The sequence below is a fragment of the Sphingobium sp. MK2 genome (genome assembly GCF_040170545.1).
Taxonomy (GTDB): Bacteria; Pseudomonadota; Alphaproteobacteria; order Sphingomonadales; family Sphingomonadaceae; genus Sphingobium.
Map to the genome: position 1 here is coordinate 168,133 of NZ_JAZDXA010000001.1, position 56,268 is coordinate 224,400.

General features: G+C 63.3%; 55 protein-coding genes and 2 tRNA genes (2 of these 57 cut by a window edge). 23 read left to right on the top strand and 34 right to left on the bottom strand.

Features of this window, described 5'->3' with window-relative positions; genetic code table 11:
• The 3 genes in view from V2I08_RS00815 to V2I08_RS00825 are tightly spaced (at most 4 nt apart) and all read left to right on the top strand, a layout consistent with a single transcriptional unit that may run on beyond the window.
• On the top strand, positions 1-124 hold the end of the coding sequence (locus V2I08_RS00815) for a helix-turn-helix domain-containing protein (protein WP_349633454.1). 695 nt of this gene lie to the left of the window's left edge; 124 of the gene's 819 nt are visible here — the last part of the coding sequence; its start codon lies off the left edge, out of view; it ends in the stop codon at positions 122-124.
• Positions 105-995, top strand: a complete 891-nt coding sequence (locus V2I08_RS00820; protein WP_349633455.1) for an AAA family ATPase — start codon at positions 105-107, stop codon at positions 993-995. Before V2I08_RS00815 ends, V2I08_RS00820 begins: the two co-directional genes overlap by 20 nt.
• A gap of 4 nt (positions 996-999) precedes the next feature.
• Positions 1,000-2,658 (top strand): terminase TerL endonuclease subunit, encoded by a 1,659-nt coding sequence (locus tag V2I08_RS00825; protein ID WP_349633456.1) that lies wholly within the window; start codon positions 1,000-1,002, stop codon positions 2,656-2,658.
• A 10-nt stretch (positions 2,659-2,668) separates the two neighbouring features.
• Here V2I08_RS00825 and V2I08_RS00830 read toward each other — a convergent pair whose 3' ends face one another.
• On the bottom strand, positions 2,669-2,857 hold the full coding sequence (locus tag V2I08_RS00830; protein ID WP_349633457.1) for a ribbon-helix-helix domain-containing protein: 189 nt from the start codon (positions 2,855-2,857) through the stop codon (positions 2,669-2,671).
• Between the two features lie 90 nt (positions 2,858-2,947).
• On the opposite strand from V2I08_RS00830, the gene V2I08_RS00835 reads away from it, so the two are divergent.
• The 7 genes from V2I08_RS00835 to V2I08_RS00865 all read left to right on the top strand — a co-directional run bounded on the left by V2I08_RS00835 (position 2,948) and on the right by V2I08_RS00865 (position 8,490).
• Positions 2,948-3,343 (top strand): hypothetical protein, encoded by a 396-nt coding sequence (locus tag V2I08_RS00835; RefSeq protein ID WP_349633458.1) that lies wholly within the window; start codon positions 2,948-2,950, stop codon positions 3,341-3,343.
• A 65-nt stretch (positions 3,344-3,408) separates the two neighbouring features.
• The gene (locus V2I08_RS00840) at positions 3,409-4,047 is read left to right on the top strand and encodes a hypothetical protein (RefSeq protein WP_349633459.1); all 639 of its coding nucleotides are present in this window, start codon (positions 3,409-3,411) and stop codon (positions 4,045-4,047) included.
• 181 nt (positions 4,048-4,228) lie between these two features.
• Complete coding sequence (locus tag V2I08_RS00845) at positions 4,229-5,455, top strand: phage major capsid protein (protein WP_349633460.1); 1,227 nt, start codon at positions 4,229-4,231, stop codon at positions 5,453-5,455.
• A complete protein-coding gene (locus V2I08_RS00850; protein ID WP_349633461.1) occupies positions 5,452-6,000 on the top strand; it encodes an HK97 family phage prohead protease in 549 nt (182 codons plus the stop codon). The genes V2I08_RS00845 and V2I08_RS00850 overlap by 4 nt, the downstream gene beginning before the upstream one ends.
• The gene (locus V2I08_RS00855) at positions 5,997-7,151 is read left to right on the top strand and encodes a phage portal protein (RefSeq protein ID WP_349633462.1); all 1,155 of its coding nucleotides are present in this window, start codon (positions 5,997-5,999) and stop codon (positions 7,149-7,151) included. The genes V2I08_RS00850 and V2I08_RS00855 overlap by 4 nt, the downstream gene beginning before the upstream one ends.
• Positions 7,148-7,348 (top strand): hypothetical protein, encoded by a 201-nt coding sequence (locus V2I08_RS00860; protein WP_349633463.1) that lies wholly within the window; start codon positions 7,148-7,150, stop codon positions 7,346-7,348. The genes V2I08_RS00855 and V2I08_RS00860 overlap by 4 nt, the downstream gene beginning before the upstream one ends.
• Positions 7,345-8,490 carry a tyrosine-type recombinase/integrase gene (locus tag V2I08_RS00865; protein WP_349633464.1) on the top strand — a complete coding sequence of 382 codons (1,146 nt, stop codon included), beginning with the start codon at positions 7,345-7,347 and terminating at the stop codon, positions 8,488-8,490. Before V2I08_RS00860 ends, V2I08_RS00865 begins: the two co-directional genes overlap by 4 nt.
• A gap of 32 nt (positions 8,491-8,522) precedes the next feature.
• Here the strand turns inward: V2I08_RS00865 and V2I08_RS00870 are convergent.
• Positions 8,523-8,596: transfer RNA gene (locus V2I08_RS00870), tRNA-Cys, on the bottom strand.
• 205 nt (positions 8,597-8,801) lie between these two features.
• Here V2I08_RS00870 and V2I08_RS00875 point away from each other — a divergent pair.
• The 6 genes from V2I08_RS00875 (at position 8,802) to V2I08_RS00900 (ending at position 16,877) form a co-directional block, all read left to right on the top strand.
• Positions 8,802-9,428 carry a protein-L-isoaspartate O-methyltransferase gene (locus V2I08_RS00875; protein WP_349633465.1) on the top strand — a complete coding sequence of 209 codons (627 nt, stop codon included), beginning with the start codon at positions 8,802-8,804 and terminating at the stop codon, positions 9,426-9,428.
• A gap of 10 nt (positions 9,429-9,438) precedes the next feature.
• Complete coding sequence (locus V2I08_RS00880; RefSeq protein WP_405053601.1) at positions 9,439-10,890, top strand: TolC family outer membrane protein; 1,452 nt, start codon at positions 9,439-9,441, stop codon at positions 10,888-10,890.
• 34 nt (positions 10,891-10,924) lie between these two features.
• Positions 10,925-11,422 (top strand): DUF2497 domain-containing protein, encoded by a 498-nt coding sequence (locus V2I08_RS00885; protein ID WP_349633467.1) that lies wholly within the window; start codon positions 10,925-10,927, stop codon positions 11,420-11,422.
• Between the two features lie 85 nt (positions 11,423-11,507).
• Positions 11,508-12,188: an NnrU family protein gene (locus V2I08_RS00890; protein ID WP_405053607.1), complete on the top strand. Its 681-nt coding sequence runs from the start codon at positions 11,508-11,510 to the stop codon at positions 12,186-12,188.
• 45 nt (positions 12,189-12,233) lie between these two features.
• Positions 12,234-15,284, top strand: coding sequence for a valine--tRNA ligase (locus tag V2I08_RS00895; RefSeq protein ID WP_349633469.1), 3,051 nt, complete (start codon positions 12,234-12,236; stop codon positions 15,282-15,284).
• Positions 15,285-15,425: 141 nt separating this feature from the next.
• Positions 15,426-16,877, top strand: a complete 1,452-nt coding sequence (locus V2I08_RS00900) for an MATE family efflux transporter (RefSeq protein ID WP_349633577.1) — start codon at positions 15,426-15,428, stop codon at positions 16,875-16,877.
• Here the strand turns inward: V2I08_RS00900 and V2I08_RS00905 are convergent, their stop codons facing one another.
• Entirely contained in the window at positions 16,878-18,533 is a 1,656-nt protein-coding gene (locus tag V2I08_RS00905; RefSeq protein ID WP_349633470.1) for a helicase HerA domain-containing protein, read from the bottom strand.
• 225 nt (positions 18,534-18,758) lie between these two features.
• Here V2I08_RS00905 and V2I08_RS00910 point away from each other — a divergent pair, with 225 nt between their 5' ends.
• Positions 18,759-19,832, top strand: coding sequence for an acyltransferase (locus V2I08_RS00910; RefSeq protein WP_405053608.1), 1,074 nt, complete (start codon positions 18,759-18,761; stop codon positions 19,830-19,832).
• Here V2I08_RS00910 and V2I08_RS00915 read toward each other — a convergent pair.
• The 10 genes from V2I08_RS00915 to V2I08_RS00960 all read right to left on the bottom strand — a co-directional run bounded on the left by V2I08_RS00915 (position 19,827) and on the right by V2I08_RS00960 (position 29,496).
• The gene (locus V2I08_RS00915; protein WP_349633472.1) at positions 19,827-20,834 is read right to left on the bottom strand and encodes an LLM class flavin-dependent oxidoreductase; all 1,008 of its coding nucleotides are present in this window, start codon (positions 20,832-20,834) and stop codon (positions 19,827-19,829) included. The genes V2I08_RS00910 and V2I08_RS00915 overlap by 6 nt on opposite strands.
• A 45-nt stretch (positions 20,835-20,879) precedes the next feature.
• The gene (locus tag V2I08_RS00920; protein WP_310226058.1) at positions 20,880-21,320 is read right to left on the bottom strand and encodes an Hpt domain-containing protein; all 441 of its coding nucleotides are present in this window, start codon (positions 21,318-21,320) and stop codon (positions 20,880-20,882) included.
• A 72-nt stretch (positions 21,321-21,392) separates the two neighbouring features.
• Positions 21,393-21,608, bottom strand: coding sequence for a sulfurtransferase TusA family protein (locus V2I08_RS00925; RefSeq protein ID WP_310226057.1), 216 nt, complete (start codon positions 21,606-21,608; stop codon positions 21,393-21,395).
• Positions 21,595-22,962: a ribosome biogenesis GTPase Der gene (gene der, locus V2I08_RS00930; protein ID WP_349633473.1), complete on the bottom strand. Its 1,368-nt coding sequence runs from the start codon at positions 22,960-22,962 to the stop codon at positions 21,595-21,597. The genes V2I08_RS00925 and der overlap by 14 nt, the downstream gene beginning before the upstream one ends.
• Before the next feature lie 122 nt (positions 22,963-23,084).
• Positions 23,085-24,407 carry a PQQ-binding-like beta-propeller repeat protein gene (locus tag V2I08_RS00935; RefSeq protein ID WP_349633578.1) on the bottom strand — a complete coding sequence of 441 codons (1,323 nt, stop codon included), beginning with the start codon at positions 24,405-24,407 and terminating at the stop codon, positions 23,085-23,087.
• Positions 24,408-24,447: 40 nt separating this feature from the next.
• Positions 24,448-25,146 carry a tetratricopeptide repeat protein gene (locus V2I08_RS00940; RefSeq protein ID WP_349633474.1) on the bottom strand — a complete coding sequence of 233 codons (699 nt, stop codon included), beginning with the start codon at positions 25,144-25,146 and terminating at the stop codon, positions 24,448-24,450.
• Positions 25,147-25,224: 78 nt separating this feature from the next.
• Positions 25,225-26,097, bottom strand: a complete 873-nt coding sequence (gene panB, locus V2I08_RS00945; RefSeq protein WP_349633475.1) for a 3-methyl-2-oxobutanoate hydroxymethyltransferase — start codon at positions 26,095-26,097, stop codon at positions 25,225-25,227.
• Positions 26,098-26,187: 90 nt separating this feature from the next.
• Positions 26,188-28,650, bottom strand: coding sequence for a TonB-dependent receptor (locus tag V2I08_RS00950; RefSeq protein WP_349633476.1), 2,463 nt, complete (start codon positions 28,648-28,650; stop codon positions 26,188-26,190).
• Between the two features lie 116 nt (positions 28,651-28,766).
• The gene (locus V2I08_RS00955) at positions 28,767-28,955 is read right to left on the bottom strand and encodes a YezD family protein (protein WP_349633477.1); all 189 of its coding nucleotides are present in this window, start codon (positions 28,953-28,955) and stop codon (positions 28,767-28,769) included.
• A 175-nt stretch (positions 28,956-29,130) separates the two neighbouring features.
• On the bottom strand, positions 29,131-29,496 hold the full coding sequence (locus V2I08_RS00960; protein ID WP_096061122.1) for a PRC-barrel domain-containing protein: 366 nt from the start codon (positions 29,494-29,496) through the stop codon (positions 29,131-29,133).
• A gap of 87 nt (positions 29,497-29,583) precedes the next feature.
• Here V2I08_RS00960 and V2I08_RS00965 point away from each other — a divergent pair, with 87 nt between their 5' ends.
• Positions 29,584-30,015: an OsmC family protein gene (locus V2I08_RS00965; protein WP_349633478.1), complete on the top strand. Its 432-nt coding sequence runs from the start codon at positions 29,584-29,586 to the stop codon at positions 30,013-30,015.
• On the opposite strand, the gene V2I08_RS00970 is transcribed toward V2I08_RS00965, so the two are convergent.
• The 9 genes from V2I08_RS00970 to V2I08_RS01010 all read right to left on the bottom strand — a co-directional run bounded on the left by V2I08_RS00970 (position 29,987) and on the right by V2I08_RS01010 (position 40,366).
• Positions 29,987-30,871, bottom strand: coding sequence for a DMT family transporter (locus V2I08_RS00970; protein WP_349633579.1), 885 nt, complete (start codon positions 30,869-30,871; stop codon positions 29,987-29,989). The genes V2I08_RS00965 and V2I08_RS00970 overlap by 29 nt on opposite strands.
• 88 nt (positions 30,872-30,959) lie before the next feature.
• Positions 30,960-31,772 (bottom strand): methyltransferase, encoded by an 813-nt coding sequence (locus V2I08_RS00975; RefSeq protein ID WP_349633479.1) that lies wholly within the window; start codon positions 31,770-31,772, stop codon positions 30,960-30,962.
• Positions 31,773-31,866: 94 nt separating this feature from the next.
• On the bottom strand, positions 31,867-33,390 hold the full coding sequence (locus tag V2I08_RS00980) for a CpaF family protein (RefSeq protein ID WP_349633480.1): 1,524 nt from the start codon (positions 33,388-33,390) through the stop codon (positions 31,867-31,869).
• A 207-nt stretch (positions 33,391-33,597) separates the two neighbouring features.
• Entirely contained in the window at positions 33,598-33,852 is a 255-nt protein-coding gene (locus tag V2I08_RS00985) for an ATP synthase F1 subunit epsilon (protein ID WP_349633481.1), read from the bottom strand.
• Between the two features lie 178 nt (positions 33,853-34,030).
• The gene (gene atpD, locus V2I08_RS00990) at positions 34,031-35,476 is read right to left on the bottom strand and encodes a F0F1 ATP synthase subunit beta (RefSeq protein ID WP_310226035.1); all 1,446 of its coding nucleotides are present in this window, start codon (positions 35,474-35,476) and stop codon (positions 34,031-34,033) included.
• Between the two features lie 24 nt (positions 35,477-35,500).
• Positions 35,501-36,385: a F0F1 ATP synthase subunit gamma gene (locus V2I08_RS00995; RefSeq protein ID WP_310226034.1), complete on the bottom strand. Its 885-nt coding sequence runs from the start codon at positions 36,383-36,385 to the stop codon at positions 35,501-35,503.
• A gap of 146 nt (positions 36,386-36,531) precedes the next feature.
• A complete protein-coding gene (gene atpA / locus V2I08_RS01000; protein WP_310226032.1) occupies positions 36,532-38,061 on the bottom strand; it encodes a F0F1 ATP synthase subunit alpha in 1,530 nt (509 codons plus the stop codon).
• A 2-nt stretch (positions 38,062-38,063) separates the two neighbouring features.
• Positions 38,064-38,618 (bottom strand): F0F1 ATP synthase subunit delta, encoded by a 555-nt coding sequence (locus tag V2I08_RS01005; protein ID WP_349633580.1) that lies wholly within the window; start codon positions 38,616-38,618, stop codon positions 38,064-38,066.
• A 200-nt stretch (positions 38,619-38,818) separates the two neighbouring features.
• A complete protein-coding gene (locus V2I08_RS01010; protein WP_349633482.1) occupies positions 38,819-40,366 on the bottom strand; it encodes a serine protease in 1,548 nt (515 codons plus the stop codon).
• Positions 40,367-40,477: 111 nt separating this feature from the next.
• Between V2I08_RS01010 and ada the strand changes: the two genes are divergently transcribed.
• Complete coding sequence (ada, locus tag V2I08_RS01015; RefSeq protein WP_349633483.1) at positions 40,478-41,530, top strand: bifunctional DNA-binding transcriptional regulator/O6-methylguanine-DNA methyltransferase Ada; 1,053 nt, start codon at positions 40,478-40,480, stop codon at positions 41,528-41,530.
• Positions 41,531-41,604: 74 nt separating this feature from the next.
• Positions 41,605-43,116, top strand: a complete 1,512-nt coding sequence (locus V2I08_RS01020) for a hypothetical protein (RefSeq protein WP_349633484.1) — start codon at positions 41,605-41,607, stop codon at positions 43,114-43,116.
• On the opposite strand, the gene V2I08_RS01025 is transcribed toward V2I08_RS01020, so the two are convergent.
• The 3 genes from V2I08_RS01025 to V2I08_RS01035 are packed head-to-tail and all read right to left on the bottom strand — an operon-like array spanning position 43,037 to position 46,101.
• A complete protein-coding gene (locus tag V2I08_RS01025; protein WP_349633581.1) occupies positions 43,037-43,240 on the bottom strand; it encodes a DUF1289 domain-containing protein in 204 nt (67 codons plus the stop codon). The genes V2I08_RS01020 and V2I08_RS01025 overlap by 80 nt on opposite strands.
• Positions 43,240-45,408, bottom strand: coding sequence for a primosomal protein N' (locus V2I08_RS01030; RefSeq protein WP_349633485.1), 2,169 nt, complete (start codon positions 45,406-45,408; stop codon positions 43,240-43,242). Before V2I08_RS01030 ends, V2I08_RS01025 begins: the two co-directional genes overlap by 1 nt.
• A gap of 45 nt (positions 45,409-45,453) precedes the next feature.
• Positions 45,454-46,101 carry a DUF2490 domain-containing protein gene (locus V2I08_RS01035; RefSeq protein ID WP_349633486.1) on the bottom strand — a complete coding sequence of 216 codons (648 nt, stop codon included), beginning with the start codon at positions 46,099-46,101 and terminating at the stop codon, positions 45,454-45,456.
• A 142-nt stretch (positions 46,102-46,243) separates the two neighbouring features.
• Here V2I08_RS01035 and fsa point away from each other — a divergent pair, with 142 nt between their 5' ends.
• Positions 46,244-46,897 (top strand): fructose-6-phosphate aldolase, encoded by a 654-nt coding sequence (fsa, locus tag V2I08_RS01040; protein ID WP_037480038.1) that lies wholly within the window; start codon positions 46,244-46,246, stop codon positions 46,895-46,897.
• A gap of 144 nt (positions 46,898-47,041) precedes the next feature.
• On the opposite strand, the gene V2I08_RS01045 is transcribed toward fsa, so the two are convergent.
• Positions 47,042-47,118: transfer RNA gene (locus V2I08_RS01045), tRNA-Arg, on the bottom strand.
• A gap of 68 nt (positions 47,119-47,186) precedes the next feature.
• Between V2I08_RS01045 and V2I08_RS01050 the strand changes: the two genes are divergently transcribed.
• Positions 47,187-47,906 (top strand): queuosine precursor transporter, encoded by a 720-nt coding sequence (locus V2I08_RS01050; RefSeq protein ID WP_349633487.1) that lies wholly within the window; start codon positions 47,187-47,189, stop codon positions 47,904-47,906.
• Here the strand turns inward: V2I08_RS01050 and truA are convergent.
• On the bottom strand, positions 47,903-48,646 hold the full coding sequence (gene truA, locus V2I08_RS01055; protein WP_349633582.1) for a tRNA pseudouridine(38-40) synthase TruA: 744 nt from the start codon (positions 48,644-48,646) through the stop codon (positions 47,903-47,905). The genes V2I08_RS01050 and truA overlap by 4 nt on opposite strands.
• Positions 48,647-48,659: 13 nt before the next feature.
• A complete protein-coding gene (gene fmt / locus V2I08_RS01060) occupies positions 48,660-49,568 on the bottom strand; it encodes a methionyl-tRNA formyltransferase (protein ID WP_349633488.1) in 909 nt (302 codons plus the stop codon).
• Positions 49,569-49,621: 53 nt separating this feature from the next.
• Here fmt and recR point away from each other — a divergent pair, with 53 nt between their 5' ends.
• On the top strand, positions 49,622-50,218 hold the full coding sequence (recR, locus tag V2I08_RS01065; protein ID WP_333975549.1) for a recombination mediator RecR: 597 nt from the start codon (positions 49,622-49,624) through the stop codon (positions 50,216-50,218).
• 145 nt (positions 50,219-50,363) lie between these two features.
• Here recR and V2I08_RS01070 read toward each other — a convergent pair whose 3' ends face one another.
• From V2I08_RS01070 to V2I08_RS01095, 6 genes are all read right to left on the bottom strand, one after another.
• Positions 50,364-50,525, bottom strand: a complete 162-nt coding sequence (locus tag V2I08_RS01070) for a hypothetical protein (RefSeq protein WP_349633489.1) — start codon at positions 50,523-50,525, stop codon at positions 50,364-50,366.
• 110 nt (positions 50,526-50,635) lie between these two features.
• Positions 50,636-50,995: an argininosuccinate lyase gene (locus tag V2I08_RS01075; RefSeq protein WP_349633490.1), complete on the bottom strand. Its 360-nt coding sequence runs from the start codon at positions 50,993-50,995 to the stop codon at positions 50,636-50,638.
• Between the two features lie 90 nt (positions 50,996-51,085).
• On the bottom strand, positions 51,086-53,686 hold the full coding sequence (gene metH, locus V2I08_RS01080; protein ID WP_349633491.1) for a methionine synthase: 2,601 nt from the start codon (positions 53,684-53,686) through the stop codon (positions 51,086-51,088).
• Positions 53,687-53,800: 114 nt separating this feature from the next.
• Positions 53,801-54,847 (bottom strand): homocysteine S-methyltransferase family protein, encoded by a 1,047-nt coding sequence (locus tag V2I08_RS01085; protein ID WP_349633492.1) that lies wholly within the window; start codon positions 54,845-54,847, stop codon positions 53,801-53,803.
• Positions 54,848-54,944: 97 nt separating this feature from the next.
• Positions 54,945-55,850, bottom strand: coding sequence for a methylenetetrahydrofolate reductase (gene metF / locus V2I08_RS01090; protein WP_349633493.1), 906 nt, complete (start codon positions 55,848-55,850; stop codon positions 54,945-54,947).
• Positions 55,847-56,268, bottom strand: partial view of a metalloregulator ArsR/SmtB family transcription factor gene (locus tag V2I08_RS01095; RefSeq protein WP_349633494.1) — the 3' end only. Its footprint extends 550 nt past the window's final position; the window shows 422 of its 972 coding nt (coding positions 551-972); its start codon lies off the right edge, out of view — the gene reads right to left on this strand; it ends in the stop codon at positions 55,847-55,849. The genes metF and V2I08_RS01095 overlap by 4 nt, the downstream gene beginning before the upstream one ends.

Below are 56,268 nucleotides of genomic sequence, written 5' to 3' on the forward strand. Positions count from 1 at the left end.
TGGCCGCCAGTCGCTGGAGGATCGTTTCAGCCCTGCGCTACTCGGAGCCGCAAGACGGGCGTTCGGGGGGGAAGTGCGCTGGGTTCGGTTGAAGGTGGAGGCTCATGGCGCATTGGCCGTATAACACCGCCGCATGGCAGCGCCTTCGCCGCCTGAAGCTGGCGTCGCAACCCCTTTGCCAAGGGTGCGCCGAAAGGGGCATTGTCGCCCCAGCGAACACGGTGGACCATGTTGTTCCGATCAGCGAGGGCGGCGAAGCCTTCCCGGCGCTGGACGAACTTGCCAGCTACTGCCGATCCTGTCACTCGGCCAAGACCGCGCGCGGCGATGAGGCTGGCGCGATCAAGACCTTCAAGCCGCGCAAGGGGTGCGATCTAGACGGCAATCCCCTTGACGCCTGGCACCCGTGGGGCGCGTCCGGGCACAAGGCCCACTTGCCCAAGCTATCCCGGCCTTCAAACCTTCGCCCGTCAATCTCGCCCTTGACCATCATTTTCGGCCCACCGGGCGCGGGCAAGTCCACCTATGCCCGTGCGGCAATGCAGGGGCATGACAAGCTGATCGACGTTGACGAGATCATGGCGAGGCTGGCGGGAACCGAAGTGCATCAAGCCCCGGACACGTTCCTTGCCCGTGCCTTGTCGATCCGCAACGGCGAACTGGCGAGGCTTGCGAACGTGCGTGTCGATCACCGCACGTTCTTTATCGTCAGTGCGCCTACTGCGACGGAACGGGATTGGTGGAGGGCGAAGCTACGGCCATGCGATCACGTCCTGATCATGCCAGCCCGTAGCGTCTGCGTTGAACGACTGCGGCAAGACCACGTGCGCGGGAACCGGAAGGGCGAATACGTGCGCGCGTGCTACCGCTGGTTCGCTCGTTTTACTGACAGCCCGGATGATAAAATCTCTCACAGCTACAGCTTGGGGACCGGCATTGGGCAAAAAAATATAGTTAGTTCCTATTCGCCGGGGCAACGCCCCGGCGGGAGCTGACACCATGGGCGCGCGTGGTCCCGGCGCTGCACGGCAGCTAAACGCGGCGCGTGGCGCGCGTCCGGGCGCACCCGTTCCGCTGTTCGAAGGCTGGGAACCCGCCAGCATCATCGCCCCGCACCCTTGGGAAGCCGAGGGCTTGACCCGATCCCAGCGGGTGATTGCTTTCATCGAAAGCCTTCCGATCACGAAGGGCTTTGGCGCTGGCGAGCGCATCCGGCTTGATCCGTTCCAGATCGAATGGATCGAAGGCATTTACCGGGATGATGAGAACGGCGAACGCGCCGTGCGAACCGGCCTGCTATCCGTCGCGCGGGGCAACGGCAAGACCGTCCTTTGCGCCGCGCTTTGCCTTGCTCACCTGGTCGGCCCGGAATGCGAGGCGCGCGGCGAATGCTACAGCGCGGGCGCGACGCGGGACCAGTCGGGGCTGGTCTATGCCGAGATGGAAGCGATCATTCTGGCGACGCCCTGGATGGCCGCGCGGCTCAATCTGGGGCGGTTCAACAAGAAGATCGAAGACAGCGTGACCGGCTCAATCTATCGCGCGCTCGCCAGCGACGGCGGGTCCACGCATGGCCTAGCCAGCTCGTTCGTGGTGTGTGACGAACTGGCGCAATGGAAGAAGCGCGAGCTGTTCGACGTGCTGCGGACTTCGCTGGGCAAGCGGCGGCAACCCCTCATGCTGGTTATCGGCACGCAATCCCCGCGCGCGGAAAACGTGATGAGCGAAATGGTCGATTACGCCGGCCGCATCGCCTCTGGCGAGATTAGCGATCCGTCGTTTCACGGCGCGGTCTATGCCGTGCCCGAGGACGCCGATCCCTATGATCCGGCGAATTGGCCGCTTGCCAACCCGGCGCTGGGCAAGTTCCGGTCCGAACGCGAACTTGCCGAGGAAGCCGCCCGCGCGCAGCGAATGCCGACGTTCGAACCGGCCTTCCGCAATCTCTATCTCAATCAGCGGGTCGATGCCGAGCCGAAGGCGATCAACCCCGCCGAATGGGAAGCGTGCGGCGACGCGGTTGATCCTGCCAGCCTGGCGGGGCGTCCGTGCTATGCGGGGCTGGACCTTTCCAGCACGCGCGACCTGTCCGCGCTGGTCCTCTACTTCCCCCAAGACGGCGGCGCCGTGATCCCCTTCGCGTGGTGCCCGAAAGAGAACCTTGCCGAGCGCGAGGAAGTGGACCGCGTGCCCTATCGCACTTGGGCGAAGGCTGGGCATATCGAACCGACGCCGGGACGCGCTATCGACAAGCGGTTCATCGCGGCGGCGCTGGGGCGGATTGCGGGGCAATTCGACCTGCGCGGCGTCGCCTTCGACCGCTACGCGTTCCAAGACTTGCAAGTGATCCTGAACGCCGAAGGCGTCACCTTGCCGCTGGTCGAATGGGGGCAAGGTTTCAAGAGCATGGGACCGGCGGTTGACGCCTTCGAAACAGCGATGCTGAACGGCACCCTGCGGCACGGGATGCACCCGCTCTTGCGCTGGTGCGCCGGGAACCTGGTCTATGAGACAGACCCGGCGGGGGCGCGCAAGCCGAGCAAGAACCGTTCAATCGACCGGATTGATCCGCTGGTCGCTCTCATCATGGCTTGCGGGCTGGCAGCGCGGGACGGCGGCGAAAAGGTGTATCAGGGCGGCGGGATTTTCTGGGTATGATCCGCGCGGTTCACCCTTGCCCAAGGCGTTCCGCCAATACCCGCCTGATTGCCTCTGGGCGCGTCGGGCGCGGTTCGGGCTGGGCTGCAATCCACTGGTCGAGCGCCGCCAGATCGTCCGGGGGTAAACGGACGTTTACCGGCGTTGCGCCGATCTTGGGCCTTCCCCTTGCTGGTTTTCTAGCGCCAGTTATTGACATGGTTTATTTCTGGTGCCAGAAAAAGCGAGCCGGGGCAAGGTTGCAGCCTCTCCCCGGCTCTCATCATCAAAGCCTATTGTGGAGGCAATCATGACTGTAACCGCATTACCTAAGCGCCCGATCTACGGCAACGCCAGTGATCCGATTGTCGGTTCGTTCCTGGCGGCTCTCGATCAGCACGAAGCCGAACTTGTCGATCCCTGCGGGGACTTGGTGCTGGCTGAAGCCGCCCTGCAAGGGATGCTGCAAGTCGCCTGCGATGAAAGCCCCCGGACCCCGGCAGGCAAAGCCTTGGCGCTGGCAGTGGCGCGCTATCACGTCCACGCGCTGATCGAAGGCTTCGAAGACCGCACGGACAAGACCATCGACGTTTATGATCATGTCCTACTGGAACGGCTGCGCGTAGTGCTTCGCAACCTATGGCTGGGAACCGATCAGCCGCCCGAGATTGCGCCGATTGTCGCGCATCTGGGCATTGAGAACTGATCATCCCAATAAAGCGTGATGCGCCATATTGACGCACTCACCCGTTTGGAGTATCCCGCCAAACAATGGCGAAGCTAAGCGATCTTGTTGCCGTGTTCGCGTTCCATGAGGTCGATACCTCTGGAACGCTGAACCTGTTTTCCCGCCGGTTGCGGGAAGCTGGGCGCGTGAACAAGGCGAAGCGCGGCAAAGGGGCCGCGACCATGACGCATCTGGACGCCGCGCGCTTTCTGATTGCGCTGGGCGCGACCGATCATCCCGAACGCGTGCAGGAAGTCGAACCGTTCTTCAGTCGCGCGCTTCCCTATTGCCGCCCCAGCGCGGTTGACGGCTTGCCCGACATTCTGCGCGAGATTTTGGACGACGACATGGAACTGGATCGGGCGGTCGCTTACCTGATCAAGCACGTATCCCATTTGCCGACAGGCGATGTGTCTTCGACGTGGCTGGAAATCGACCGCGCCAATGGCGGGGCAATGATCCACATGGGCCATTCGGCTTTGTTCTTCGAACAGCCCCAAATGCGCGCGCTGCACTTGTCCGAAGATGCCCACCGCGACAGCGCCTTCGACCAGAAATTTGATGAAGCGGCGCGCGAAAGTGCCACCTTTGCGACCGGCAAAAGCATCAAGGCGACGTTCTTTCTTGGCATTCTGATGCACCTTAACCGCACGCTTTCAGATCGGGGGACAGCAACCCCATGACAATCTCCGGCCCCGGAAACCGTGAGAACCGGCCCTATACGTTCTCACATCGCCGTCCGGGCGGGGCAGCGCGTAATTCCGCGCCGTGGACCCGGACGGCAACCAACCGCCAACGCTGCGAAGCAGTGGGCATTCTGCGCGCCGGGGGAGCGATCCCCCGGCCACTTAGAAAGGCATGATCATGACCAGACTGACTGAATTGAAAGAGCGCCGCGCCGCTGCGCTCGAAACCATGCGCGCCCATGAAGAAGCGGGCGGGACTGACTTCGACACGGCCAAGGCGCAATATGACGCTCTCGCCGCGCAGATCACGCGCGCCGAAGCTATCGAGAGCGCCGAGCGCCACGAACGCGGCAAGCCGCTTGTCGGCGACGGCAAGCTGGAAATCGAACTGCGCCAGTTTTCGATCCGTCGTGCGATTGCCGGGGCGTCGGGCATGGAAGGCGTGGACTGGGGGCGCGAACGGGAAATGCAATCCGAGCTGGCGAAGCGCGCCGGACGCAACCCGCAAGGGCTTTTCATCCCTGCCGAGGCGCTGGAAACCCGCACGCTCACCACTGCGAACGCCAGCGGCGAAAGCCTTGTGCCCACCGATCAGCGCCCGGACCTGTATATCAGCGCCCTGACCGCGCAATCCGTGGTGCGCGCCATGGGCGCGACGGTGCTGACCGGGCTGACCGGCAACGTCGATATTCCCAAGGAAGGCGACAGCCCCCAGCCCACCTGGAAAGCCGAGAACACGGACTTCGATGAAGACGACGCCACCTTCGGCAGTGTCGAACTGAAGCCCAAGCATTGCGGCGTGATCACGCAATGGTCCCGCAACATGATCTTGCAGGCCAGCCCCGAGGTCGAAACCCTGCTTCGCCGGATGCTGGCGCGCAATCTGGCGCTGGGCATTGACCGCGCCGCGATCAGCGGGGCGGGCGGCAACGAACCGCTGGGCCTGCTCAACACCCCCGGCATTCAGACCCAGCCCGTTGCCGTGCCCCCTGCCGACGCCAGCTTCATCACCCTCACCGCAGCCATGATTGCCAAGGCGGACGTGGCAAACGTGTCGGCCATGCGCTCGTTCCTGGGCACGTCGGGTATCAAGGAAGCGGCGTTGAAGACGCGGGACGCCACCGGCCTGCCGATCGGCATGGACAAGCTGTTCCACATGGAGCCGCGCGCCTTCAGCAATCAGGTTCCCAGCAACCTGGGTGACGACGACGACGAACACGGCCTGATCTATGGCGACTGGTCCGAACTGCTGATCGGCGTCTGGTCGGAAATCGACATTCTCGTGAACCCCTACGAGAGCGCCGCCTACAAGAAGGGCAATATCTCGCTGCGGGCGATTGCGACCGTGGACACGGCTTGCCGCAATGCACAGGCGTTCGTGTCGGCAACGGGCTTCAAGCCGTGAACGGCGCGGCTTGCCCTTCAATCGAACGGCGGGCTTTCCCCGAATTCCGGGCGCTGGCAGGCGCGCGGCGATTGGAGGGCTATGCCGCGACGTTCGGCGCGGAAGCGCGCTTTCGCGACTTTGTCGAAACCATCGAGCCGGGGGCGTTCCGCGCCTCGCTCGATGGCGACATTCTGGCGCTGGTCGATCATGATCCCGGCCTTGTGCTGGGTCGCACCCGATCCGGCACCTTGCGGCTTAGCGAGGACAGCCGGGGATTGGCCTTTTCGCTGGACCTTCCCGACACGCAAGCGGGGCGGGATATTATCGCCCTTGCCGAGCGCGGCGACATTGGCGGAATGTCGTTCGGGTTCCTGATCCCGGCGGGCGGGGAAGTCTGGACCGGCAAGCGTCGAAGCCTTCGGGCAATCGACCTGCGCGAAATATCGGTTGTGCAGGCGTTCCCGGCCTATCCTGACACGCGCATTGCCTTGCGCGCCCGTGGCGCATTCGATGCGCGCGCCGCGCGGCGAAGGGCAATCGAGATTGCGGAGCGTGCCCTATGAGCTGGCTCAATACCATCGCGGGGCGCTTGGGCTTCGAACGGCGAAGTGCAGATCCAAGCTGGGCAGCATTGACCCCCGGCCTTGGGCTGGGCGCGGCCATGAGCGCGCGCGCAGCCGAGAATATTTCAGCGGTCTTCGCCTGCACTTCGGCAATCAGTTCCGCCCTCGCCTATATCCCGGCGCTGGTTTACCGGCGCGACGGAAAAGGCAACCGGGTCGAGCAATTCGATCACCCGCTGGTCGCGCTCACGCGGCAAGGCGTGAATGATCAAATGACATGGCCGGAATTCGTGGAGCATTTTGTTGCGTCCGCGCTCTTGAACGGCAATGGCCTTGCCGAAGTCAGGCGGGACCGGAACGGCGCGCTGATCGGGCTGGAATTCATCCCCTGGTCGCGCGTGTCGGTCGAATACCTTTCGACCGGGCGGCTTGCCTATGACGTGTCGGACCCGTTCGGACGGGGTCGCGCCAAGCGCCTGCTGCAATCCGAAGTGCTGCACTTGCGGGACCGTTCGGACGATGGCCTGATCGGGCGTTCGCGGCTTTCGCGGGCGTCGGAAACCGTCGCGGGCGTGGCAGCGGCCAACACCTTCGCCAAGGGGTTTCTTGACCGGGGCGGCTATCCGTCCGGCATTATCACTTACCCCGGCGTGATGAACCCCGAGGACAAGGCGGCATTCGCCCGCGACTTCGCAAAGAAGCACGCGGGCGCGCAGAATGTGGGCCGCATCCTTGTTCTTGATCAGGGGCTGACTTGGACAACCGCCGCAATCTCGCCCGAGGACGCCGAGCTGCTGGAAAGCCGGAAGTTCGGCGTCGAAGAAATCTGCCGTCTGTTTCAGGTGCCCCCGCCGCTGGTCCAAGACTACAGTCATAACACCTTCACGAATTCGGAAACGGCGGGTCGCTGGTTCGCGCAATTCACGCTGGCACCATGGGCGCGCAAGCTGGAAGCCGAATTCGCGCGCAGCATCTTTTCCCCCGCGTCGGGCTTCGAACTGGAACTTGACCTGTCCGCCTTCCTTCGCGGCGATCCCAAGACCCGCTGGGACGCTCACAAGATTGCCGTCGAAACCGGCGTGCTTGATCCTGACGAAGTGCGGCACGTCGAAGGCTGGAACCCGCGCGCCAAGCCGGAACTGACGCCATGAGCGCCGCCGGGGCTTCCCGCCGCGCGCGGTTCAAGCAATCGGACGCCACACGGGCGCTGAAGGCCGCGCAGCGGGCGGGCTTGCAGCCGAGCGGTTACAAGATCGACACGACCGGCGCGATTATCGTGATGCTGAACGGCGGCGCGCATGGTCCCGAGGCCAACCGCAATCCGTGGGATGATGAGTTCCTGCCATGAACAAGCGCCGCGTCAAATCCAATCGTTTCCTGCCCGAGTATGTGTCCCGGTTCAAAGACCGGCACGGCAAGGAACGGTTGCGGTTTCGGCGCAAGGGCTATCCCTCGCAATACTTCACCGCGCCGCTGGGCACGGAAGCCTTCCGCGAGGAATATCACCGCTTCAACAGCCCCGAGGCCATTGCCGAGGCGCGCGAAGCGGCGGCGGCGGCGCGGTGCGTGCCTGGCAGCGTCGGCGACCTGTTACGGCGCTATCTGTCTGTTCCCGAACGCCTTGGCCCCAGCCCGGTGACGCAAGCCAAGGTGCGAGGCATTCTTGAACGCTTTTGCGAGGGCCGCGAGGATCGGCCCGTGAAGGGCATTACCTTCGAACACATTGACGCGATCATCGCCAAGACGAGGGTGAAGCGCATTGACGCCAAGGGCCGGAAAGTGGGCGGGGTCGAAGCGGCGCGGAAACTGCGAAAGGAACTTCGCCGGTTCTTCGGCTTTGCGCGCAAGCTGGGCTGGATTGCGGTCAACCCGGTGGACGACGCGCAGCCGGTCAAGATCAGCCCGAACGAGCGATCCAGCGGGTTCTATACCTGGACCGAAGACGACATTGCGACCTATCGCGCGTTCTGGGCGCTGGGCACTAAGCAACGCCTCGCCATGGAGCTGATGCTCTGGACCGATCAGCGCAAGGTCGATGCAATCCACCTTGGCCCCCAGCATATCAGGGGCGGCAAGTTTGCTATCCGGCAATCCAAGACCGGCAAGCTGCTGACATTGCCAATCGCCGCGCCCTTGGCTGAAGCCATTGCCGCCATGCCGGACAGCGACGCGCTATGCTTCCTGCTGACAGAATGGGGACGGCCCTTTTCTGTGAAGGGCTTCGGGGGCTGGTTTCGTGATCAGTGCGACGCCGCCGGACTTCCCAAATGCACGGCGCACGGGCTGCGCAAGGCGACCATGCGACGCATGGCCGAACTGGAAATGCCGAACAAGACCATGAAATCCGTAAGCGGCCATTCGAAGGATGATGAAGTCGCCCGATACACTGAAGCGGCTGATCAGGAACGCCTTGCCGACGGCGCTATCAAGCGGATTGTCGAATGGGAAAAGTCTAACCTTGCCCCAAGGTTAGACGCCAATGAGGCTTAAAGCTATGTGTTCACTTGCAAAAAGTGAGAAAGTGGAGGCCCGAGCCGGAATCGAACCGGCGTGCAAGGATTTGCAGTCCTCTGCGTAACCACTCCGCCATCGGGCCTCAGATAAGTGGGTGGCCGCAGATGTGCGGCTTTGGTCGCAAAGTCAAGCGGTAGCGCGGCGACCCATGGCAAGAATCTCGCATGCCGTCGCGCAAAGCCGCTTGGCGTGGGGCGGCTGCTGATTTAGAGGTCCGTTGATCCCCTTGCTGTATTGCATTAACAATACAGTTGTGCCAAGCCCCCTGGACCAAGCGAGAAACTATCGTGACCGAGCAGAAACATTCTTTGATGCGGGCCGCCATGGTCGAAAGCCAGTTGCGGACCAGCGACGTCAATGACCCGCGCGTGATCGCGGCGATGGCGAAGGTGCCGCGTGAGGAGTATGTCCCTGCGCATCGTCGCGCCATGACCTATATCGACCGCGCCATTCCGCTGGATGGCGGTCGCGCGATCAACCCGCCACTGGCGACCGGACGCTTGCTGACCGAAGCGCAGGTTGCGCCGGGGGACAAGGTGCTGCTGATCGGCGCGGCGACCGGCTATTGCGCCGCGCTGCTGGCCGAAATGGGCGCGCAGGTGGTTGCGGTCGAGGAAGAAGGCGGGCCGGAAAGCATTGGCGCTGCGGTCACGCGCGGGCCGCTGAGTGCCGGGGCGGCCGATAACGCACCCTATGACCTTCTGTTCATCGACGGCGCGGTAGAGGAAGTGCCCGCGACGCTCGTTCAGCAGCTTGTCGATGGCGGACGGGTGGTGACCGGCCTGGTCGAGCGCGGCGTGACGCGCCTGTGCAGTGGTCGCGTCGTGGGCGGGGTGCTGGGCCTTTCCAGCATTGCCGACCTCGAAATGGTGGTGCTGCCGGGCTTTGCCGCACCGGAACAGTTCGTTTTTTGAGACGGGGATCATGACAGCAAAGCGACATATTTTTGGGCGGGCAACCGCTACAGCCTTGCTGTTATTGTCCTCCGCTCTGTCGGGACCGGCTATGGCCGAAACCTTGCAGGGCGCGTTGGCCAAGGCCTATGCTTCCAATCCGACGCTGACCGGCGCGCGCGCCGGGCAGCGGGCGACGGACGAGAATGTGCCGCTGCAGAAGGCGGCAGGACGCCCCACCGTCCAGTCGCAATTGCAGTTTCAGGAACTGGTGGTGCGGCCGTCCAACAGCTTTTTGGCACCACAGCGTTCGGCGAGTGCGAGCGCCAGCATTGATGTCCCCATCTATCAGGGCGGCGCGGTGCGCAATGGCGTGAAGGCGGCGAAGATTCGCGTGGAGGCGGGGCAGGCCAATCTGCGCGGCACCGAAGCCAGCATTTTTTCGCAGGTCGTGGGCGCTTATATGGACGTGATCCGCGACAGCGCGATCGTGTCGTTGAACCGCGCCAATGTGCAGGTGCTGGAAGTCAATTTGCAGGCGACCAACGATCGGTTTGAAGTGGGCGATGTGACCCGTACCGATGTCGCCCAGTCGCAATCGCGGCTGGCGCTGGCGCAGTCGGACTTGCAGATCGCCGAAGCCAATCTGATTACCAGCCGCGAAAATTATATCGCGTTGGTAGGGGAGGCACCCGACGCGCTGGAGGCACCGCCGGCCTTGCCGGGCTTGCCCGCGTCGCCACAAGTGGCGGTCGAGATCGCGCTGGCCGACAATCCCGATATTCTGGCCGCGCAAAAAGCGCGGGAGGCGGCACGTTATGATGTGAAGGTCGCCAAGGCGGCGACGTCGCCGACGCTGAGCGGCTTTAGCCAGGGCAGCTATACCGACTATCTGGACCCCGATATTCGCGAGAATAAGCAGGCGGCCGTTGGTGCGACGCTGAATCTGCCCATTTACCAGGGGGGGCGGCCCGCCGCGCAGGTGCGCCAGCGGCAGGCGCAGGAATCGCAGGCAATTGAGCAAGCGATCGAGATTGAGCGCAGTGTCATCGCCCAGACCCGCGCCGCCTATGCCAGTTGGCAGGCATCGTTGCAGACGATCCAGTCCAACCAGACGGCGGTCGATGCGTCGAGCCTGTCGCTGGAGGGGGTGCGCGCCGAAAATTCGGTCGGCAGCCGCACCATTCTCGACATACTCGACGCCGAGCAGGAAGCACTCAATGCGCGTGTGCAACTCGTGTCGGCACGGCGCAATGCCTATGTCGCCGGGTTCAGCCTGCTCGCCGCCATGGGACATGCCGAAGCCGATGATCTGGGCCTGGCAAGCGGCACCCTTTACGATCCGATCGTCCATTATGAAGCGGTACGGGGCAAATGGTTTGACTGGGACTATGGCCCGCAGCCCGTGCCCGTGGCCACACGCACCGTTGACAGCGTGCCGCAAAACGCCAATGTGAGTCCTGAAATGGCACGACAGCCCTAACTTGCTGTCAACCAGCCGGAATCAGGGGGCGTCGGTGGGCGATATGAGCAAGGAACCGTCGATGGAAGAGATACTGTCGTCCATCAAGCGGATCATCGCCGAGGAAGGCGAGGAAGCGGCACAGGCCGCGCCCCGCCGGGTTCGGGCCGATGCGGCAAAGGCGGCCGCCGCGCCAGCGCCTGCCGATCTGGGCAATGATGAAATTTTGGAACTGACCCAAGAGGTCAGCATGGAGGACGCCATGCCTGCTCCCAAAGCTGCGTCGCCCAAGCCCGCTACCGCCAAGCCTGCTGCCGCTGCTGCGCCAGGCACCGAAACGATCCTGTCGGTCGAGAGCGAGGTGGCCGCGCGGCATTCGCTTTCCGCTTTGTCCTCCATGTTGATCGCGCCGCAGGATGGCGGGGACAATACGCTCGAAGGGCTGGTGCGCTCTTTGCTCAAGCCGATGCTCAAGGAATGGCTGGACGCGAGGCTGCCGATCCTGGTCGAGGAGATGGTGGCCAAGGAGATTGCGCGCATTACGGCGCGGTGAAACCTGCCTTGCGCAAACCGCTGACGTAATTACCATTTTATGCTATATACGACCCGGTTCTGATTGACTGGGGGATGGCGGCATGATGGTCCTGATCGCAGCGACGGCTTTTGTCGGCACGCATTTTCTGTTGTCGCATCCGCTGCGCGCGCCTTTGGTGGTGCGGATGGGGGAAAAGGGCTTTCTGGGCCTTTATTCCCTGGTTGCGGCCGTGACATTGATCTGGACGATCATCGCCTATCGCGCTGCGCCGGTGACGCCGATGCTCTGGCCGGTCGGCGATGCGCTATGGGCGGTTGCGACCGTCATCATGCTCGTTGCGTCGATCCTGCTGCTGGGGTCGCTGGTCGGCAACCCGGCAATGCCGCACCCGGACGGGCCGACCATGGTTCCGGCAGAAGCGAAGGGCGTGTTCGCCATCACCCGCCATCCCATGATGTGGGCGTTCGCCCTGTGGGGACTGGCGCATATAGTGGTTTATCCCGTCACCGCGAACATCATCGTGTCGGCGGCGATTATTTTGTTGTCGCTAGTCGGTGCGGCTCTGCAGGACCGCAAGAAGGAGCAACTGACCCCCGCCGCCTGGCAGCATTGGGAATCGCGGACGAGCTACTGGCCCTTTGCCGCGATCCTCGCCGGTCGCGCGCGGTTCGGGCAGTTCGGCCTGCATGCGCTGGCGGGCGGGCTGCTTCTGTGGCTGGTGGCGACCTGGGCGCATAAGCCGCTGGCGGGCTGGTCTGCGGGCATATGGCGCTGGTTGGACTGATCTTTCGGCTGGAATGGGGCGGCAAGGCGCATTAAGGCCCGTGCCATGACCGAACTGCCCAAAACATTCGACCCCGCCGCAATCGAGACCCGCTGGTACGCCCATTGGGAAGAAAAGGGCCTGTTCCGCCCCGAACGGCCGGACGCGCAGCCCTATACGATCGTCAATCCGCCGCCGAACGTCACCGGCAGCCTGCATATCGGCCATGCGCTCGACAATACGTTGCAGGACATCATGATCCGCTACGAGCGGCTGCGCGGCAAGGATGCTTTGTGGGTGGTCGGCACCGACCATGCGGGCATCGCGACGCAGATGGTGGTCGAGCGGCAGATGAACGCCAAGGGCGAGAAGCGCACCGACTATAGCCGCGATGAATTCATCGCAAAGGTGTGGGAGTGGAAGCAGGAAAGCGGCGGCACCATCACGGGCCAGTTGCGGCGGCTGGGCTGTTCGATGGACTGGAGCCGCGAACAATTCACCATGGACCCGCATTTTTCCAAGGCCGTGGTCAAGGTGTTCGTTGAGCTTTACCATCGTAAGGATGCGGACGGTAATCCTGCCCCGCTGCTCTATCGCGACAAGCGGCTGGTAAACTGGGACCCGCACTTCCGCTCCGCCATTTCTGATCTGGAGGTGGAAACGAAGGAGACGCAGGGCGGCTTCTGGCGGTTCAAATATCCGCTGGCCGATGGCGTTCGCCTGGCCGACGGGGCGGACCATATCGTCGTCGCGACGACGCGGCCGGAAACGATGCTGGCCGACATGGCGGTCGCGGTCCATCCCGACGATCCGCGCTATCAGAGCGTGATCGGCAAGGAGATTCTCCAGCCGATCACTGGGCGGCGGTTGCGGATCGTGGGCGATGATTATGCCGACCCGGAACTGGGGTCCGGCGCGGTCAAGATCACGCCGGGGCATGACTTCAACGATTTCGAGGTCGGCAAGCGCGCAGGAATCGCCGCGGGCCAGATGCTCAACATGTTCGATGCGGATGCGAAGGTGGTGCAGACCGCCGACGGGCTGGTGCCGGAGGCGTATCTGGGGCTGGATCGGTTCGAGGCGCGCAAGGCAGTGGTCGAGGCGATGAAGCCGGATTTCTTGGTGCCGCATGTCACCAGGAACAAGGAAGGCGAGGAGGTCGCGGCTGACTTCGAACCGCGTGTGATCCAGACGCCGTTCGGCGACCGCTCCGGCGTGGTCATCGAACCATGGCTGACCGACCAATGGTATGTCGATGCCGCCAAGCTGGCCGTCGCACCAATGGAAGCGGTGCGCGACGGGCGGATCGAGATCGTCCCCAAGACGTGGGAAAAGACCTTCTTCAACTGGATGGAGAATATCCAGCCTTGGTGTGTGAGCCGGCAATTGTGGTGGGGGCACCGGATTCCGGCTTGGTTTGGCGAACCGCTAGGCCTCATGCATTTTCCGCGTTCGAGCGACGACCCAGAATTGTATTCACGGGAACGTCCGATCTTTGTTGCGGCTACCGAAGCTGAAGCGATCGAATTGGCTAAAGCCTATTATGAAGAACACATAGATTTCGACGACCGATCAATCGCTATTGAGGTTGCGGATGCTGGTGGCCATGGTCGGGATGGGCCAAACATCCGGGTAAACATCTTCCGCGATCCCGATGTCCTCGACACCTGGTTCTCCTCGGCGCTGTGGCCGTTCGGGACGCTGGGTTGGCCGGAGGGCGCAACGGAAAAGCCCCTCCCCTTCAGGGGAGGGGTTGGGGTGGGGCCGAGCGATCAGGGGTCACCTATGGGGCAAAGCCCCACCCCCGACCCCTCCCCTGAAGGGGAGGGGAGCAACTCATTCGTCTCCCGCCACTACCCCAATGACCTCCTCATTTCCGGCTTCGACATCCTCTTCTTCTGGGACGCGCGGATGGCGATGCAGGGGATGGAGTTCATGGGTGATGTACCATGGCGCAAACTCTATCTCCACGGCCTCGTCCGGGCGGCGGACGGGCAGAAAATGTCCAAGTCCAAGGGCAACGTCGTCGATCCGCTGGGCCTGATCGACAAGTTCGGGGCGGACGCGCTGCGCTTCTTCATGGCGGCGATGGAGAGCCAGGGCCGCGACGTGAAGATGGATGAGAAGCGGGTCGAGGGTTATCGCAACTTCGCGACCAAACTATGGAACGCCGCGCGCTTCCTCCAGTCGAACGGCGTGACGGCATCGACCAGTCATGAGGCACCCGCCGCGCAATTGCCAGTCAACCAGTGGATTGTCGGCAAGGTCATGGACACGGTCGCGGCCATTGATTCCGCATTGGCAGATCTACGCTTCGATGCAGCAGCCAATGCGATCTATCATTTTGTCTGGGACGAATTTTGCGACTGGTATCTCGAACTCATCAAAGCGGACCTCTCCTCCGTTCGGGCTGAGCCTGTCGAAGCCTCTTCCTTGTCTTCGGAAGAAAGTGAAGCCCTTCGACAGGCTCAGGGCGAACGGGTTGAGGAGACGCGCGCGGTCGCGGGCTGGGCGTTCGACCAAATCCTTGTGATGCTGCATCCCTTTATGCCCTTCATCACCGAAGAGCTTTGGCACGCAATGGGTGAGCGAGACGCTGATCTCATCATTGCACAATGGCCTCTGTTGGTGACGCCCGGCGACACCAATGCACAGGCGGAGATCGACTGGCTGATCCGGCTGGTGAGCGCCATTCGTACCGCGCGGACCGAACTCAACGTGCCGCCGGGCGCGAAGCTGCCGATGGTGGTGAGCGACGGGTCGGAGGAGACACATCGTCGCCTCGATCGGCAGAGTGCGGCGCTGGCGCGACTGGGGCGGATCGAGAGCCTGACCTTTGGCGAAGCGCCGACCGGGGGTGCGGCGCAGATTGTGGTGGACGAAGCGACCTTCATCCTCCCACTCGAAGGCGTGATCGACATCGCGGCGGAAAAGGCGCGGCTCGCCAAGGCGCTGGCCGCGGCGCAGAAGGAGCGCGATGCGCTGGGCGGGCGGCTGTCCAACCCCAGTTTCGTCGAGAAGGCCAAGCCCGAAGCCGTCGCCAAGGCGCGCGAGGATCATGGCGAAAAGAGTGCCGAGGCGGAACGGTTGCAGGCGGCGCTCGACCGGCTGGGGTGAGATTAGGGCACGCCTCTTGAAATCCGTTCGGGCTGAGCCTGTCGAAGCCCCTTTCTTTGAAGAAGAAAGACCCTTCGACAAACTCAGGGCGAACGGGGCGGGGAATCTTCTCCAAGGCGTTGGTGGGATTGGGGAATGAGCATGGCGGCAGGCAACACGGGCGGAAAAGACCTGACGCAAGGGCCGATCGCGTCCACGCTGATGCTGTTCGCGATGCCCACATTGGCCTCCAACATCCTTCAGTCGCTCAATGGCTCGATCAACGCCATCTGGGTCGGGCGCTTTCTGGGGCCACAGGCGCTGGCGGCGACGGCGAACGCCAATATCATCATGTTCCTCATGTTCTCGGTCGTCTTCGGCTTCGGCATGGCGTCCACGGTGATGATCGGTCAGGCCATGGGGCGGCGCGATATGGATGCGGCGCGCCGTGCTTTCGGGTCGGCGGTCGGTTTCTGTATGGGGCTGGCGCTTGTCGTCTCGATCCTGGGCTGGGTGGGCGCGCCCGCGCTGCTGCGGCTGCTGGCGACGCCGACCGAAGCCTATGCCATGGCGCTCGTCTATCTGCGCGTGATCTTCATCGCCATGCCTGCGACCCTCTTATCCGTCATGATCATGATGGGGCTGCGCGGCGTGGGCGATGCGCGCACGCCGCTCATCTTCATGATCGTCAGCGTTAAGGTGGACCTGATCCTCAATCCCGTGCTGATCCTGGGGCTGGGGCCATTCCCGGCCATGGGGATTGCGGGATCGGCGACGGCAACGGCCATGGCGGGTTTCGTCAGCCTGATCGGGATCATCGCCTATACCTATGCCAAGGATCTGCCACTGCGGCTGCGCGGGGTGGAACTGGCCTATTTGCGCCCGGCTGCCGCGCAATTGCGCGTGCTGTTGGGCAAGGGACTGCCCATGGGCCTCCAGATGATCGTCATGTCGGCGTCGGGCCTGGTGATGATCGGCCTCGTCAACCGCGAAGGGCTGCTGGTGACGGCGGCCTATGGCGCGTCGCAGCAGCTTTGGACCTATCTCCAGATGCCTGCCATGGCGATGGGCGGCGCGGTCAGCGCGATGGCGGCGCAGAATGTGGGCGCGGGGCGGTGGGACCGGATCAGCCGGATCACCGGCTATGGCATCGGCTATCAGTTGCTGATCACCGGCACGATGGTCGCGGTGATGCTGACCTTCCACGCGCCATTGCTGGGGCTGTTTCTGGGCGACAATGACGCCGTGATCGCCGAAGCGTGGCATATGCAATTGCGGGTAAGCTGGAGCTTCATCGCCTTTGGCTGCACCATGATCCTGTTCGGGGTGATGCGCGCCAATGGCGTGGTGATAAAGCCGCTGATCATCCTGATCTTCACCCTGTTCGCGGTGCGGATCGGCTTCTATTATCTCGCTTATCCCCGGATCGGTGCCGATGCGTTATGGTTCAGTTTTCCGGCCGGGTCGTTCGTCTCGCTGTTGCTGGCCTATCTGGTCTATGCCCATGGCGGCTGGCGCAAGGCCAAGCTGCTGGTGCCGGTGCATGAAGAGGAATGCCGGGAAACGGTAAACAGCGACGCTGAACCCGCCGGGCGCATCGCGCCAACCGGATAATTACCGCCCTTGGTTGCGCCAGCGGGTGATGGTGCGGTCGAGGATGGCCTCTTCGTCGCCTGACTGCCGCCAAAGAGCGGTAAAACTGGGGTCGCCGGACGCAGGGCGGCGATGTTCTTCCAGATTGTCGAGCGCGACGCGGATCGGCACGGCGACACCCTCGCCACAGATGATCGCCTCGCGGTTGCGCAACGCGGGGATCGAATCAAGGAAACCGCGCGCCCCTTCGGGCATGGCGGCCTTGACGAAGGCCTGATCGCGGTCGTTGTTTAGGCGCATGGCGATGATGGTGCCGCATTGCGACAGCACGCCTTCGGCCAGGTCAGACGGGCGCTGCGTGATGAGGCCGAGGCTGACGCCATATTTGCGGCCTTCCTTGGCGATCCGCTCCAATATCTTGCGCACCGCCTGGCCGTTGCCGCTGGTCGAATTGGGGATGTAGCGATGGGCTTCCTCGCAGACGAGGAGGATCGGCCGTTGCGGTTCGTCGCGCGCCCAGATGGCATAGTCGAACACCAGCCGCGACAGCACGGACACGACGGTCGACGTGATGTCCGACGGGATGGCGGAGACGTCGATGATTGAAATCGGCTTGCCGTCCGAGGGCAGGCGGAAAATCTTCGCGAGAAAGTCCTGCATCGTGTCGGCGACCAGCATCCCTGAAAACATGAAGCTGTAGCGGGGGTCGGCCTTGATCTCGTCAATCTTGGTCTTGATCCGCATATAGGGCAGCGCGCCGGTGCCCTTGTCGAGCTTGCCCATCTCATTTTGGAGAATGGTGGTGAGATCGGAGAGCATATAGGGGATCGGCGAATCGACGGTCAGGCGGCCAATCTGCTCGGCCAGCCGGTTCTTCATGCGGGCCGCGAGCAGGCATTTGGCGAGAATGTCGCAATCGACCGTCCGTTCCGAGCCGGATGAGGTGACGAACACCTCGCAATGTTCCTCGAAATTCATCAGCCAGTAGGGCAGCGCCAGATTGCTGATGTCGAACACCGCGCCATTGGCTGCGAAGGCCGCGCCATATTCGCCGTGGGGGTCGATCATCACGATATGCCCCATGGGCGACAGGTCGCAGATGCGATGGAGGATCAGCGCGGCGCTGGTCGATTTGCCGGTGCCAGTGGAGCCGAGCAGCGCGAAATGCTTGCCCAGCATCTGATCGACATAGAGCGCAGCGCGCGTGTCGGTGGTGGGATAGACGGTGCCGATCTGGACATGCGGCCGGTCATCGGCGGCGTAAATCTGTTGCATATCCTTGCTCGACACCGGGAAAATCTCGGTGCCGGGGGTGGGATAGCGGGTGACGCCGCGCCGGAAGTGAAAGATGCGCCCGGTCAGCTTTTCCTCGTCACCCTCGCCCAGAAAGTCGATGTCGGCGACGATGCTCTGGCTGGCTTGGTCCAGCACCATCGCGCGGACGCTGGCGACCAGCCAGACCGAGCCGACGCGCATCTTGACCTGGCTGCCGACCTGGCCCGCCATCGCCGTGCAGGGATCGGCATCTTGGCCCAATATGGCAAGCCGTTGCGGATCAAGGAGAATTTTCGAACTGGAACCGGCGATCTGGAACACCATGCCCATCGACTGCGCGTTGGCAAGGGAAGCAGGTGCCGCGGTCGGCGTGAATTGATGCGCACCCGGCATATGGGTCATGGCCTTTGTCATCCCTTGGCCCGGAAAGACTTCCGGCAAACACAGGATGTCTAGGCGGCGAAGGTAAATATTGGCTTATTCATCCCTTTCAACATGGCCTGATCCGACAGAATGCGCCATGGCGTCTTAACAAGGGCTAGTCATCCATCCAAAATGGATGGGTCTGATGTTTGGGAACAGGACGAGATGTCGGGCATTGAGCCCTGGCCACTACAGGATATTTTCGTGCCCGAAACGATTGCGGACCATGAAGCGCAGCGCTCCGACGCCATCGCCATAGCGCGAGTCATCTGCATTTTGGGCGTGGTCTATGTTCATGCCTGGACGGGGTTGAACGGGGCGGCGCTCGACGCATTGCGCGGAACGGCACAGGAAAATCTGCGCTGGTTGTTGATGGAACTGTTCGGGCGCAGCGCGGTGCCGTTGCTGGGGCTGATATCGGGCTGGCTGGTGGCGGGGTCGAGCGGCGTGCGCAACTGGAGCGGGCATGTCCGACGCAAGGCGCGGACGATCCTGCTGCCGATGATCCTGTGGAATGGCATCGCGATCCTGCTGGTGTCGGGGGCTGCGCTGACGCTCGGCCTGTCCGCTCCGGTCCCCAAGACGATCTGGTGGGTCATCGACGAAATGCTGGTCGTGACCCGCAATCCGCACATCAATGTTCAGATGCCTTTCCTGCGCGATCTGTTTTTATGCATGGTCGCCGCGCCGTTGCTGGTGCGCATACCGGGCTGGGCGCTGGCGTGCATAGCGCTGGTCGCGGCGGCCTGCCATGTCACAGGGCTAGGCCCGCCGGTGCTGATGCGGGCGTCCATCCTCTTCTTCTTCACCCTGGGCATATTGGCGCGTCGGGGTGCTTGGGAAGAGCGGATACTTCGCTGGCCCCTGGTCTTGGCGCTGCTGCCCTTTGCGTTGTTGATGGGCGCGCAACTCTATCGCGCCATTATGCTGGCTGACAGCGATGCTGTCCTGGCATTGCGGGGATTGGATTTGGCCGCGCGCCTTGCGGCCGTGATCGCCTTCTGGCGGATTGCCTGGATATTGGCGGGGGGCAGGGCGCGCTTGTTGCTCCTGCGGATCGAGCCTTATGTCTTTCTGCTCTTTTGCGCGCATCTGGTCCTGATCTGGCTCGGCGGCCCGCTTTTGGGCAAGCTGACCGGCCGCATGGGATCGCCACTATATCCCGTCTATCTGATCCTGCAGCCCTTGCTGGTGCTGGGCGTCGTGATCATCCTGGGGAGGTTGCTCAGCAGGGTCGCACCCCGTGCCGCGGCCCTGCTGAGCGGCGGTCGCCTATAATACGGGTTCGGGGGTGGTAATCGCCTGCGCCGCCGCCATGGCGATGGCGAAGCTGTGCTTGCGGGCAGCGGGATCGAAAATCTGCCCGGTCAGGATCAACTCGTCGGCCCGCGTGCGGCGCAGGAAGGCGGCCAGATCCCGTTCGACATCGGCTTGCGTACCAATGCTCGACGCGCTCAGCACATCGGCCAGCATCGCCTGCGCCTGAGGCGGGAGCATGTCGTAATAATCCGGCACCGGGGGCTGGAGCTTGCCCGGCTGGCCGGTGCGCAGCCGCACGAACGCCTGCTGCATCGAACTGGCGAGCAATTGCGCATCGGCCATGCTGTCGGCGGCGAAGACATTGTAACCCGCCATCACATAAGGCTCCTTCAACTGGGCCGAGGGACGGAAGTCGCGCCGGTAAATTTCGACGGCCTCGTCCAGCGCGGCCGGCGCGAAATGGGAGGCAAAAGCATAGGGAAGGCCGAGCGCAGCGGCGAGTTGCGCGCCATAGAGGCTGGAGCCCAGAATCCAGAGCGGCACATTCGCGCCTGCGCCGGGTGTCGCCTGGATGCCCAGTCGATCGTCGGCGGCGAAATAGGCCTGTATCTCCATCACGTCGCGCGGGAAATTATCCGCCCCGCCGACAAGCGTGCGCCGGATCGCCTGCGCCACCCGCTGGTCGGAACCTGGTGCGCGACCAAGGCCGAGATCAATCCGACCGGGAAACAGCGCGTCAAGCGTACCAAATTGTTCGGCGATGAGCAAAGGGGCATGATTGGGCAGCATGATGCCGCCCGCGCCGATGCGGATCGTCGATGTCGCCTGACCGATATGCGCCAGCACGACCGACGTCGCGGCCGATGCGATGCCCGCCATGCCATGATGTTCGGCGACCCAGAAGCGGTGATAGCCCAGCCTTTCGGCATGGGCGGCGAGGTCAGCCGTGTTGGCAAGCGCGGCGGCGATGCTGTCGCCTTCGCGGACGGGGACGAGATCGAGCAGGGAGAAGCGTGTCATATCCCCCATATGGGGGCATGATGAGTTTTATTTCAATACGCAATATCAGATGGCGCGGCCAAAACCTTGCGCGGGTGTTTCGGTACGGCGGCCAAAGGTGACGGGACGGCGCGCCACGAGCGGGTTGGCATCGCGATCCAGCAACGCGAGCGTTTCGGTAAAGCAAGGGCGCAGCGCGACGACGGTCTCGATCAATTCGTCGGGCTGTTCACGGGTCTCGACGCAGCGGCGCGCGACCATCTCGATCTCCTCGGCCATCGCGCTCAAGCGATAGGCACCGAACTGCGCCGATTCCCCCTTGAGCGTATGCGCGGGGGTCACCAAGGCGACGGCTTTGCGGGCGCGGAACGCCTCCTCAATCGCCTGAATCGACTTGACGCCATCTTCGCGAAAATAGCCCAATATCCGTGGAAAAGCCGCACCCAGTTCATTCCGGGTCCGGGTAAATTCGGTCCAGTTGACCAGATCGGTCTCTTGATGGGGCACGCGCACCGCTCCTTAGGCTACCCTGTGGAAATAGAGCAGGCATGTAAACAGGCGGTTAAAATCGGGTGGGCATCAGCCCGTGCGACGTAGTGAAAACCGATCCTCGTCAAGTGCTTCGAAGCTCCAGCCCTGGGCCTTGGCCAGCGCGGCCAATTCGGCAGGCGCGATAGGATCGTCAGCCTCCACCAACACTGCATCCGCCCCGCGCATGGCTCGTGCCGCGCGCAGCACGGGCCAGGGGCATTTCATGCCGCGCGCGTTGACCGACACCGGCTCATTTGCTGGCATAGGGATTCTTGGCGCTCCGCAGCGTCAGGCGGACGGGCACGGCGCCAAAGCCCAGTTCCCGCCTTATGCCGTTCACCAGATAGCGGCGATAGCTTTCAGGCAGATCATCCAGCCGCGTGCCAAACAGCACGAAGGTCGGCGGGCGGGTCTTGTTCTGGGTGATGTAGCGCAGCTTGATCCGCTTGCCGCCCGGCGCTGGCGGTGGGTTGGCCTCCAGCGCGGTTTCGAACCAGCGGTTGAGGACGCCCGTGGACACGCGCTGCGACCAGGCGGTGCGCGTTTCAAACGCGACATGGATCAGGTCGTCCAGCCCCTTGCCGGTGGCCGCCGACACGGTCATGATCGGCACGCCGCGCACCTGCGCCAGCCCGTCGTCCAGCGCTTTCTTGATGCCCTGATACAGGGCCGAACCATGTTCGACCGTATCCCATTTGTTGAGCGCGACGACGAGCGCACGCCCTTCCTCCAGCACCTTGTCGGCGATGCGCAGATCCTGCGCTTCCAGTCCGCGCGTCGAATCGAGCAGCAGCACCACGACTTCGGCAAAGTTCACAGCGTTCAAGCCGTCGGTGACGGCCAGCTTTTCCAGCTTGTCCTGTACCTTGGCGTGCTTGCGCATTCCGGCCGTGTCGATCAGGCGGACTGGGCGCTCCACGCCCTCGCGGCTGGTCCACATCCAGTCGACGGCGATGCTGTCGCGGGTGATGCCCGCTTCCGGCCCGGTCAGCAGGCGGTTTTCGCCCAGCAGTCGGTTGATCAGCGTGGACTTGCCCGCATTGGGGCGGCCGACGATGGCGAGCTTGAGCGGTGCGCTCTCGTCATCCTCGTAAAATTCCCGTTCGAACGGTTCATCGCCTTCGCGCTCGACATGGGGCAATAGCGCCTGGAACAGATCGGCCATGCCCTGGCCATGTTCGGCCGAAAAGGGGACAGGCTCGCCCAGTCCCAGGCTGAAGGATTCCATCACCCCATCGTCGGCGGCTTTGCCTTCCGCCTTGTTGGCGACCAGGATGACCGGCGCATCATTGGCGCGCAGCCAGCGGGCGATTTCCTCGTCCAGCGGCGTTATCCCTGCCCGCGCGTCGATCATGAATAAGGCGACGTCGCAGTTTTCGACGGCCGCTTCGGTCTGCATCCGCATCCGGCCGGGCAGGCTGTTGGCGTCCTCATCCTCATAACCGGCGGTATCAACGATGGTGAAGTCGAGGCCGAGCAGATGCGCCTCGCCCTCGCGCCGGTCGCGGGTAACGCCGGGCTGGTCATCGACCAGCGCGAGCTTCTTGCCGATCAGGCGGTTGAACAGGGTGGACTTGCCCACATTGGGCCGCCCGACAATGGCTACGATGGGCAGCATGGAGGCCCGTTTCCTTCTTATCTAAAAAACGCAATGCTCCTGCGAAGCCAGAAGCCCAGTCCAAAAGCGGAGGAACTGGGCTCCTGCCTTCGCAGGAGCATGGCTTAGCACGAATATTCGGTTTAGCGGAACGCCGTCAGTTTCCCGTCATCCGCCAGCACATAGAGCATATTGTTGGCGACAACCGGCGAAAGCGACATGGAGCGTTTCATGTCCACTTCGGATTGCACGACGCCGGTCGTTGGATCGACATAGGCGATCTGGCCGCGCGTCGATACGACGATCAGGCGCCCGCCCGCCAGCACCGGCCCGGTCCAGCGGATCGCCTTGTCCTTCTTCTTTTCCTTCTGCCAGCGGCGCAACTGGCTGACCCAGCGGATTTTGCCGGTCGCGCGGGCGACGCAGAGCAGGCGCGCATCGCTGGTCACGGCAAATACCCATTCGCCCACGACCCAGGGAGTCGAGATGCCCGCAATATTGATTTCCCACAGGCGTTGACCGCTGGTGAGTTCATAGGAGGCCATGCGGCCACCCTGGCCGATCGCGAAAACACGGCCACGGTCGATAACCGGATCAGCGTCGATGTCGGTCAGCGTCGCTACGGCCGTTGAAATGCTGGTGCGCGACAGGGCGTCGCTCCAAAGCGTACGACCATTTTCGTAGCGATAGGCGTTGATTTCGCCCGAACTATAGCCAGCGATCACCGTGCCCTGCGCGGCGGCGGGGGCGGCAACGCCGAAGATCCCCGTAACCTGCAAGGTGCCGCTGTCGGTCCACTGGGTTTCGCCATCGCTCTGGTTCAGCGCGAAAACCTGATTGTCCTGACCCATCACATAGACATGGCCATTTTCCAGCGTCGGCGCGCCACGCAGCGGCCCGGCCAGATGCTTCTTCCAGATAACCGCGCCATCCGCCGCATTGAGCGCGAAGACGTCGCCAAGGCCGGTGCTGGCAAATACCCGGTCGCCGATGGCACTGACGCCGCCGCCGAACAACGAACGGCCATTGCCCTTGCCTTCCGCGGGCAGGTCAGTCTGCCACAATTTCGACCCACTGGTGGCATCGAACGCAATGACATGCGCACCCGCATCGGTCACGAACAGCTTGCCGTCCGACACGACGGGCGCGGCTGCAAGCCGGGCCTGCGGGGAACTGCCAGCAATGGATGCTGTCCACACCTGCGTTGGCGAACCGCCCAGCGCGACATGGCCCATCGCCTTGGACGGATCGCCGCCCGGCTGCGACCAACTGTCATTGACGGCGGGAGCGGGCAGGGTGACCTGAACATCGGCCAGGCTCGGTTCGACCTCGACGCCCTGCTCGCTGCTCAGGATGGACACGCGATTGCCGACCACCGGCGTCTTGGGTCCACCCTTTTTACCACCGATGACGCCGCAACCAGCGACCATCACGATCAGGGCAGTGAGCGTCAGGGCGCGGCCCATGGGCGCAAATCTCTTCATCTTATGCTGTCCCATTTGCTCGTTACCCTTCCGTCGGCTCGGCCGGTATTTCCACCGCGTCGATCCCCATGACGCCTGCCATCTGACGCGCGCGTGAACGGATCGACTGCGGCACATTGCTGTCCTTGGCAAGCGCGGCGAACATCGGCCCGGCAAGGTCGGTCTTGCCCATCTTGGCATAGGCGATGGCGACCAGTTCGCCTGCGCTGCCAAACCAGGGCGCGCCCTCAACGGCGAGCGGCTTGAGGCGATCGACCACCTGCTGGGGCTTGAGCGCTTCAAATTCGAGCGCGGTCTGGCGGATCAGCGCCAGATCGCGATAGGGCTGGTCCAACGCGGTGTCGGCCGCCATGGCGGCATAAAGAGCGATCGCGTTCTTATTGTCGCCCTTGCGCGCGGCGATACCGGCCTTGAGCAACTGGGCCGACGCGCGATAGCCGGGCTGGTCGGCCTTGGTCAGCGCGTCAAGCTGCTTGGCGTCCGGTTCACTGCCGCCAGCGGCTGTCGCCAACACCGCGTCCATCTCTTCGGACACGGCCTGCGACTGGCTTTGCTGATGCTGCTGCCAATAGAGCCAGCCGCCGAAAGCCGCGAGGCCCAGCACCAGCACGACAAGAAGCACGCGGCCATAGCGCTGCCAGAAGGACGTGAGCTGGTCCTGCCGGACGGCTTCATCAACTTCACGCATGAAGGCTTCACTATTTTGCGGCGTCAGGGCCACTGCATTCTCCGGGGCATGGATCAGAAATATGTGAGGGCAGAAGGCGCGATCAATAGCGGCGCTTATGCCACAGGCAAATCACTTTTTCGGGCGATAGACCTGTTCTTCGGTGGGAAAGGCGCGACTGCGCACATCGGCGGCGTAACGCTGGGCGGCACTGTCGATGCTTTGCGCGATAGTGTCGAATCGCTTCACGAAACGGGGGACGCGCTCGAACATGCCCAGCATATCCTCCGTCACCAGCACCTGCCCGTCGCAATGGGCGGACGCGCCGATGCCGATCACCGGCACATCGACGCTGTCGGTGATGGCGACGGCCAGTTCCTCCATCACCCCCTCCAGTACCATAGCGAAGGCACCGGCATCGGCGACGGCGCGCGCGTCGGCCATGATCTTGGCATGTTCTTGCTGGTTTTTGCCGCGTGCGCCATAGCCGCCCAGCGCATTCACCGCCTGCGGCGTCAGCCCGATATGCGCCATGACCGGGATGCCGCGCTGGCCAAGGAAGCTGATCGTTTCCGCCATGGCCTGCCCGCCCTCCAGCTTGACCGCCGCCGCGCCGGTTTCCGCCATGATGCGGCTGGCGCTGGCGAAGGCCTGCTGCGGGGAGGCTTCATAGCTGCCGAAGGGCATGTCGATGATGACGACACTATGATAGCTGCCGCGCACGACGGCGGCGCCATGGGCGCACATCATGTCGAGCGTGACGGCCAGCGTGGATGGCAGGCCATAGATGACCTGCCCCAGCGAATCGCCGACCAGCAGCATGTCGCAATGCGGATCGAGCAATTGCGCCTGCCGCGCGGTATAAGCGGTCAGCATCACCAGCGGCTCGGTCGTCTTGCCCTCGAACTTGCGCCGCTGGATAGCGGGCACGGTCAGCCGCTTCATAGGGGCCGGGGTGGGCGTGGCGCGGCTGGTCGCCGTGTCGATTGTGAAGGTCGTGGACATGGGTGCGCTCTACCCCACCCTGGGCCGGGCCGCAAATGCGCAAAGAAACGGGTGCGATCCAGGGAATCGCACCCGCAGGGTGGGAGCCTGTCAGAAGGAGAATTTGATCGTGCCGCCCCAGGTTTGCGGATCACCCGGCTGGCCCGCGATTAGGCCGGTATTGCCCGGCGCGACCTGCAATGTTTCGATATAGTTGACGTCCAAGGCATTGCGGACCCAGCCGAAGACATCGAAGCCCTCACCCCGGAAGCCCGCACGGACGTTGGAGAGCGCATAGCCCTTCACTTCGGTATAGACCGAAGGCGACGCGTTGGAGTTCCAGCGCGACCGATAATTGCCATCGACGCCGAGATAGGCTTGGCCCTCCTTTGCCAGCAGCGTGACCGGCGCATTGACCTCCGCGCCGTAGGAGAAAGCCCATTTGGATACGCCCGGCAGTTCCTGCCCCGAAATATCGCACTGGCGGGGGCTCAGAGCGCCGGGGACACCGGCTTGCGAATAATCAGGCGTTGCACTGGCGGGCTGAAGCGTGCCGCCCGACAATTCGGGCGGGCAGGGTGCGTTGGTGAATTTCTTATACTTCGCATCCGTATAGGCGCCGTTCGCATAGGCGCTGAAGCGATCGCTTGGTGTGATCTTGAAGTCAGCTTCGATGCCCTGCGACCGGACCTTGCCCGCGTTGGCGAGGTAGCCGCGCACCGTGCCGAACTGGCCGCCATTCACCGTCGCCTGGAAATTCCTGATGTCGGTACGGAAGGCGGAGAGGTTGAAGGTCGCCCGACGACCCCACAACTGGGTCTTGAGGCCGATTTCATAATGGTTGACCGATTCCGGCTTCACCGTCCCGGCGTCGTAATTCACGCTGTTGTCGGCGTTGAGCGGCAAGCCATTCTGGTTGATGCCCAGCGTCTTGAAGCTCTTGGCATAGGTCGCATAGGCGAGGACATCGCGCGCGAACTTGTAGTTCAGGTTGAAGTCGTAGGTGAAGTTCCAGGCACTGTCCGATGGCGCACTGACCTGCGGCTGGTAGACGCCGCACTGCGCGGCCAGCACTGATCCGGCGGCCGGGGTCGGGGAGCAACTGATGAGCTGGCCCTGTCCGTTGGTCACCACGCGCTCGTAGAAGCCCGACTTCTTGTCATAGTTGATGCGCGCGCCCGGCTGGATGGTGAGGGCGTCGGTTATTTTCCAGCTCAACTGGCCAAACAGCGCGGCGCTGTCGCTCTTGAGATATTGCGTGTTGCTGGCGGTCAGGCCTTGCAGCACGCTGGGGTCGTTCGCCAGCGCCCCGGTCAGGTTCCATCGGCTGGCGTCGGCACCCTGCTGTTCCGTGCCTTGGGTGTCGATCCGCTGTTTGAAGCCGAACAGGCCGACGACGAAGTCGATCCGGTCGCCTTCCTGACTGTAGCGAAATTCCTGGCTATATTGGTCCTGTTGCGAGGGGTTTTGCGATCGGGACACGATCGACAGGCCGGTAAAGTCGCGATCATTTTCCGGCTTCCAGTCCCAGAACCGCCAGGCGGTGACGGAGGTGAACTTGCCTGCGCCCAGATCCCAATTCACCTTCAGCGATGCGCCACCAATCTTGTTGCCGGCGTTCAGGCTGGAATCAAGATCGGTCAACCGATCATAGACATTGCGGCTGGGCGTATAGTTGCGGCCGGGATTGGCGGCGTTGATCGCGGCAACCAGGGCGTCATATTGCCGGTTGAGCGCGCGCTGGGTGCGGCCGACCCGCACGAAGGCGGTGCCGAATCCTTCCGGGTCCTGCTTGCTGTAATCGCCCGACAGGGTGATGCTGAGGTCTTCATTCGGTTTGAACAGCAACTGGCCGCGAATTCCCAGATTGTCCTGCTCGTTGATCCAACGGTCGCTGGTGGTGTTGAACAATGTGCCGCGCCGACTGGTCGATGCGATCGCGATCCGCGCGGCGATCGTGTCGGACAGCGGGCCGGATATGGCGGCCTTGGCTTGCTTATAGTTGAGATTGCCGACGGTCAGTTCGGCGCGGCCTTCGAAATCGAAGGTCGGCTGGTTGGTCGTGATGTTGATCGCGCCGGCGGTGGTATTCTTGCCATAGAGCGTGCCCTGCGGCCCGCGCAGGACTTCGACCTGTGCCACGTCCAGGAAATCGAATGTCGCAGCGGCGACGCGCGAATTATAGACATCGTCGACATAGATGCCGACGCCCTGTTCGAACCCGTCGCTGGTCAGGCCGAACGGCACGCCCAGGCCGCGAATGTTGACCGATGTGTTGCGCGGGTTGGTGGTGTAGACCTGCAACGTCGGCGCGAGTTGCTGCAGCTTCACGATATTGAAATTGCCGGTGGATTCGATGCTGTCGCCCCGGATGACCGAGATGGCGAGCGGCACTTCCTGCGCCGTTTCCTGGCGACGCCGCGCCGTGACCACGATCACGTCGCCGCGCACCCGCTGCGCCTCGGCGTCGGACTGGTCCGGTGCCGCGTCCGGGGCTTGCGTCTGCGCATGGGCGGCAGGCACGATGATGGAAGCGCTCGCCACGCTGGCGAGCAACAGGAAACGCGCAATCATAAATATCCCCTTTATGTCCGGATGTCCGGTGGATGTGTGATCGCGGCGATTCCGGTGGTCCGGTCATGGCCGATAGGTCGGGCTTCACGAGCCCGTGGAGATGCCCCACCCTGTTGTCAGGCGGTGAGGCGGGTCTTTTCCGTCACGTCGATCTGCACCACGCGGGCGTCATGCACGGTCAGCGTGATCGAGCCGAACCGCAGATCCTGCAAAACATCGCGCACCTTTTCGATGCTGGCGGCGATGTCGATGCGCGGCGTGTCGGCGCGGCCATGGTGCAAATCGATCGGTCGTTGGTCGGTCATCTGTAACTCCTGCCCCCTCTTATCTCAACTCTATAAGTAGACAAAGAATGAAAAATAGCAGGCCGACAATCAGAGCTTCTCGCCTTTCGGCTTAGGGATGGGCGATGCCAAATAGGAAAAGAGGCGCATGACTGGCTGGTCACACGCCTCCCGGAGGATATCGAACGCCCCGGACCTACCAGGGATAGATCAGCCCATAATATTGATAGACGTTGCGGCCATAGCCATCATCATATTCGGGCCGCTGCTCATCGGCATAGCGGGGCGCATCGTCGAGCACGGCCTTGTCCAGTTCCACGACATAGCCGCCCTGCGCGACATCATAGTCGAGCATCGACCAGGGCAGGGGATAATGATCTTCCCCCATGCCCAGAAAGCCGCCGAACGACAGGACGGCATAGCGCACCTGTCCGCTCTTCTTGTCGACCATGAAATTGGAAATCTTGCCGAGTTTCTCACCTTGTTTGTTAAAGACCGTGGTGCCCTCGACCCGGTCCGATGCGATCAGGTCGCCGCGATTGTGCATAGCCAGTTCGGCCATCGTCACTCTCCTCACATAATGTCGCTATATAAATGCAACCATGCGGGCGGGCTGGGGTTCCATGGCTGACACAAGAGGAGTGACACGATGAAGATCAATCGTAGCGGTTCTGCGGCCTGGAGTGGCGGTCTTAAGGACGGCAAGGGCAGCATTTCGACCCAAAGCGGCGCGCTTGAAGCCTATCCCTATGGTTTTGCCACGCGCTTTGAAGGTGTGCCGGGCAGCAATCCCGAAGAACTGATCGCCGCTGCCCACGCCTCCTGTTTCACCATGGCGCTGTCGCTGATTCTGGGAGAGGCCGGGCTGACGGCGGACAAGATGGAAACCAATGCCGTCGTGACGCTGGAAAAGCAGGATGACGGCTTTGCCGTGACGGCCAGCCATCTGACGCTCAAGGCGACCATCCCCGGCACCGACGATGCGACGTTCCAGGAACTGGCGGGCAAAGCCAAGGCGAATTGCCCCATCTCCAAGCTGTTGAAGGCTGATATCAGTCTGGATGCGGAACTGCTGAACTGACGACGGGTCGCCTGGCGCGGCGATGTTCGCGCCAGGCAATGTAAAGTCCGCTGGCGATGATCAGGCTCGCCCCGATCCAGGTCGTAATCATCGGCCAATCCTCGCCGATCGCGACGCCCAGCAGCGTGGTCCAGATGATCGCGCTATAATCCATCGGCAGCACCACCGACACCGGCCCCCAGCGCAGCGATGCGGTGAGGCACAACTGCGCGATCCCGCCGACGCAGCCGATCAGCAGCAACAGCCCCCATGTCAGCGGATCATGGCTCTGCGCGAAGAAGGGCATGGCGATGCCCAGCGGGATCATCGACAGCGTCGTAAACCAGAATACGACCACGCCGGCATTTTCCGTGCGGCCCAGCGCGCGCAGCACCAGGCTGACGCTGGCGGTCACGATCGCGGCAACGATTGCCACGGCGACACCCTGCATCGGGAAATGCCCGGCTTCGGGCCGGATCATCACCAGCACGCCGACAAAGCCGATCAGCACTGCGCTCCAGCGATGCACGCCTGTAGCTTCGCGCAGGATCAGCGCCGACAGGATTGTGCCAAAAATCGGCATGGTGAAGCCGATCGTCGCGGCTTCGGCAGGCAGCAGCAGGATATAGGACAGGAAATTGAGCAACATGCCGGTCATGCCCAGCAGCATCCGGCTGGCATGCACGCCGATCCGCTGCGTCCGCACCGCGCCCAGTCCGCCGGACATAGCAAGCCAGGCGATCACGAAGGGCAGGGCAAGCGCCTGCCGATAGAAGAGCGATTCGACGATATGGACGCCGCGCTGATCGACGATCCGCACCGTCACGAACATCGCTGACAGGCAGATTACGGCGGTCAGGCGCAGGCCGATGGCCAGGAGCGGGCGGTGGGGGCGGGCGGCAAGGGTCACGTCCCCGCCTTAGCCCGGTCGCGCGATGACGCAACCGGACTTGGTCAGGAAAGGCTTATGCAGCGGGCTTGCGGAATTTGAGCGTCATCCGATCGCTTTCGCCGATGGCGAGATATTTGTCGCGATCGACCTCTTTCTGGCTGAGGCCGGGTGGTAACGTCCACACGCCCTTCGCCCAGTCGGCGGTATCCTTGGGGTTGGCATTCACCTCCGACGCCTCGACAAATTCAAAGCCTGCCTCCTGCGCAATCCGCTTGATGGTCGAGACTTTGAGATAGCCGCTGCTCTTTTCCAGCGCGCTGTCGCGATCTTCAGGCAGACGGTGGTCGACCACGCCCAGCGTGCCGCCGGGCTTCAGCATCGCGAAAAAGGCCTTGAAGGTCGCGGCCTCATTGCCCGCCATCACCATATTATGAACGTTGCGGAAGGTCAGCACCGTGTCCACGCTGCCTGCGGGAATCGTCGCCGTCTCTTCTGGATAAGCGACCAGAGTCAATTTGTCATAGACGGCCGGCTTGGCGGCGAGGAAAGTCTTGTAGCCATCGAGATAGCGGCCGCTCGGTTGGAGCGCGTAGAAGCGCCCATGATCGCGCAGCAGCGGCGCGAGGATTTCGGAATACCAGCCGCCGCTGGGGCTATATTCCACCACCGTCTGGGTCGGGGTGACGCCAAAGAAAGCCAGCGTTTCGGCTGGATGGCGATATTGATCGCGCGCGACATTGGCCGGGGTCCGGCTGGGTGCGGCTACGGCGGCGGCGATCGGGTCGGCGGCCTGATGCGCGGCATGATCGGCGTGCTGGGCGGCCAGCGGCAGGAGGGGGAGGCAAAGGGCGGTCGCAAAAAGCGCGGTACGGGCGAGACGGTTCATCGGGGATCCTCTCTTATAGGGAGAGGCTGATGTGCCGTCCGCCCGTGCCGAGCGCAAGGGGAATGGAGGGGAAAACCCCTCCGAACATCATAACTTACAGACAGGCTTCCAGGTAGGGTTGATCGAAGCCGAACATCCGCGCCTTGTCGAGCGTGTAGGGACGCAGGCCCATCGAGCGATATTCGCCGACGATCTTCCCGCTGTCATCCTCGTCATGATATTCGAATTTGAACAATTCCTGGGTGACGATGACGTCGCCTTCCATGCCGATGACTTCGGTGACGTTGGTGATGCGCCGCGACCCGTCGCGCAGGCGCTTAACCTGGATGATCAGGTCGACCGAATCGGCAATCTGCTTGGAAATCGCTTCCTTGGGGATTTTGATGTCCCCCATCAGGATCATATTTTCCATACGACCCAGGCACTCGCGCGGGCTGTTGGCGTGGAGCGTACACATGGAGCCGTCATGGCCCGTATTCATCGCGGCCAGCAGGTCGAAACATTCCGCGCCACGAATTTCGCCCAGGATGATCCGATCCGGCCGCATACGCAGGGCGTTCTTGACGAGATCGCCGATGGTGATGGCACCATTGCCTTCCAGATTGGCCGGGCGCGTTTCGAGCGGCAACCAGTGCGGTTGTTGCAGGCGCAGTTCGGCGGCATCCTCGATCGTCAGCACGCGCTCGCCCGGATCGATCATTTTCGACAGGGCGTTGAGCATCGTCGTCTTACCCGAACCCGTGCCGCCCGAAATGACGATGTTGAACCGGCAAGCACCGGCAATCTTGAGCGCGGTCGCCATTTTGGGGCTCATCGCGCCCCAATTGGCCAGCATGTCGAGCGTGATCGGCTTGGCGGAAAATTTACGGATCGAGATCGCCGTCCCGCGCAGGCTCAGCGGCGGGACGATCACGTTGACGCGGCTGCCATCGGGCAGGCGGGCGTCGGCCAGCGGCGTTGTCTGGTCGACGCGGCGGCCGACCTTGCTGACGATTCGCTGTGCGATCTGGAACAGATGTTCCTCGTCCCGAAACTTGATGGGCGCGATGATCAGCTTGCCCTTTTTTTCGATATAGGTCTGGTCCGGCCCGTTCACCATGATGTCGGTCACGTCCGGGTCGTTCAGCAACTCTTCAAGCGGACCAAGGCCCAGCAATTCATCGACCAGAACCTTTTCCAGCGCGAACTGCTCGCGCCGGTTGAGCGTGAGCTTGAGTTCGGCCAGCACCTCCAGGATGATGGGGCGAAACTCCTCCGCCAGTTCATCCTTGGTCAGCGTCGCCGCGGCTTCTGGATCGACCCGCTCCAGCAGGCGGGGCAGCACCTGCTCCTTGATCTTGTGGACGCTGGCCTCGAACCCTTGCGGTCCGGCGTCGGGCAGATGCTCGGCATTGGCGCGGTCGGACAGGCGCATCATCGCATCGGCGTTGCGCTGCATCTGGCTGGTTGGCGCGGACAGCGGGTCGAAACTCTCGCCGGGCAGCGACGCTATGTCGAGCGGCGGGAATTGTTCGCCGCCGCGCGGCTCCTCCTTGGGGCTGCCGCCGTGCATCGGTCGGGCGACGCCAAAGCCGGGCTTGATCGCGGCAGGTCCATTTTTCCGTCCAAAGGCGCTCATAAGTCTCCGCCAGCAAGTCGCGACCGTCGCCGGTCTGATAGTGTCGGATAAGGTGAATAGATTGGAAACTTTGACAAATGGCTAATGGCGCATTGGCCAATCGATGCCCGTCCGCTGCGACGGACATAGGGTGCCAATAAAAAGGGGCGCCAACAGCGCCCCTCCTCATGCGGCTGGGCCAATGCCCGCCGCGCTCTCACCGAAGACTCAGCCCGCCTTTTCGGCCAGCACCGTCAGGCCCTTTTCATTGACCTCGGCAAAGCCACCCTGGACCGGAATAATCTCCGGCGTGGACCCGGCCGACGCATAGATCTGGATGCTGCCGTCGCGCACGGTCGACATGAAAGGGGCATGGCCCTCCAGCACGCCGAAGTCGCCATCGGTGCCCGGCACTACGACCTGCCACACATCCGCTGCACGAACGAGCTTTTCGGGGGTCACGAGTTCAAAATGCAGTGCCATGTTTTCGATCCTCTTGCCCTCTCCCGCCTTCGCGGGAGAGGCTACGAAGACTTGGCAGCTTGCTGCCTAGTCAAAGTCGGTGAGGGTCTTTCTATCTTTCCGCTCATTGTCAGAAAGAGAGAAAGACCCTCACCCAACCCTCTCCCGCGAAGGCGGGAGAGGGCTAGATAGGTTCTGCTTACGCCGCTTCGGCCGCCAGCTTCTTGGCCTTTTCGACCGCTTCGTCGATGCCGCCGACCATGTAGAAGGCATTTTCGGGCAGATGGTCATATTCGCCCTCGACCACGGCCTTGAACGACTTCACCGTATCTTCGATCTGCACGAACTTGCCGCTGATGCCGGTGAAGACTTCTGCGACGTGGAAGGGCTGCGACAGGAACTTCTGGATCTTGCGCGCGCGGGCGACGGTCAGCTTATCTTCTTCGGACAGCTCGTCCATGCCCAGAATGGCGATGATGTCCTGCAGCGACTTGTACTTCTGCAGGATCGACTGGACCGCGCGGGCGGTGTCATAATGTTCCTGGCCCACGGTGCGCGGCTCCAGCACGCGGCTGGTGGAGTCGAGCGGATCGACCGCCGGGTAGATGCCCAGTTCCGAAATGGCGCGGTTGAGAACGGTCGTCGCATCAAGATGCGCGAACGAGGTCGCCGGTGCCGGATCGGTAAGATCGTCCGCGGGAACGTACACGGCCTGGACCGAGGTGATCGACCCCTTGTTGGTGGAGGTGATGCGCTCCTGCAACTGGCCCATGTCGGTCGACAGGGTCGGCTGATAGCCCACGGCCGAAGGAATACGGCCGAGCAGAGCGGACACTTCCGCGCCCGCCTGGGTGAAGCGGAAGATGTTGTCGACGAAGAACAGCACGTCCTGGTTTTCGACGTCGCGGAAATATTCAGCGATCGTCAGGCCCGACAGGGCAACGCGGGCACGCGCGCCCGGAGGCTCGTTCATCTGGCCATAGACCAGCGCAACCTTGGAGCCTTCGGAAATGGCGTTGCCATCGGCATCCTTGGCGATAACGCCGGCGTCGAGGAACTCGTGATAGAGATCATTGCCCTCACGGGTCCGCTCACCCACGCCCGCGAAGACCGAGGTACCGCCATGGCCCTTGGCGATGTTGTTGATCAGTTCCTGAATGAGAACCGTCTTGCCAACGCCTGCGCCGCCGAACAGGCCGATCTTGCCGCCCTTGGCGTAGGGCGCGAGAAGGTCGATAACCTTGATGCCGGTGACCAGGATCGAGCTTTCGGTCGACTGGTCGACGAACTCAGGTGCCTTGGCATGGATGGGCGAGCGCATGTCGGTCGCGACCGGGCCGCGCTCGTCAATCGGTTCGCCAACGACGTTGAGGATGCGGCCAAGCGTGGCCGGACCGACCGGAACGGTGATCTGTGCGCCGGTGTCGGTGACTTCCTGGCCACGGGTCAGGCCTTCGGTCGAATCCATCGCGATGGTGCGGACGGTGTTCTCGCCCAGATGCTGGGCGACTTCGAGTACCAGCCGCTGGCCGTTATTGCTGGTTTCCAGCGCCGAGAGGATGAACGGGAGCGCATCGGGGAAGGTCACGTCGACGACGGCGCCGATGACCTGCGAAATGCGGCCTACATTGTTGGTGGTTGCCATGACTGCTTCCTTGCGTGCGTGTACTTAGAGGGCCTCAGCGCCCGAAATGATTTCAACGAGTTCGGTGGTGATCGCGGCCTGACGGCTGCGGTTATACTGGATCGTCAGCTTGTTGATCAGGTCGCCGGCGTTGCGCGTGGCATTGTCCATCGCGGTCATCGACGCGCCCTGTTCGGATGCGTTGTTTTCCAGCAATGCCTTGAACAACTGGATCGCCACGTTACGCGGCAGCAGATCGTCGAGGATCGCTTCCTCGCTCGGTTCATATTCGACCGTCGCGCCGATGGCGTTGCGGTCGGCATCGGCCGGGATCTTGACGGGGATGATCTGCTGCTCGGTCGGGATCTGGGCGAGGGCCGACTTGAAGCGCGAATAGAAAAGATGCGCCATGTCGAACTTGCCGTCCAGATACATGGTGGTCAGTTCAGTCGCAATCGCCTGCGCCTGCTCATAACCGGGCTGTTTGGCGCCGGTCGTGTCGAATTGACCCATGATCGCGCCGGGGTAGAGGCGGTTGATGACCGGACGACCCTTGCGGCCGATCAGGTAGAATTTCACCGTCTTGCCCTGCTCGATCAGGGCATCCGCCTTCGCGCGCGCGGCCTTGACGATGTTCGCGTTGAACGCGCCTGCAAGGCCACGGTCGGAGTTGGCGACGACCAGCAGATGCACCTCATCCTTGCCAGTGCCCGCCAGCAGCGGCGACGCGCCTTCGCCCGAACCACCCGCAATTTTCGAGGCCAAGCTGGCGACCACGGCTTCCAGACGGCTGCTATAGGGGCGCGCGGCCTCCGCTGCGGCCTGCGCCTTGCGCAGCTTCGCGGCGGCGACCATCTGCTTCGCCTTGGTGATCTTCTGGGTCGATTTGACCGACCCGATCCGGATCTTCAGTTCTTTGAGGCTAGCCATCTCAATCCCGTATTTCCCTCCCCCTTGAGGGGGAGGCAAGTGAAACTTGGCGGCTTGCCGCCTAGTTGAACTAGGAGAGGGTGGTCCGCCCCATCGGCGTTGCACACCCTCACCCAACCCTCTCCCTCAAGGGAGAGGGATTTTAGTTAGGCAAACGTCTTGCCGAAGCTGTCGAGCGCGGCCTTGAGCTTGCTCTTGGCTTCGTCGCCCAGATCCTTGGTATCGCGGATCATGCCCAGCACGTCGGCATGTTCATGGCGCAGATAGCCCAGCATCATCTCTTCGTAGCGGTTCACGTCGCCGACCGGGATGCCGTCGAGATAGCCGTTGGTGCCCGCGAAGATCGACGCGGTCTGCTCTTCGAACGGCAGGGGCGAGAACTGCGCCTGCTTGAGCAGCTCGGTCAGGCGCGCGCCACGGTTGAGCAGCTTCTGGGTCGAAGCGTCAAGGTCGGAACCGAACTGGGCGAAGGCCGCCATTTCGCGATATTGCGCCAGCTCCAGCTTGATCGAGCCGGACACCTTCTTCATCGCCTTGGTCTGCGCGGCGGAACCAACGCGCGACACCGACAGGCCGACGTTAATGGCCGGACGGATGCCCTGGTAGAAGAGGTTGGTTTCGAGGAAGATCTGGCCGTCGGTGATCGAGATCACGTTGGTCGGAATATAGGCCGACACGTCGCCCGCCTGCGTTTCGATGATCGGTAGCGCAGTCAGCGAACCCGAACCATTGTCGCTGTTCATCTTGGCCGCACGCTCCAGCAGGCGGCTGTGCAGATAGAAGACGTCGCCCGGATAGGCTTCACGGCCCGGAGGACGACGCAGCAGCAGCGACATCTGGCGATAGGCGACGGCCTGCTTGGACAGATCGTCATAGACGATGACGGCGTGCATGCCGTTGTCGCGGAAATATTCGCCCATCGTCACGCCGGTATAGGGCGCGAGATACTGGAGCGGAGCGGGTTCCGAAGCGGTCGCGGCGACGACGATCGAATATTCCATCGCGCCATTTTCTTCGAGTTGCTTGACGATCTGCGCCACGGTCGAGCGCTTCTGACCGATCGCGACATAGATGCAGTAGAGCTTCTTGCTCTCGTCATCGCCTGCATTGGCGGTCTTCTGGTTGATGAAGGTGTCGATCGCGACGGCGGTCTTGCCGGTCTGTCGATCGCCGATGATCAGTTCGCGCTGGCCACGACCAACGGGAACGAGCGTGTCGATGGCCTTGAGGCCAGTCTGGACAGGCTCATGGACCGAGGTGCGCGGGATGATGCCGGGCGCCTTGCGCTCGACGCGCATACGCTGGTCGGACACGATCGGACCCTTGCCGTCGATGGGATTGCCCAGGCCGTCCACGACGCGACCCAGCAGACCCTTGCCGACGGGAACGTCGACGATGGTGCCGGTGCGCTTGACAGTGTCGCCTTCCTTGATCTCGCTGTCCGAGCCAAAGATCACGACGCCGACATTGTCGGCTTCCAGGTTCAGCGCCATGCCCTGAATCCCGTTGGCGAATTCGACCATTTCGCCCGCCTGGACGTTGTCGAGGCCATGGACGCGGGCGATGCCGTCACCCACGGTCAGAACGGAACCGACTTCGCTAACCTGCGCTTCGGTGCCGAAATTGGCGATCTGGTCCTTGATGACCTTCGAAATTTCTGCGGCGTTGATATCCATGTTCAGCCTTTCATCGCCATAGCGAGACTATTCAAACGGGTACGAATGGAGCTGTCGATCATCTGGCTGCCGATCTTGACGACCAGCCCGCCCAGGATCGCGGGGTCAGTCTTGGCATCGACGGCGACGGTGCGGCCGACGCGGGCGCGCAGATTTTGTGCCAGCGAAGCGATCTGCTGCGCGTCGAGCGGATGCGCGCTCGTCACTTCGGCGCGAACCTCGCCCTTGTGATTCGACAGCAGCGTTTCATAGGTGCGGATGACCGCGGGCAGTTGGCCGAGGCGACGGTTCTGCGCCAGCACGCCCAGAAATTTCGTCGTCAGCGGATCAATGCCCATGGCGGATGCCACGGCGGCGATCGTCTTGCCCGATGCGTCCCGGCTCAGCACGGGGCTGTTGATAAGGCCCTTGAAATCAGGGGATTGGGCGATAGCCGCTTTCAACCCGGACAGGCTTTCCGCCACCGTGTCGAGCGCGTTCGCGTCGCGGGCCAGATCGAACAGGGCCACCGCGTAGCGGCCGCTGAGGCTGGCCTGTATGCCGCCATTAGTCTCCACGCGCTTGCTGTCCTCCATTGACTTACTGGCAGGTGATGTGCCGGTCATGCAAAAAGAGAGGGGAGCAGTTACGCCCGTCCCCCTTTGTTGTCGGGCCGGTTAGCAGCGCGATTATGACTATGCAAGTCATGGTGCGCGATTCCGTCATTAGTAGGAAAGGCGCGGCATTTGCCTGAGTTTTTATTGCCCGCGCGAATCGGCTATTCGGCCGCTTCGGCGGGAGCAAGCCGTCCCTTTTGGCAATGATAGACGATCCGCTCATTGGGCGCGGCGGGCAGCAGCGCACTTAGCTCCGATTGCAGCGTAGCGATGCGCGCCAGTGCGTCCGGGTCTGCGCCACAGCCGGGAAAAGGCTTGTCTCCCAGCAGTGCGCGCGCCTTGGCCATGTTCTCCATGTCGGGCAGCCAGCGCTGCACGCGCAAAGTGCCGCTTGCCGGATCAAAGACGCTTATGGTGACGAAATTGCTTTGTGCAGGGATGCTGGCGCGCTGCCATTTGGTACCACTCGTGACATATTGCGTATCGCCATCGACGCAGCCGCCTTCGGCCCAGTGGAAACCAATGTCATTGGGCTGCGAAACGGTCAGCCGGCTGCGCTGGAGGTCGATGCGGCAGATATTGTCCCCGGCCCAGGCATAGGCGTCATTGCTGCTGACCCCTTGGTCCTGAGGCATCGCCATACGGTCTTCGATCGTGTCGAAACTGGGCTTGAACACGAACAAGGCCAACGCCCCCAACAGCATCGCGCCGCCGCCGCCAATGCCCCATATGGCGGGCTTTTCCTTGCCCTGGCTGTAGAATAGCCCGCCTGCGCCCAGACCCAATACCGCCAGCGCCAGCAGCACCGCTGCCCCTGCCATGGCGTTTTCGCGCGCGGTGATGACATCGCGTTCGGCCGCTTCGCGCGCGCGCGCCGTCGCCTGTTCGCGCGCATCGGCGCTGGCGCGGTTCTTCTGCTCGCTCACTTGCGATTCGCGCTGGGTGATGGCCGCTTCGGCGGCGTCCGCTTCCGCCATCGACCGGCAGGGAACGACGGTGCGCAGCGACGCAACGCCTGCCTGCCGGAGGAAGGACGCAATTTCGCGCCACGACACGGCAAAACCGAATTCCGCGTCGCTGCCGTCGGATATCGACCCGAAACTATTGACCCCAAGCACCCGACCGCAGTCATCGACCAGCGGCCCGCCACTATTGCCCGCGGCCAGCGGTGCCGTATGCAGCACCGTCTCGAAGCTCTGGCTCGCACGCCCTGCCGATACATTGCCGCTGGTCTTCACCGTCGCCAGCGGCTCGACCAACTGCTTGAGGCCCAGCCCCTGCGCACGGTCCACCGTGCCGGGATAGCCGATCGCGGTGACATGCTGCCCGTCCGATATCGCCCCTGCGTAAAAGGTGCTGACCGGCAGGCTGCCTTCCTCCAACTGGATGAGGGCCAGGTCATTGCCCGGCGAAAAGGCGATGATGCGCCCGCCATAGGTTTTTTTGCCCTCCGACGGGATCACGCCGATCACGAGATTTTTTTCTTCGCGCGCCAGTTCGACGACATGGGCGTTGGTCAATATTTTGTCCGGCGCGACCGCAAGGCCGCTGCCATGGCCGACGAAATAAGCCTCGCTGCCATCGGTCGCGACCAGAACCACCCGCACCACCCCGCGCGCCGCCGCAGCGATATCCTGCTGGTCGGCATGGGCAATTGCTGGCGCACATAGCGCGATCAGCAGGGCGAAGCGGCGGAGGAGGGCGATCATGGAGCGCGCATACATATTGGATGGCGGGCGCGGCGCAATCGGGAAATGCCGCAATGTTTTGAAAGCAAGGCGCGGGAAGCATGGCCAAGCACGAGCGTCTATTCCATAGGCATGATCCTGATGACCGCCCTTGCCGACCCGATGCCTGACGACGCGACCTGCTGGGCCGCCTTCGTTGCGCGCGACCGCACCATGGACGACCGCTTCGTCGGCTGCGTCGCCACCACCGGCATTTATTGCAAGCCAAGCTGCGCTGCCCGCCATCCCAGGCGCGAGAATATGCGCTTCCTGCCGGACCCGGAGGCCGCGCGCGCAGCGGGATTTCGTGCCTGCCTGCGCTGCCGCCCGGACGAGGTGGGCCGCGACCGAATCGCCGTGGCGGCGGCACGCGCGCTGATAGAGGCGGCAGAGGAGGCTCCCCGGCTAGAGGCGATCGCCGCCCATGTCGGCTATGCCCCGCATCATTTCCACCGCCTGTTCAAGCGCGAAACCGGCCTGACCCCCGCCGCCTATGCCCGCGCCCTGCGCGCCGACCGATTGAAGGCCGCACTCGATTCGCCCGGCAGCGTGACGAGCGCCATCTATGCGGCGGGCTATAATGCGCCCAGCCGGGCCTATGCCGACGCCGACCGGCATTTGGGCATGACGCCCAGCGCCTGGAAGGATGGCGGGCGCGGCGCGCTGATCTGCTGGCGCACGATCGACAGCAGCCTGGGGCCGCTCTTGGTCGCGGCGACGGCGCGCGGCCTGTGCCGTATCAGCTTTGGGGAAGGCGAGCCGGAATTGCGCGCGCGCTTCCCCAACGCCGATCTCCAGCCCGCCGACGCGGCGCTCGACCGATTGGCGCAGGCTGTCGCTACGCTGGTCGATTGTCCTGGCGAAATGCCGGATTTGCCCATGGATGTGTGCGGCACCGCCTTCCAGCAAGCCGTCTGGGCCGCGCTACGCGCCATCCCGCCGGGCGAAACCCGCAGCTACAGCGAGGTCGCGGCCGCCATTGGTCGCCCGCAAGCCGTTCGTGCGGCGGGCAGCGCGTGCGGAGACAATGTGCTGGCGGTTCTCATCCCCTGCCACCGCGTCCTGCGCAGCGACGGAACGCTGGGCGGCTATGCCTGGGGGCTGGACCGCAAACGAGCGTTGCTGGCGCGCGAGAAGGATGGATAGCGGGGTATTGGGTCTTTCCATCGTCATATCACTCGGCCATTTTGGCGGCGGGGCTGGCCATGGGGGGTAGTAGGATGCGATTCTGGATGAAGGCGGTGGCGGCGCTGATACTTGCGCTGCCCGGCGTCGCACATGCGACCTGGTGGCAGGCCAGGACCGATCATTTCACCGTCTATAGCGAGGGCAGGGACAAGACGCTGCAAGACTTTGCCGAGCGGCTGGAGAAGTTCGATTTCCTCCTGCGGCGGCTCTATGGCGTCACTGACCCGCAACGCGGCAGCCCGGTCAAAGTCTATCTATTGTCCAGCGATCGCAAGGTGCAGGAATTGGCGGATAGCCCCAATTTCAGGGGCTATTACACGACCTCCAACCGCAATGCCTATGCCTTCCTCTCGCGCGAAACGAAGAATGGGCGATTTGGCGTTGGGGCCGAAGAAATATTGTTCCACGAATATACCCATCATTTCATGCTGCATCATTTCCCGGCGGCCTATCCCGCCTGGTTCGTAGAAGGTTTTGCGGAATTTTTCTCCGTCGTGAAATTTCCCAAGGACGGGTCGATCGAGTTCGGCCATATCCCCATGGCGCGGGTGCCGGGTCTGGTGCTGGGTCAACCCTATCCCCTCAAGCAGCTCTTGGCGCGCGATCCCCAAGGTCTCAACCTGCGCGATGGCGATCGCTATTATGGCACCGCCTGGCTGCTGACCCATTATTATTTTCAGCATCAATCCGACCGCAAGGCGGAGATCAACCGCTACCTGACCGATATCGCAAAGGGCGCGCCAGACATGGATGTGGCCGACTATTTCGAAGGGGGGCTGGAGGGTCTGGAAAAGGATCTGAAGGCCTATATGCGGCAGAGGCATTTCATCAGTGTGCTGACGCCCAAGGAGTTGACGACAGGTGCGATCACGCTCAGCCCGGTAGACCCGGCCCAGGCGGCGTTGATCGAGGAAGAGTTGCGCCTCACCCACCGTCCCAAGGCTGAAAATCTGCCTGCTATCACTGCGGCCATCCGCACCGTCGCGGCGCAATATCCTGACAGTGCCTATGCGCTGGCCTTGTTGGCCGAAGCGGAATGGAAGAGCGAGGACAAGGCCGCCGCGCTCGCCACGGCTGACCGCGCCATCGCCATCGACCCGCAATCCTCGCGCGCCTATGCTGTCCGTGCGGAAGTGCTGCTGGAACGCGCCAATGACAGTGATGAGGCAGAGGATTGGAGGGCCGCGCTGACATCAATCGTCCGCGCCAATCGTGCCGATACCGAAGATCCCGTGCCGCTGGCGCTCTTCTATCGCTACCATGCCATGCGGGGCGGAAAAATGCCCGATCTTGGTTATGACGGTCTTTACAAGGCGTTCAGCCTGCTGCCGCAGAACCCCAGCTATCGCTTCAATTTTGCGCAGGCTATGGCGTTCCGGGGTGATTATGCCGCCGCGTCCACTTTGCTCGACCCCATCGCCTATTCCCCCCATGGATCGGGCATGCGCGATCACGCGATCCGGCTCAAGGCTCAGTTCGACGCGCAGGCGGCGAAAATGCCGAAGGGCGCGGCGAAGGCGCAAAGTCCTGCACCCGCGTCATGACGGCGGCGCGCTGCGCATCGGTCAGGCTGCGCCAATGGACGATCTCGTCGATCGTCCGGCCGCAGCCCGTACAGGTCGCGCGCGCCGCATCGAGCGCACAGAGGTTGCGGCAGGGCGTTTCCATCACATGAAGCTATAGGGATCGACGTCCACCGCCACCCGCGTTCCTGATTTCCACACGATCTGGCTCAGCCATTCGCGGATCGCGGACTGAATATCCACCTGCCGCGTGGCGTGGATCAGCAGCCGGTGCCGATGCCGCCCGCGCAACACCGACAGCGGGGCCGGGGCCGGGCCATAGACGCGCATCCCGTCGATCACCGGCGCGGACTTGCCGATCAGCCGGGCGACCTGGGCGGCTTCGTCGGCATCCTCGCTCGAAATGATGATCGCGGCGAAACGGCCAAAGGGCGGGGCGTTGGCGCGTCGCCGATGTTCGGTTTCCACCGCATAGAACCGCTCGCTATCGCCATCAATCAGCGCCTGGATCACTTCACTGCCGGGCATCCGCGTCTGGATGAACACCCGCCCTGGCTTCGCCCCGCGTCCCGCGCGTCCCGCAACCTGGACGATCTGCTGGAAGGTCCGCTCAGCCGCGCGCAGGTCGCCGCCCTCCAGCCCCAGATCGGCGTCGATCACCCCCACCAGCGTCAGGTTGGGGAAATGATAGCCCTTGGTGACCAACTGCGTGCCGACGATGATGTCGATATCGCCCGCCTCCACTGACTTGACGAAATCCGCCGCCTTTGCCGGTGAAAACAGCGTGTCCGACGTGGCGATCGCAATCCGCGCCAGCGGCCACAGCGCTTTCACCTCATCCGCGATCCGCTCGACCCCCGGCCCGCAGGCGACCAGGCTGTCCTCCTCCTTGCAATCCGGACAGAAGCGCGGCGCGGGCACGACATGGCCGCAATGATGGCAGGCCAGCCGATGCGACAGCCGATGCTCCACCATCCAGGCGGTGCAATTGGGGCATTGGAAGCGGTAGCCGCAATGGCGGCACAACGTCAGCGGCGCATAGCCGCGCCGGTTGAGGAAGAGCAGGCTTTGCTCGCCCTTTTCCATCACCTCGTCGATTGCCTTGACCAGCGGCGGCGCGATCCAGCGCCCGCGTTCGGGCGGATCGGTCAGCAGGTTGACGCCCTCGATATGCGGCATCTCCGCCCCGCCATAGCGCGATGGCAATTTGATCTCGGCATAGCGGCCCAATTCCACCTGATGCCGCGTTTCGATCGCCGGGGTGGCGGACGCCAGGATGACCGGGAATTTCTCGATCAGGCCGCGCATCACCGCGACGTCGCGCGCGTGATAATGGACGCCATCCTCTTGCTTGAAGCTGGCCTCATGCGCTTCATCGACGACGATGAGACCAAGGTTGGGATAGGGCAGGAACAGCGCGGACCGTGCCCCCACCACCACCTGCGCTTCGCCCGCCGCTATTGCCCGCCACGCCCGCCGCCGCTCGGTCTGGCGCAGCCCGCTATGCCAATTGACCGGCACCGTGCCGAACCGCTTTTCGAACCGTTCCAGAAACGGCTCGGTCAGCGCGATTTCGGGGAGCAGGACCAGCACTTGCCGCCCCGCGCGCATCGCCGCCGCAATCGCCTCGAAATACACCTCGGTCTTGCCCGATCCGGTGACGCCGTCGAGCAGGAAGGGCGCGAACTCGTGCGCCCGCACCGCGTCGGCCATGGTGGTCGCCGCCGCCATCTGCGCGTCCGACAAGGCGGGCGGCGCATGATCGGGGTCGGGCACGGGAAAGGGCGTATCGACGCTCACCTCGACCGGCTCGAACACATCCTGTTTGATGAGGCCACGGATCACCGCGTCGCTGACCCCGCCGATCATCGCCAGTTCGCGCACCAGCCCTTGCCGCTCACCGATCCGCTCCAGCGCCTGCGCGCGCTGCTCGGTCATCCGTTCGGGCACGGCCCCGGTCGCCTTATATTCGATGACCGTGCGCGTCCCCTCCAGCGCCGCCATTGACGCCAGCGCCATCCGCAGCACAGCGGCAGGGGGGCTGAGATAATAATCCGCTGTCCATTCGATCAGGCGGCGCAGCGGCGCGGGCAGGGGCGGCGCATCGACCAGTTCGAGCAAGTTGCGCAGCCGGTTGTCGCCCACGCTCTCCACATCGGGGAAGCTGTCTTCTTCCCACACCACGCCCACCAACTGGCGCGGCCCCAGCGGCGCGACGACGATGCTGCCGGGCTTGACGTGCATCCCGTGCGGCACACGATAGTCGAGCGGCCCCAGGGCGGCATTGAGCAGAAGGACACGGGCGCGGGACATGGGACCGTCCTTAGCCCGTCCCGCCCGCCACGCAAATGCCGCGCGTCAGATCCGCCAGCTCAGCGTCAGCCAGGGAATGTGCGACACGACATCGGGCCGCCCGTCGCGGAAATTCTGCTGCCGCATGTAGAGAAGCTGCGCATCGACACCTTTGCCGATCGGATGACGCAGGCCGATCTGGTGGCGCATCGTCGCCAGACCTGTCTTGTCGCTGGGGCGTCCGCGATTGAGATGGAAGAAGATTTCGGTCGCAGCCACCACCGTCCATTGCTTTGCTGTGTCGATCGGGACGCTAGCCTGCAGCCGCTGGCGCAGCCGCCACACCGGCGCATCGACCGTATCGAAGAAGCGCTGCTCCATGCGGGTGCGAGCCAGCCAAATACCCTTGGTCAGCGTCACCTGCTGGAACAGCCGTAGTTCTTGGTCCGACTCGCCCTTGAGATAGGCAAAACCCCCGCCTAATTGCACGGCCGGGGCAATACGGTGGTCGATGGCGACGCGCGCGAGAAATTGCTCGCCCCCGCTTCGGCTGTCCGATCGCGCGCGCTGGCTCGAATCGATCGTGATGATGTCCGCCGGACCCGCCTTGATCGTCACCATCTCGGTCAGCCACGCCTGGCTTTCCTGCGTCGCCGCATGAACGGGCTGAGTCATAGCCAACACCGACAAGGCAATAATCAGGCGGCGCAGCATCTTGGCATATCCTTTGGCAGGGTGCCCGCGCCTTAATCATGTTGCTGCTCTGTTGCAAACCGATCGACCAGCCCCGGAGATGGCGAAACCAGCGGCCAGCGGCTAAAGGGGACCGACTCATTCATCCCCGGAGCCCAAATCCATGAAATTCTTCGTCGACACCGCCGACACCGCCGACATTCGCGACCTGGCCGCCACGGGTTTGCTCGACGGCGTGACCACCAACCCGTCTTTGATCCACAAGTCGGGCCGCGCCTTCCTCGAAGTGGTCGAGGAAATTTGCGGTCTGGTTGACGGCCCCGTCTCCGCCGAAGTCGTCGCGCTCGACCATGAAACGATGATGAAAGAAGCAGAAGTCCTGCGCAAAATCGCGGACAATGTCTGCATCAAGGTGCCGCTAACCATCGACGGGCTCAAGACCTGCAAGGCGCTGACCGACGAGGGCACGCTCGTCAACGTCACGCTCTGCTTCTCCGCCAATCAGGCGCTGCTCGCGGCCAAGGCCGGCGCGTCCTTCATCTCGCCCTTCGTTGGCCGCCATGACGATAATGGCTTCGACGGCATGGCGCTTATTCAGGACATCCGCCTGATCTACGACAATTATGGCTTCGACACCGAAATCCTCGTCGCCAGCGTCCGCCACCCCATCCATGTGCTGGAAAGCGCCCGCATCGGCGCCGACGTCATGACCGCGCCGCCCGCCGTCATCCGCATGCTGTCCAAGCATGTGCTGACCGACAAGGGCCTCGAAGGCTTCGCCGCCGACTGGGCCAAGACCGGCCAGTCGATCCTGTGATCTGAACAGGCGGGACGGCAACCGTCGTCCCGCCTTAAGGAAAATCCCATGAGCCACGATCCCGACAAGCCCGATTTCGGCTTTCTCTGGTTCGCGCTGCTGCTCACCATCGTCGGTATGGCGCTGCTCATGGTCATGGGTGGATGGTGACCCCGGCGTGACTCGAACACGCAACATCCCGCTTAGAAGGCGGGTGCTCTATCCAGTTGAGCTACGGGGCCTTGGGCAGGCTCGATAGCGACGCCGGGGACAGCTTGCAATCACCCGACTGTGCGATATGCAGGACGTCATGAGCGACGGGGCGGTTCACAGGGTCGATGCAGGCGCGCTGGGTGCGCGGCCGCTACGCTATTATGATTTCGTGATGGCGGCCTTCGTCGCGATCCTGCTGCTCTCCAACCTGATCGGCGCGGCCAAATTGTCGAGCCTGGGTGGCTTCACTTTCGGCGCTGGCATCCTCTTCTTTCCGCTCGGCTATGTGATCGGCGACGTGCTGACCGAAGTCTATGGCTATGCCCGCGCGCGCCGTTGCGTCTGGGCGGGCTTTGCCGCCATGCTGTTCATGGCGGTGATGAGCTGGGTCGTGGTCGCGCTGCCGCCTGCCGAAGGCTGGGCGGGGCAGGCGTCCTACGAAGCCGTGTTCGGCAGCACATGGCGCATCGTCTTTGCCTCGCTCATCGCCTTCTGGGCGGGCGAACTGGCCAACAGCTTCGTCCTCGCCCGCATGAAGTTGCTGACCCAGGGCAAGCATCTGTGGATGCGGACGATCGGATCGACGATCGTGGGGCAGGGGGTGGACAGCCTGCTCTTCTACCCACTCGCTTTCTACGGCAATTGGACCAATACACAGGTGCTGACCGTCATGGTCACCAACTGGGCAATGAAAGTCGGCTGGGAAGCGCTGCTGACGCCTGTCACCTATATGGTCGTCAATGCCCTGAAGCGACGCGAAGGGCTGGACGTGTATGACGCCGGCACCAACTTCACCCCGTTCCGCGCGCGGCTCTAACCCGCATAATGTGCCGCCACGAAATATAGTCCATCGGGTGGGGCATTGAGCCCCAAGGCGGCGCGATCCTTCGCCTCCAATGCCGCGCGCAGATCGTCGGCTGACCATCGTCCTGAGCCGACCAACGTCAGGCACCCGACCATTGATCGCACCTGATGATGGAGGAAGGATCGCGCGTCCGCGTGAACGGCGATGCGTTCGCCATCGCGCGCGACGTGCAGCCGGTCGAGCGTCTTGACGGGACTGGCCGATTGGCAATGGGCCGACCGGAATGTCGTGAAATCATGCAGCCCGACCAGCAACTGCGCCGCCGCCTGCATCGCATCGGCATCCAAAGGCTTCGCCACCTGCCACGCCAGCCCCCGTTCGACCGTCAGCGGTGCCCGGCGATTGACAATGCGATAGACATAGGAACGGCCAAGGCAGGAAAAACGCGCATGCCAGTCGTCCGGCACGACCTCGCACGCCAGGATCGCTACTGGATGCGGTCGCAACCGCGCATTGATTCCCTCCATCAACCGGAAGGGCTTGATCGCCTTGGCGATATCGACATGCGCCCGCATCGCCAGCCCATGCACGCCCGCATCGGTCCGCCCGGCGGCATGGACGGCCACCCGCTCGCCGGTCACCGCATGGATGGCATCCTCGATCGCCTGCTGCACGCTGGGTCCATGGTTCTGCCGTTGCCACCCCATGAAGGGCTGCCCGTCAAATTCGACCGTGAGCGCGAAGCGGGTCAGGCCCGTCTCCGGCTCATCCATCCACCCGGCTCCCCGCGGGCATGTCCAAGCCGCGCAGCAGATTGTCCGGCGTCATCGCCGCCTTGCCTGCGCGCTGGATCAGCGTCGGGCGGATCGCGCCATGGCCGCAGCCGATCAGCAGCGCATCGTCCAGCAACGTGCCCGCGGCGCCATCCTCATGCTCGACATGCGCCGCCAATATGCGGAACCGCTCGCCGCCATATTCGAAAAAGGCACCGGGGACGGGATTGAAAGCGCGGATCTGGCGCTCGACCTGAATCGCCGGGCGTGCGAAATCGATTCGCGCTTCGGCCTTGTCGATCTTGGCGGCATAGGTCACGCCTTCCTCCGGCTGCGGCATGGCCGGATGCAGGCTGATATCGTCCAGCACCTCGACCATCAGCGCCGCACCCGCCTGCGCCAGTTCCTCGGTCAACGCGCCCGCCGTCTTGCCCTCGACAGATGTCACATATTTGGCGCGCATGGGGCCGGTGTCGAGGCCCGCTTCCATGTCCATGATGGTGACGCCGGTGACATTGTCGCCTGCCAGCACCGCTCGCTGGATCGGTGCCGCCCCGCGCCAGCGCGGCAGCAGCGACGCATGGATGTTCATGCAGCCATGGCGCGGCGCATCGAGAATCGCGCGCGGCAGGATCAGGCCATAGGCCGCCACCACCGCCACATCGGCGTCGAGCGCGGCAAAGGCCGCCTGCACCTCCGGCTCTTTCAACGACACCGGCGTCCGCACCTCTATCCCCAGCGCTTCGGCGCGCTCGTGAACCGGAGAGGGCCGCAAAGCCTTGCCGCGCCCGGCGGGCCGGGGCGGCTGGCTGTAGACCGCAACGACCTGATGCCCGGTCGCAACCAGCGCGTCGAGCGCGGGAACGGCGAAATCGGGAGTGCCCATGTAAATGATACGCATAGCAAATGCTCAAAGCTCTTGTCGGGACGGGTTGCAACCCCTTATCTCACAGCATGGCCTCTCCCGAAATCGAAGCGTTGACCCAGGCGCTCTCCCGCCTGCCCGGCCTTGGGCCGCGTTCGGCGCGGCGCGCGGTGCTGCACCTCATCAAGAAGCGCGAGGCGGCGATGGCCCCTTTGCTGCGCGCGCTGGAGGCGGTGAACGAGCGGCTCGTCACCTGCCATGTCTGCGGCAATGTCGATACGGTTGATCCCTGCGGCATCTGCAAGGATGCGCGCCGCGATCCCCGCGCGCTCTGCGTGGTGGAGGATGTCGCGGACCTGTGGGCGCTCGACAAGTCGCGACTGTTCCCCGGCCGCTTCCATGTGCTGGGCGGGCGACTGTCCGCGCTTGAAGGCATCCGGCCCGAAGACCTGACCATCGACGCGCTGGTCACCCGGCTGGAACAGGGCGGTGTGGATGAAGTCGTGCTGGCCATGAACGCCACGCTCGAAGGCCAGACCACCGCCCATTATCTCGCCGAACGGCTCGAACGTTTCCCCATCCGCTTGACCCAATTGGCCCATGGCGTGCCGGTTGGCGGCGAACTCGACTATCTCGACGAAGGCACGCTTGCCCAGGCCCTTCGCGCCCGAAGGCCGGTGGGGTAGGGGACCAACCTCTCCAGTCATCATAATCCTCTCAATCCGTCATCCCAGCGGCGGCCACATAGCTGTCCGGGATTCACAGCTTGAGCGCCAATGGGGTGACGGTGGTAGTTTTGCGGGCTGTGTCGGTGTGCGGGTCAGCTTCCGCTCAACCCAGGTGCGGATCGCGCAACAGGATCGGCGAGCCGTCGATAAGCTGGATCAACTCCTGGCCCTGCTGGCGCACCACCCGGCCCACCTGACCGATCAGCATCTGGCAGATGTCCCGGAACACCGTTGCCGGCCGGCGATCTTCAGTCCGATTGGTCACCAGGCGCACTTCCGTGGGCTTGACCCAGCATCCCGCTTTGCGTCGATAGAAGGCGTGATGCGATACACCGGGTCAAGGGACTATCACCGCTCCCTACCGAACCGGCCCGCTCACTCCCACTTGGCCGTCGCCTTTTGCGTCTTGACGTTCCAGAAGATCTGGATCTTGCTGATCGTGCAGAGGTCGAAATTGGTCCACTGGGCTTCGTCGCCATCGGTGAAGATGACTTTGAGGTCGTAGTTGCAGATGTCGTTCTTGGCGCTGAAGCTGATGGGGACCGAGGCGGTGTCTTCCAGCACTTCGTCTTCCATCACGTCGTCGCCCCAGGCCTTGGCAGCGGCGGGCGAGACATAGACTTCGGCGATGTCGTAGCCGGTCTTGTTGAACAGGGTGAAGTCCTGGTCCCCGGCGATGGCGGGCGCGGCGAGAAACAGGGCGCAGGCGCCCAGGATGGTGGCAATCGGCTTCATGAATAATCCCCCCCGTGCCGATGCATATCATCGGCGCGGGGTGGGTGTAGAATATTGCGCCGACCGTAACAAGCGCCTGTTTCGGGGCGTTTAATCCAGATTGGGACGCAGATAGCGTTCGGCCGTTTCCAGGTCGATGCCGCGCCGTCCCGCATATTCCTCCAACTGGTCGCGGCCGACGCGGGCGACGCCGAAATATTCCGATTGGGCATGGCCGAAATAGAAGCCGCTGACCGCCGCGGTGGGGAGCATGGCGAAACTTTCGGTCAGGGTGATGCCGGTCGCGTGATGGGCGTCGAGCATCTCGAACAGGATCGTTTTGAGGCTATGTTCCGGGCAGGCGGGATAGCCCGGTGCGGGGCGGATACCGCGATATTGTTCCTTGATCAGCGCTTCGTTGGTCAGTTGCTCGCCCTCGGCATAGCCCCAGAGCGCGGTGCGGACATAATGGTGGAGGCGTTCGGCAAAGGCTTCGGCGAGGCGGTCGGCCAGGGCTTTCAGGAGGATGTCCGAATAATCGTCGATCGCTGCCTTGAACTTGGCCAGATGCGGCTCGATGCCGTGGATGCCGACCGCAAAGCCGCCCATCCAGTCGCCATCATGGCTGATGAAGTCGGCGAGGCACATATTGGCGCGGCCTTCGCGCTTCTGGATCTGCTGGCGCAGCATGGGGAGGGTGTAGTGTTTCTCATCCTCGACATGGACGATGATGTCGTCGCCCTGACGGCGGCAGGGCCATAGCCCCGCTACGCCGCGCGCAGTCAGCCATTTTTCGGTGACGATTTTGTCGAGCATCGCCTGCGCATCGGCGAACAGGCTGGAGGCGCTTTCGCCCACCACTTCGTCGGTCAGGATCGCGGGATAATTGCCCGCCAGTTCCCAGGCGCGGAAGAAGGGGGTCCAGTCGATATATTGCACCAGATCCTTCAGATCCCAGTCGGGGAAGCGATGGACGCCGGGCAGGCGCGGGCGCGGGGCCTTGAGGCTTTCGTCGATCTCGAAGGCGTTGGCGCGGGCGTCCTCGATGCTGACCAGCGCGCTTTGGCCCTTGTTGGCGCGGGCGACGCGGACATGCTCATAATCATCCTTGGTCTTCTGGACGAAGGCGGTTTTCTGCGTATCCGATACCAGCGCGGTGGCGACGCCGACGGCGCGGCTGGCGTCCAGCACATGCACGACGGGGCCAGTGAAGGCCGGGTCGATGCGCAGCGCGGTGTGGACGCGCGAGGTGGTCGCGCCGCCGATCAGCAGCGGCATGGTCATGCCCGCGCGCTGCATTTCGGTGGCGACCGTCACCATCTCGTCGAGCGAGGGGGTGATGAGGCCGGACAAGCCGATCATGTCGGCGTCATTCTCGTTCGCGGCCTTGATGATGTCCTGCCAGGGGACCATCACGCCCATGTCGATCACGTCGAAGCCGTTGCATTGCAGGACGACGCCGACGATATTCTTGCCTATGTCATGGACGTCGCCCTTGACCGTGGCCATGATGATCTTGCCCTTGCCCTTGGCGCCGGGTTCCTTGGCGGCCTCGATATAGGGAAGGAGGTGGGCGACCGCCTTCTTCATGACGCGGGCGGATTTGACGACTTGCGGCAGGAACATCTTGCCTGCGCCGAACAGGTCGCCGACGACGTTCATGCCGTCCATCAGCGGGCCTTCGATCACTTCGATCGGGCGGGCGGCGACGAGGCGGGCTTCCTCGGTATCCTCGACCACATACATGTCGATGCCCTTGACGAGGGCATGTTCGAGGCGGCGGGCGACGGGCCAGCTGCGCCATTCCTGCGCGGCCTTTTCGACAGCCGCATCCTTGCCGCGATAGCTTTCGGCGAGGGTGACGAGGCGTTCGCCGGCTTCAGGATCGGTGTTGAGGAGGACATCCTCGCACGCCTTGCGCAGCGCCGGGTCGATCGCGTCATAGACGTCGAGCTGGCCTGCGTTGACGATCGCCATGTCGAGCCCGGCGGGGATGGCGTGGTAGAGGAAGACGCTGTGCATCGCGCGGCGGACGGGTTCGTTGCCGCGGAAGGAGAAGGAGAAGTTGGACAGGCCGCCGGAGATATGGACGTGCGGGCAGCGCGCCTTGATCTCGCGGCAGGCTTCGATGAAGTCCATGCCGTAATTATTATGCTCTTCGATCCCCGTCGCTACGGCGAAGATATTGGGGTCGAAGATAATGTCTTCGGGCGGGAAGCCGATGCCCATCAGCAGATCATAGGCGCGGGCGCAGATTTCGACCTTGCGCGCCTTGGTGTCCGCCTGGCCGGTTTCGTCGAAGGCCATGACCACGACAGCGGCACCATAGGCCATACATTTGCGGGCGTGGAAGAGGAAGGCTTCCTCGCCCTCCTTCATGCTGATCGAGTTGACGATCGGCTTGCCGGACACGCATTTGAGGCCGGCTTCGATCACCTCCCATTTGGAGCTGTCGATCATGACGGGGACACGGCTGATGTCGGGTTCCGAGGTCATCAGCTTGAGGAAGGTCGTCATCGCCTCGACCGCGTCGAGCAGCCCCTCATCCATGTTGACGTCGACGATCTGCGCGCCATTCTCCACCTGCTCGCGCGCGATGTCGATCGCGGCGGCATAGTCGCCCGCCATGATCAGTTTCTTGAACTTGGCCGATCCGGTGACGTTCGTGCGTTCGCCGATATTGACGAAGGTGGCGGTGGATTTCTGGGTCATTTTGTTACCTGCTCCCCTCCCGCTTGCGGGAGAGGCTGGGGGTGGGCATTTCTGGGGACTGTGCCTTCCCGGCCCACCCCCTGGCCCCCTCCCGCTTGCGGGAGGGGGGACATGTTAGGCGGCGATGTGCATGGGTTCTAGGCCGGCGAGGCGCGTGACGACTTCCAGCTTTGGCACCACGCGCGGTTTTTCGCCCGCCAGCGCCCTGGCCACCGCACCGATATGTTCAGGCGTTGTGCCGCAGCAGCCGCCGACCATGTTGACCAAGCCTTCATCCACCCATTGGCGGATCAGCTTTGCGGTGGTTTCGGGCAGTTCGTCATATTGGCCGAGTTCGTTGGGCAGGCCCGCATTGGGATAGGCGAGGATCAGCGTGTCGGCGTTTTTCGACAGGTCGGCGAGATAGGGGCGCAGCAGGTCCGCGCCGAACGCGCAGTTCACGCCGATGGTCAGCGGCTTGAGATGGCGCATCGAATACCAGAAGGCGTTGATGGTGTGGCCCGACAGATTGCGGCCCGACATGTCGGTGATGGTGAAGCTGAGCATCAGCGGGACCGGGCGGCCCGCCGCTTCCTCCGCTTCGCGCGCGGCCATGCCAGCGGCCTTGGCGTTCAGCGTATCGAAGCAGGTTTCGACCAGCAGGAAATCGACGCCACCCGCGATCAGCGCGTCGCATTGCTCGCGATAATCGGCTTTGAGCGTGTCATAATCGACTTCGCGATAAGCGGGGTCGTTGACGTCGGGCGAGATGGACAGCGTCTTGTTGGTCGGGCCGATCGAGCCGCACACGAAGCGCGGCTTGCCGTCCGCTGCGGTCGCCGCGTCGCAGGCGTTGCGCGCCAGTGTGGCGGCGGCGATGTTGATGTCCCACACCAGATGTTCGCAGCCATAATCGGCCATGGCGATCTTGGTCGAGCTGAAGGTGTTGGTTTCGATCATGTCCGCGCCCGCCGCCAGATAGGCGGCATGGATGCCCTGCACGATGTCCGGCCGGGTCAGGCAGAGCAAGTCGTTATTGCCCTTCTGATCCTTGGGCAAATCGAGGGTGCCGCGATAATCGGCTTCGGTCAGGCCATGTTTCTGGATCGACGTGCCATAGCCGCCGTCGAAGATCAGGATCTTTTCGGCGGCCAGGGCGCGTAATTGTTGTTCAGCGGTCATGTTCATGTCCTCTCGTACCGTTCGGTTCGAGCCTGTCGAGAACCCCCACGAAACCAGTTCTCGACAAGCTCGAACCGAACGGAGGGGGGTGAAATATCTAGGCGTCCGCTGTCGCCTTCGCCCGCAGACCCAGCAAATGGCAGATCGCGAAGCTCAATTCCGAGCGGTTGAGCGTGTAGAAGTGGAAGTCGCGCACGCCGCCTGCATAGAGCTTCTGGCAGAGTTCCGCCGCGATCGTGGCCGATACGAGTTGGCGCGAGGCGGGGTGGTCGTCCAATCCTTCGAAAAGGCGCGCCATCCAGCTGGGCACCTGCGTATTGCACATGGCGGCCATCCGCTGCGTCGCGGCGAAATTGCTGACCGGCATGATGCCCGGCACGATGTCGGCAGTGATGCCCGCCGCCAGCACCTTGTCGAGGAAGCGGAAATAGGCGTCGGGCGTGAAGAAGAATTGGGTGATCGCGCGGATTGCCCCGGCGTCCAGCTTGCGCTTGAGATTATCCAGGTCGCTCTGTGCGCTGGCCGCTTCGGGATGGACTTCGGGATAGGCGGACACCGAGATTTCGAACGGGTGGCGCTTAATGAGGCCCTCGACCAATTCGGCCGCGCCCTTATAGCCATCCGGGTGCGGTTCGAACGTGCCGCCGATTTCGGGGGCATCGCCGCGCAGCGCGACGATGTGGCGCACGCCCGCCTGCCAATAGGCATCGGCGATCTCGGCGATCTCATCCTTGCTCGCGCCGACGCAGGTCAGATGCGCGGCCGCCTCCAGCGGCGTTTCCTTGGCGATCCGCGCCACCGTGTTGTGGGTGCGCTCGCGGGTCGATCCGCCTGCGCCATAGGTAACAGACACGAATTTGGGGGCGAGCGGCGTCAACGTCTCGATCGCGGACCAGAGTTGCGCTTCCATCTTCTCCGACTTGGGCGGGAAAAATTCGAAGCTGACCTGGCAGTCGCCCGCAAGGTCGGCGTAGAGCGGGGCAGCAGGATCGTTCAAGGTCATGCGGAAATCCGTCCTTCGATGGGCAGGATGCGGGCGCCCTTGCGCCGCCCCAGCCAGAGTTGCACCGTCAGTTCCTGGCCGGGCAAAGTCTCTACCTGCTCCAGCACCAGGCCGGCCGCCGCGAACCAGCCGTCGATCTGATCGTCCGAGAAGCCGAGCCGGGCATGCTGGTCGCGCAGGCGCAATTCCTCGCGCTCATGGGGGGCGAAGTCGGCGATGAGGACGCGGCCATCGCGTGCCGTGACGCGCGCGGCCTCAGCGATCACTTGTTCGGGCGCCTGCGCATAATGGAGCACCTGATGCAGCACGACCGTATCGACGCTGCCGGGTTTGAGCGGCAGGTCGAGAAAATCGCCCAGCAGCAGCGCATATTTGTCGCCCGCATCTTCGGGCAGCTTGGCGCGCGCGAGGCGCAGCA

Bases quoted from the DNA above. Each gene is read 5' to 3' on its own strand.
- V2I08_RS00820 (WP_349633455.1), top strand. From the start codon at position 105: ATGGCGCATTGGCCGTATAACACCGCCGCATGGCAGCGCCTTCGCCGC.
- V2I08_RS00825 (WP_349633456.1), top strand. From the start codon at position 1,000: ATGGGCGCGCGTGGTCCCGGCGCTGCACGGCAGCTAAACGCGGCGCGT.
- V2I08_RS00830 (WP_349633457.1), bottom strand. From the start codon at position 2,857: ATGTCAATAACTGGCGCTAGAAAACCAGCAAGGGGAAGGCCCAAGATC.
- V2I08_RS00835 (WP_349633458.1), top strand. From the start codon at position 2,948: ATGACTGTAACCGCATTACCTAAGCGCCCGATCTACGGCAACGCCAGT.
- V2I08_RS00840 (WP_349633459.1), top strand. From the start codon at position 3,409: ATGGCGAAGCTAAGCGATCTTGTTGCCGTGTTCGCGTTCCATGAGGTC.
- V2I08_RS00845 (WP_349633460.1), top strand. From the start codon at position 4,229: ATGACCAGACTGACTGAATTGAAAGAGCGCCGCGCCGCTGCGCTCGAA.
- V2I08_RS00855 (WP_349633462.1), top strand. From the start codon at position 5,997: ATGAGCTGGCTCAATACCATCGCGGGGCGCTTGGGCTTCGAACGGCGA.
- V2I08_RS00860 (WP_349633463.1), top strand. From the start codon at position 7,148: ATGAGCGCCGCCGGGGCTTCCCGCCGCGCGCGGTTCAAGCAATCGGAC.
- V2I08_RS00865 (WP_349633464.1), top strand. From the start codon at position 7,345: ATGAACAAGCGCCGCGTCAAATCCAATCGTTTCCTGCCCGAGTATGTG.
- V2I08_RS00880 (WP_405053601.1), top strand. From the start codon at position 9,439: ATGACAGCAAAGCGACATATTTTTGGGCGGGCAACCGCTACAGCCTTG.
- V2I08_RS00890 (WP_405053607.1), top strand. From the start codon at position 11,508: ATGGTCCTGATCGCAGCGACGGCTTTTGTCGGCACGCATTTTCTGTTG.
- V2I08_RS00895 (WP_349633469.1), top strand. From the start codon at position 12,234: ATGACCGAACTGCCCAAAACATTCGACCCCGCCGCAATCGAGACCCGC.
- V2I08_RS00900 (WP_349633577.1), top strand. From the start codon at position 15,426: ATGGCGGCAGGCAACACGGGCGGAAAAGACCTGACGCAAGGGCCGATC.
- V2I08_RS00905 (WP_349633470.1), bottom strand. From the start codon at position 18,533: ATGACCCATATGCCGGGTGCGCATCAATTCACGCCGACCGCGGCACCT.
- V2I08_RS00915 (WP_349633472.1), bottom strand. From the start codon at position 20,834: ATGACACGCTTCTCCCTGCTCGATCTCGTCCCCGTCCGCGAAGGCGAC.
- V2I08_RS00925 (WP_310226057.1), bottom strand. From the start codon at position 21,608: ATGCCAGCAAATGAGCCGGTGTCGGTCAACGCGCGCGGCATGAAATGC.
- der (WP_349633473.1), bottom strand. From the start codon at position 22,962: ATGCTGCCCATCGTAGCCATTGTCGGGCGGCCCAATGTGGGCAAGTCC.
- V2I08_RS00935 (WP_349633578.1), bottom strand. From the start codon at position 24,407: ATGGGCCGCGCCCTGACGCTCACTGCCCTGATCGTGATGGTCGCTGGT.
- panB (WP_349633475.1), bottom strand. From the start codon at position 26,097: ATGTCCACGACCTTCACAATCGACACGGCGACCAGCCGCGCCACGCCC.
- V2I08_RS00950 (WP_349633476.1), bottom strand. From the start codon at position 28,650: ATGATTGCGCGTTTCCTGTTGCTCGCCAGCGTGGCGAGCGCTTCCATC.
- V2I08_RS00955 (WP_349633477.1), bottom strand. From the start codon at position 28,955: ATGACCGACCAACGACCGATCGATTTGCACCATGGCCGCGCCGACACG.
- V2I08_RS00960 (WP_096061122.1), bottom strand. From the start codon at position 29,496: ATGGCCGAACTGGCTATGCACAATCGCGGCGACCTGATCGCATCGGAC.
- V2I08_RS00965 (WP_349633478.1), top strand. From the start codon at position 29,584: ATGAAGATCAATCGTAGCGGTTCTGCGGCCTGGAGTGGCGGTCTTAAG.
- V2I08_RS00975 (WP_349633479.1), bottom strand. From the start codon at position 31,772: ATGAACCGTCTCGCCCGTACCGCGCTTTTTGCGACCGCCCTTTGCCTC.
- V2I08_RS00980 (WP_349633480.1), bottom strand. From the start codon at position 33,390: ATGAGCGCCTTTGGACGGAAAAATGGACCTGCCGCGATCAAGCCCGGC.
- V2I08_RS00985 (WP_349633481.1), bottom strand. From the start codon at position 33,852: ATGGCACTGCATTTTGAACTCGTGACCCCCGAAAAGCTCGTTCGTGCA.
- atpD (WP_310226035.1), bottom strand. From the start codon at position 35,476: ATGGCAACCACCAACAATGTAGGCCGCATTTCGCAGGTCATCGGCGCC.
- V2I08_RS00995 (WP_310226034.1), bottom strand. From the start codon at position 36,385: ATGGCTAGCCTCAAAGAACTGAAGATCCGGATCGGGTCGGTCAAATCG.
- atpA (WP_310226032.1), bottom strand. From the start codon at position 38,061: ATGGATATCAACGCCGCAGAAATTTCGAAGGTCATCAAGGACCAGATC.
- V2I08_RS01010 (WP_349633482.1), bottom strand. From the start codon at position 40,366: ATGATCGCCCTCCTCCGCCGCTTCGCCCTGCTGATCGCGCTATGTGCG.
- ada (WP_349633483.1), top strand. From the start codon at position 40,478: ATGATCCTGATGACCGCCCTTGCCGACCCGATGCCTGACGACGCGACC.
- V2I08_RS01020 (WP_349633484.1), top strand. From the start codon at position 41,605: ATGCGATTCTGGATGAAGGCGGTGGCGGCGCTGATACTTGCGCTGCCC.
- V2I08_RS01025 (WP_349633581.1), bottom strand. From the start codon at position 43,240: ATGGAAACGCCCTGCCGCAACCTCTGTGCGCTCGATGCGGCGCGCGCG.
- V2I08_RS01030 (WP_349633485.1), bottom strand. From the start codon at position 45,408: ATGTCCCGCGCCCGTGTCCTTCTGCTCAATGCCGCCCTGGGGCCGCTC.
- V2I08_RS01035 (WP_349633486.1), bottom strand. From the start codon at position 46,101: ATGCTGCGCCGCCTGATTATTGCCTTGTCGGTGTTGGCTATGACTCAG.
- fsa (WP_037480038.1), top strand. From the start codon at position 46,244: ATGAAATTCTTCGTCGACACCGCCGACACCGCCGACATTCGCGACCTG.
- V2I08_RS01050 (WP_349633487.1), top strand. From the start codon at position 47,187: ATGAGCGACGGGGCGGTTCACAGGGTCGATGCAGGCGCGCTGGGTGCG.
- fmt (WP_349633488.1), bottom strand. From the start codon at position 49,568: ATGCGTATCATTTACATGGGCACTCCCGATTTCGCCGTTCCCGCGCTC.
- recR (WP_333975549.1), top strand. From the start codon at position 49,622: ATGGCCTCTCCCGAAATCGAAGCGTTGACCCAGGCGCTCTCCCGCCTG.
- V2I08_RS01075 (WP_349633490.1), bottom strand. From the start codon at position 50,995: ATGAAGCCGATTGCCACCATCCTGGGCGCCTGCGCCCTGTTTCTCGCC.
- metH (WP_349633491.1), bottom strand. From the start codon at position 53,686: ATGACCCAGAAATCCACCGCCACCTTCGTCAATATCGGCGAACGCACG.
- V2I08_RS01085 (WP_349633492.1), bottom strand. From the start codon at position 54,847: ATGACCGCTGAACAACAATTACGCGCCCTGGCCGCCGAAAAGATCCTG.
- metF (WP_349633493.1), bottom strand. From the start codon at position 55,850: ATGACCTTGAACGATCCTGCTGCCCCGCTCTACGCCGACCTTGCGGGC.